Origin of the sequence: Streptomyces sp. NPDC052114 (assembly GCF_040680155.1) — a bacterium.
Lineage (GTDB): Bacteria > Actinomycetota > Actinomycetes > Streptomycetales > Streptomycetaceae > Streptomyces.
In genome coordinates this window covers 575,415-632,105 of record NZ_JBFAWC010000001.1, presented here as the reverse complement: position 1 = coordinate 632,105, position 56,691 = coordinate 575,415, and the positions used below count along the sequence as shown (strand labels likewise).

Here is a 56,691-nt window from a genome sequence, read left to right as displayed (position 1 = left end):
GCGGCGCTGAACGACTCGTTCGGCTTCGGCGGCCACAACGTCGTCCTGGCGTTCCGGACCGTCTGACCGGTCGCGGGCGGACCGTCCGAGACGGTCACAGGCAACCGAAAGGGGCCCCCACCACACGGTGGGGGCCCCTTTCGTGTACCCGATCGGGCGACACGCGTACGGCCGGTCGGACGCGCCGGACCGTCCAGACGTACCGCCCGGACGTACCGCCCGGACGTACCGCTCAGACGACCTGGTGCAGCCACCGCACCGGCGCGCCCTCGCCCGCGTACCGGAACGGCTCCAGTTCGTCGTCCCAGGGCTTGCCGAGCAGCTTGGCGAGCTCGGCCTCCAGGACGCTCTCGCCGCGCTGCGAGCGGGCCAGCGCGGCGCGCAGCCGGTCCTCGGGGATGAGGATGTCGCCGTGGATGCCGGTGACGGCGTGGAAGATGCCGAGTTCGGGCGTGGCGCTGTAGCGCTCGCCCTCGGCCGTCGCGCAGGGCTCCGCGGTGACCTCGAAGCGCAGCAGATCCCAGCCGCGCAGCGCGGAGGCGAGCTTGGAGGCGGTGCCCACCGAGCCCTGCCAGGAGAATTCGGATCTCCAGGTGCCCGGCGCCGCGGGCTGCCTGATCCAGTCGAGGCTCACACGCGCACCGAGCACGCCCGCGACAGCCCACTCGACGTGTGGGCACAGCGCGCGCGGTGCGGAGTGCACGTACAGAACTCCACGTGTCGTCACCGGGACCTCCAGTGTGGGTCGAGGTTCGCCTTCCCCAGCGGCCTCGCGCCCGTGCCGAGCGATTTTCCCAAAGACTAGAGAAAACTAGAAAAAGGGGACAGATGTGACGTGATGTAATTTAGCGGAACCAATGCAGCGGGGCGCCACCGGGTGGATCACCCGCCCTGTCGCCGCCGTCCCAGCAGTGGCCCGGCAGCTACGGGCCGAGGCTACCGTGCGGCGGCGCAAGGAGTGTGACGTACCGTCGGTCCGAAGGCCAGGAATCCCCGACCATTCACCCGGCGGGGCGCAACCCCGGCCACGCGCACGACGTCACGTTGAACGACAGAGGGTTGAACGACAGAGGAGGAGCAGGGGATGCGGAACCGCAGGCACCGCTCACGTGCCGTCGTCGCTCTCGCGACGGCGGCCCTTCTCGGTACGGGGGCCCTCACCGCGTGCGACGCGCAGGGCGGCGCCTCAGGGGCCCCGGGCGGACCCTCGGCCCGCAAGCCCTCCCCCAAGCCCAGTCCGGCCTGGGACACCTCACCCCGCTCCCTGGCCGCGGTCGGCGACTCCATCACCCGCGGCTTCGACGCCTGTTCGGTGCTCTCCGACTGCCCCGAGGCGTCCTGGGCCACCGGCTCGGACGCCGAGATCAAGAGCCTGGCGACCCGGCTGCTCGGAGAGGAGCGGGCCGCCACGCACAGTTGGAACCACGCGAAGACCGGCGCCCGCATGGCCGACCTGCCCGCGCAGGTCGAACAGGCCGCCGCCGAGCGGCCGGAGCTGGTGACGGTGATGGCGGGCGCCAACGACGCCTGCCGCACGACGGCCGCATCGATGACGCCCGTCGCCGACTTCCGCACCTCCTTCGAGGAGGCCATGCGCACGCTGCGCCGCGAGCTGCCGAAGGCGCAGGTGTACGTGGCGTCCGTACCGGATCTCAAGCGGCTCTGGTCCCAGGGGCGCGGCAATCCGCTGGGCAAGCAGATCTGGAAGCTGGGCATCTGCTCCTCGATGCTGGCCGACCCGGACGACCTGGGCGCCGAGGCGGCGCAGCGGCGGGAGTCGGTGCAGGACCGGGTGGTGGCGTACAACACCGTCCTGAAGGACGTGTGCGCCAAGGACCAGCGGTGCCGGTACGACGGCGGGGCGGTCTTCGACTACCGCTTCGACGGCGCGCAGTTGAGCCACTGGGACTGGTTCCACCCCAGCAGGGACGGCCAGTCGAGGCTCGCCGAGATCGCCTACCGGCAGGTGACGTCGCGCGAGCCCGTGGCCTAGCGGGCGCCGTCCGAAGGGCCTCCCCGGCCGGGGAGTGACGGCCCGGCGTAGGGTCGCGATCATGCGCAGTGAACTCTTCGGGACGCTTCCCGACGGCACGCCCGTCCACCGCTGGACGCTGGAGCGGGGTCCCGTGCGGGTGCGGATCCTCACCTACGGCGGGATCGTGCAGTCCGTGGAGGTCCCCGACCGGTCGGGGCGGGTGGCACCGGTGGCGCTGGGCTTCGCGGACATCGAGGGGTATCTGGGGCATCCCGGGCCGTACTTCGGGGCGCTGGTGGGGCGGTACGCGAACCGGATCGCGGGCGGCACCTTCGTCCTCGACGGACGCACGCACCACCTGGCCCGGAACAACGGCCCCAACGCCCTGCACGGCGGCGACCGCGGCTTCGACAAGCGGGTGTGGGAGGCGGCGCCCGCGGGTGAGCACGGGGTGCGGCTCTCACGGGTCTCCCCCGACGGCGAGGAGGGCTATCCCGGGCGGCTCGCGGTGTCGGCGACGTACGCGCTGGACGAGGCGGGCGCGCTGCGGATCGCGTACGAGGCGACGGCCGACGCGCCCACCGTCGTGAACCTCACCAGCCACACGTACTGGAACCTCGCGGGCGCGGGCACCGGCAGCGCGCTGGGGCACGAGGTGCGCATCGCCGGTTCGCGGATCACCCCGGTGGACGGCGACGGGATTCCGACCGGGGAGTACGAGGACGTCACCGGGACGCGGTTCGACTTCCGCCGGGCGCGGCGGGCCGGACCCGCCTTCGACCACAACTACGTGCTGGACAAGGGCGTCACGGCGGAGCCGGTCGAGGTGGCCGAGCTGAGCGACCCGGCGTCCGGGCGGGTCCTGACCGTCGCGACGACGGAGCCGGGCCTCCAGCTCTACACGGCGGACCACTTCGCCGCGGACCTGCCGTTCGTGCCGGGCGGCGGGATCGCCCTGGAGACGCAGCACTTCCCCGACTCCCCGAACCGGCCGCGCTTTCCCTCCACGGTGCTGCGGCCGGGCGGGGTGTACGTGTCCCAGACGGTGTACGGCTTCTCGGTGCGGTGAGCCGCCGCCCGCCGGTGCGGTGGCCCTCCGCCTCTCCTGAGAGCGCGCCCGCGCGTCGGACGGCGAGCGTCTCCGTCAGACGGCAGGCGCCCCGTCAGACGGCGAGCGTCTCCGTCAGGCGGCGGTCCGTGAGCGAGCGGCCCGCCTCGATCTCGTACCTGCCGCTCCGGTACGTCCAGGAGCCGGTGGTCTCGTCCCACGTCTCGAAGGCGCGGCGCGGGAGTTCGACGGTCACCTCCACGCTCTCGCCGGGTGCCGCCTCGACGCCGGCGAACCCGGCCAGCCTGCGGGCCGGGCGGTCGGTGGCGTCGGCGTCGGCGGGCGCCAGGTAGACCTGGACGACCTCGCGGCCCGTGCGCGCACCGGAGTTGCGGACGCGGACCGTGACGGCGGTGCCCTCGACGGTCATCGACTCGTACGTCCAGTCGGTGTAGCCGAGGCCGTGCCCGAAGGCGTACGACGGGGTGGCGCCGGCCTTCTCCCAGGCGGGGTAGCCGATGAACACGCCCTCGTCGTAGGCGAGTTCGCCGTCCTTGGGGGTGACCCTGGTGACGGGTGCCGCCGCGAGGTCGCCCCAGGTGGTGGGGAGCCGGCCGCCGGGCTCCTCGGCGCCGAGCAGCACGTCGGCGAGGGCGGCGCCGCCCTCCTGGCCGGGGAACCAGCCGAGCAGCACCGCGGCGACGTCGTCGCGCCACGGCAGCTCGACCGGGGAGCCGGAGTTGACGACGACCACGGTGTTCGGGTTGGCGGCGGCCACCGCGCGGACCAGGTCGTCCTGGCGGCCCGGCAGCCGGAGGTCCTGGCGGTCGAAGCCCTCGGACTCGACGCGTTCGGTGGTGGCGACGACCACGACGGCGGTGTCGGCGCCGCGCGCGGCCTCGACGGCCTCGGCGATCAGCTCCTCGGCGCCGCGCCGCGGGCCGAGGTGGACGAGGGAGAACATGACGCCGGGCAGCGGGGTGGCCCCGTCCTTGTCCAGGTGGTGGCGCAGGGAGACCTCGACGGGCTCGCCCGCGGTGAGGGCCACGGTGCCGCGCTCGACCGGTGAGCCGAAGAACGCCTCGAAGGGGTCGGCCTCGGAGCCCATGGGCTGAACACCGTCGTAGAGGACCCGGCCGCCGACACGGAGCGTGAAGGTGCCGAGGCCCCGCGTGCCGAAGGAGTGATCGCCGCTCTCGCGGGGCGTGAACGTGCCGATGACCTCGATGCTCGCCATGGCCTCGTGGGTGACGCCCGCGGGCAGGTCGTCGCCGATCCACTGCACCTGGCCGGTGGGGAGACCGCCCTCGCCGAGCACGGCTCCCCCGGCGTCGCGGCAGACCGCGCGGAGCTCGAACCCCTTGTCGGCGGGGGTGAGTTCGTCGCTGGGGTCGGCCCCGACGACGTACGTGAGCGTGCCCTCGGGGAGGGCGGCGGTCAGGCCGTCGAGCGGGGAGACGACACGGGCGGGGAAGACGGTGGCGGACCCGCCGCCGAGGACGCGGGCGTCGCGGGCGGCGGCGCCGATGAGGGCGACGGTCCCCGCGGGGTTCAGCGGCAGGACGCGGCCGGCCCTGCCGTGCGAGGAGTCGCGTATGTCATCGCGGACGTCGTCGCGGACGCGGGCATTGCGTACGAGGACGAAGGAGCGGCGGGCGACCTCGCGGGCCAGGGCCTCGCCGTCGATCCGGGCGGGCAGGTCCTCGGGGCGGACGGCGGGCTCGGCGCCTTCGAGGACGCCGACGCGGGCGGCGAGGCGCAGGACGTTGCGGACGGCCTCGTCGACGCTCTCCTCGGTGACCTGGCCGGCGCGGACGGCGGCGGCCAGCGGCTCGCCGTACACGGTCGCCGGGCCCGGCATGGCGATGTCGAGGCCGCCCTCGATGTCGCGGACGGTGGAGCGGGCGGCCATCCAGTCCGAGACGTTGGCGCCGTCGAAGCCCCACTCGCCGCGCAGCACCTCGTTGACGAGGTGGCTGTGCTCGGTCATCGTCACGCCGTTGACCTGGTTGTAGGCGGTCATGATGCCCCAGGGGCGGGCGTTGGCGACGATCGCCTCGAAGGGCGCCAGGTACAGCTCGCGCAGGGCGCGCGGGGCGACCTTGTTGTCGACGGTGAAACGGTCGGTCTCGGCGTCGTTGGCGACGAAGTGCTTGACGGTCGTGCCGACGCCGCCGGACTGGACGCCCCGGACGTAGCCCGTGCCGATGACGCCGGTCAGGTACGGGTCCTCGCTGTAGGCCTCGAAGTGGCGGCCGCCCAGCGGGGAGCGGTGGAGGTTGACGGTGGGCGCGAGCAGGACGTGCACGCCCTTGCGGCGGGCCTCCTGGGCGAGCAGCGCGCCGGCGCGGTGGGCCAGGTCCTGGTCCCAGGTGGCGGCGAGCGCGGTCGGGGAGGGCAGGGCGACGGAGGGGTCGTCGGCGGTCCAGCGGACACCGCGCACCCCGACGGGCCCGTCGGACATCACGAGGGGTGCGAGGCCGATCTCCGGCAGGGCGTGCAGCTCCCACATGGTGCGGCCGCCGAGCAGCCGGGCCTTGGCGTCGAGGTCGAGCTTGCCGAGCGCGGCCTCGACGGCCGCCTCCCCGGCCCGGTCGCCGTCCGCCCGCGTGACCTCGGTGGGCTTGCTTGCCGCCATGGCGGTGCCTCCTCGTTGAGTCCGGTCCGGCCCGGTGCACCCGGCCGTCCGTACCGGTCGGCCGAGCCGTCGCCTCCATCCTGCACCCGCTCCCTGTAGCCCGGTAGCTTTTGTTATCTTCCCGTAACCTTAAGATGCCGTACGGTCCTCCGAGCAGGGATTCCGGGAAGGGGTGCGGGGATGGCGGCCAGGGCCAGGAGCGAGGAGCGGCGCGCGGAGATCCTCCGGGCGGCGTTCGAGGTCATCGCCGAGCGCGGCTACCGGGGCGCGAGCCTCGGCGCGGTCGCCGAGCGGGTCGGGCTCACCCAGCAGGGGCTGCTGCACTACTTCCCCACCAAGGAGGCCCTGCTGGTCGCCGTCCTTGAGGCCCGCGACCAGTGGGACGCGGTGCCGCGCGGCCAGTGGCGGCTCGATCTGCTCGGCTCGCTCGTCGAGTACAACGCGATGCGCCCCGGCATCGTGCAGACCTTCTCCGCCCTCCTCGGCGAGAGCGTCACGGACGAGCACCCGGCCCGCGCCTTCTTCTCCGGGCGGTACGAGGCGGTGCGCGCGAGCTTCGCGACGGTGCTGCGCGCCGAGTACGGCGACCGGCTGCCGTCCGGCCTCACTCCGGAGGCGGCGGCTCCGCTGATGACGGCCGTGATGGACGGCTTGCAGTACCAGTGGCTGCTCGACCCCGAATCGGTGGACATGCCGGGGGCGTTCAGGGATTTCGTGACGCTGCTGGGGGCCGGGCCCGGCGACGGTTCAGGCCGTGGCTCCGGCGACGGCGGCCACGACCTCGACCTCGATTAGCGCCTCGGGGCGGAAGAGGCGCGGCACCTCCATGGTCATGCTGGTGGGCGGGGTGCCGGTGAGGAACTCCCGGCGCACGGCGGCGTACGCGGGGAGTGCGTCGATGTCCGTCATGAACGTACGGATGTTGATCACGTCGGCGAGCGTCGCGCCGTGGGCCTTCAGGAGGGCGTCGAGCGTCTCGAAGACGCCCCGGGACTGCGCGGCGACGTCGTCGCCCTCGGCTATCTGCCCGGAGACGTACAACAGGACTCCCCCGTCGTCCAGTTGGACGCGGGCGACCTGGGAGTAGGGGCCGAGGGGCCGGGGCGCGGTTGCCGGGTTGTCGAGGGTGATACGCATGGCTGCGTACTCCTTTCAGGTCTGTGCGGGGCAGGACTCGGGCCTGCGGAGGTCAGGACTCGGGCCTGTGCGGGTCAGGGCGTGCGGTGGGCGCGGATGTGGGCGACGGCGTGGGCGATGTCCTCGTGGACGACGTCCTGATCGGCGGCGGCCGCCTCGAAATGGCCGGACACCGCCTCCATGACCGGCAGTCGGGCCGCGCGCGTGGCCAGCCCGACGTCCTTGACGGCGAGGTCGCTGCCGAAGTGCACGTCGGCGGCGAAGGCGCGGGCCACCGCTCCGGCGAGCGGTCCCGCGGCGAGGGCGGCCTTGGCGGTGTCCTCGTCCAGGCCGAGGGCGTCGGCGAGCCTCATGGCCTCGGCGACGAGGGCCACGCCGCCGATGACGGCGGTGTTGACGACGAGCTTGAGCGCGGCGGCCGAGCCGAGGGGGCCGGTGCGGGTGACGGGGCCGAAGCGGGCGAGGACGTGCTCGACGCCCGCCGCGTCGCCGCCCGCGAGGATGCCGAGGCGGCCCGCCGCGGCCTTGTCGGTGCTGCCCATGACGGGGGCGTCGACGAGGGTGACGCCGTCGGGCACCCGCTTGCCGAGCTCGTCCACGACATCGGGGCCGACGGTCGACATCTCCACCCAGTACGTGCCGTCGCGCAGCGCGGGCACGACGGCGTCGGCGACCGCGCGCACCGCGTCGGGGCCGGCGAGCATCGTGATGACGACGTCGGCGTCGCGCACGGCGTCGGCGGGGCCCGCGGCGAGCGTGGCGCCCGCCGCGACGAGGGGGTCCGCCTTCGCCGCGGTGCGGTTCCAGACGGTCAAGGGGTGCCCGGCGGACAGCAGTTGACGGGCCATGGGCTCGCCCATGTGGCCGATTCCGAGGAATGCGATCTTCTCCATGCGTCCGACGCTAGGCCCGGCGCAGAAATGCGACAAGCGAATCTCTAGCATGTGAGCCATGCCGAACCCGCATGCCACGCACCTGGCGGACCCCCTGCCCCCCGACCTCTCGACCGTCTGGCTCCGGACCTTCCTCGACGTGGCCCGGCACGGGTCGTTCACGGTGGCGGCGCGCGAGCTGGGGTGGACGCAGTCCGCCGTCTCGCGGCAGATCGCCGCGCTGGAGGCGGCGTTGGGCGGCGCGCCGCTCTTCGACCGGCTGCCGCGCGGGGTGCGGCCCACCGCGCACGGCCGTGCGCTGCTGCCGCACGCGACGGACCTCATGTCCCGACTGGGCGCGCTGGGGCGGGAGCTGACGGCACTGCGGGAGGCCACGGGCGGGCTGCTGCGGGTGGGGGCGTTCGCGACGGCCGACGCGGGGCTCGTGCCGCGGGCGATCGCGGGGTTCCGCGCGACGCACCCCGGCGTGACCCTCGTGCGCGAGGAGGGCCTGACGCCCGCGCTGCTGGCTCGCGTCGAGGACGGCGGGCTCGACCTGGCCGTGGTCTCGACGACGGGCGGCGCGCTGCCCGGCGACACGTACGAGCTGCACCACCTCCTGGACGAGCAGCTCTACGTCGCGCTGCCCACGGGACACCCGCTGGCCCGCGAGGCCGGGCTGCGGCTGCCCCGACTGGCCGGGGAGGACTGGATATCCGGCAGCCCCCGCGTCGAGGGAACCCTGCTCGACGCGGCGCTCCGCCACGGCTTCCGCCCGCGCGTCGCGCACGTCGTCGCGGAGTGGACGGCGAAGCAGGGGTACGTCGCCGCGGGGCTCGGCGTGACACTGGTCCCCGCGCTCGCGGCGGAGTCCGTACGCCCGGACATCACCCTCGTCCCCCTCCGGGACGAGGCCGCCCCGGCCCGCGCGGTGTACGCGGCCACACCACGGGGCCACGCGGCGCCGCCCGCGGTGACGCCGTTCCTGGACGCCCTGCGGGCGGCGTGCGGGGCCGGGTGACCGGAGGGGCGGTCCCATTCCTCAGCAACACCAGCAACACCTCGGACAAGCTGAGCACCCACACCTCGGACAAGCTGTGCACCCGCACCTCAGGCAAGATGCGCACCCGCACCTCAGACAAGCTGAGCACCAGCACCTCGGACAAGCAGGCACCCGCACCTCAGACAACCGACAGCCCCGGCAGAGCGGCAACCCGACGCCCCGGCACCCGACAAGGAGCCCCCACATGTCCACCACCCCAGGAAAGATGCACGCCGGCGAAGCCGACATCGACGAAGTGCTCGTGCGTCGGCTGGTCGAGGGGCAGTTCCCGGCGTGGGCCGGGCTTTCCGTCGCGCTCGTGGGGAACGCCGGGACCTCCAACGCCATGTACCGGCTCGGGTCGGACATGGTGGTGAGGCTGCCGCGGCTCGCGGGGGCGGTCGAGGATGTGGCGCGGGAGCACCGGTGGCTGGTCCGGCTCGCGGCGGCCCTGCCCGTTCCCGTGCCGGTGCCGCTCGCCACGGGCGGACCGGGCGAGGGCTACCCGTACCCGTGGTCCGTCTTCCGGTGGCTCGACGGCGAGACGCCCGTCGCGGGGCGGGCCCTCGCCGAACCCGCCCTGTTCGCCGAGGACATGGCCGGGTTCATCAACGCCCTGCGCGCGGTCGACCCGGCCGGCGCACCCGCCGCCTACCGCGGCGAACCGCTCGCCTCGCGCGACGCCGGCACGCGTGCGGCGATCGCCGCACTGCGCGGGGTCGTCGACGGCGCCGCCGTCACCGCCGTCTGGGACGCCGCGCTGCGTGCCGCCGCGTGGCAGGGCCCCGGCGTCTGGGTGCACGGGGACCTGCAGCCGGGGAACGTCCTGGTCGACGGGGGCCGCCTCAGCGCCGTCATCGACTTCGAGTGCATGGGCACGGCCGACCCCGCCGTCGACCTGATCGCCGCGTGGTACCTGATGGACGCCGGGTCCCGCGCCGCCTTCCGCACCGCGCTCGGCCCCGCCACGGACGACGCCATGTGGGCGCGCGGGCGGGGCTGGGCCCTGTCCATCGCCCTCGACGAACTCTCGTACTACCGGGAGACGAACCCGAGGATGGCCACGACGGCCCGGCACGTCATCGGCCAACTGACCGATGGGGAGGGCGATTTGGGGTGACCGGGCGGGCCCTCCGCGCGCAGGCGCCCCGCGTCACACCGCCGAGACCAGCAGGTGCGCCGCCAGCGCCGTGATCAGCGCGCTCGACGCCAGTGCCGTGCACAGCCTGCCCCCGTCGCTCGTCAGCGTCCGGCCGAGCAGCGCGCCGCCGCCCGCGAGGAGCAGTTGCCAGCTCGCCGACGCCACGAAGGCGGCCAGCGCGAACACCGCCTGTTCCGGGTGCGTCAGCGAGGCCGTGGCGGGGCCGCCGAGGACGAGGGCGGCGAAGTAGACGACCGTGGCGGGGTTCAGGAGCGTGACGCCGAGCAGGGCCGCGTACGCGCGGGCCGCGCCGGGCGGGGTGCCGGTGCGGTCGGCGGTCCCGGCCCGCCCACGGTATGTGCGCACCGCCACCACCGCGCCCCGCGCCGCCAGCGCCAGGAGCACCAGGACCGAGGCCCAGCGCAGGGGTACGACGGCCGGTGCGACGAGGCGGCTGAGCGAGGCGCCGCCGACCGCGGCGGCGAGGGCGTAGAGGCCGTCGGCGGTCGCGACGCCGAGGGCGGCGCAGGCGCCGGTGCGCAGCGAGGTCCGCGCGGTGAGGGCCACGAGGTAGGTCCCGACGGATCCGACGGGCATGGCGATGCCGTACCCGGCGAGGAGCCCCGCGACCAGGACCGCGCTCATGCGCGCGCGGGCATCGGCCTTCGCGGTCGGCCGGTCTGCTGCTGACCCCGCACCGAAGGGACGGCGGGGACGGTCAGCGGCAGGGCGGCGGGCGCCGGGGTCGCGGTCATGGGCGAAGCCTCGCGGGAGCGCGGCGGGGGCGGCAACCGATTTACGCCGGCGGGGCGTTCGCCGGACTCCACGTGAACCGGGCACCCGCCGGACCCCATCCCCTACGCCACCAGCCCCTCCGCGTACCTCCGCACAATCCCCCGCGCCGTCTCCGGCGTGTGGTGTCCCACCAGGACCTGGGCCGTGAGGCCGTCCGTCAGGGCGAGGAGGGTGTGGGACTCGGCCGTCGGGTCGAGGCCGGGGCGCAGCTCGCCGGTGTCCTGGCCGTAGCCGATCAGCCAGACCAGCAGTTCGTGCAGTTTCGTGTACGTCTCGCGCAGCACCGACGCCAGGGGCGCGCTCACCGCCGCGTGGGCCACGAAGGCCCCCCAGACCTGCGCCTCGGTGCGGTCCTCCGGTTCCACCAGGGCGAGCGCGGACAGGGTGCGTTCCAGCAGGGTCACGGCCGACTTCGGGGTGTCCGAGGCCTCGATGCGGGCCCTGGCCCGGTCGCCGACCCTTCGCGAGATGCCCTCCAGGGCGAACAGCAGCATCTCGTCCTTGGTGCGGAAGCAGCGCTGGACCGCGCCCATGGACACCTCGGCCTCGGCGGCGACGTCGCGGAGGCTGACGGATTCCATTCCGGAGCGGGCGATCAGGACGCAGACCGCTTCGGCGATGCGGTTGCGGCGGTCCTCGTAGTCGACCTGCCTGGGCACGTGGGGTGGCTCCTTCCAGGGGCGTCGGGCGGGGCGTGAACATTTCGATGCGGTTGCATCGTAACCCCATCCCATGCATGATCTGATGCGACCGCATCGGAAAAACGGCGCGGTCGTTCCGGGATCCGGCGCGGTCGCGCCACAAGAAACCGGCGCCGCGCACACGGCGCCTCGTTCGGGGAGATACACACATGGCGACGCAGACCAAGACGTCCTCCGAGGGCTTGCTCGCGCTCTTCGGTTTCATCCTGCTCGTGCAGGGCTTCGGCTCCGCGATCACCGAGTCCGGGTGGGACACCCGCTTCGGCGTCTCCGCACTGCTGCGGGAGGCCGGCGCGCCCGGCTGGACGGACCTGGCGATCGGGGCGCTCGGCTGCGTGCTGCTCGCGGCGGCCGCCCGGGGCCGGATGCGACGTAACGCGTCGTAGCGCTCACCCCTGCCGTCCCGCGATACTTCCGCCACCTCACCGGTTACGGAAGGACTCGCGTGCTCACTCGACTTGGCGCCCTGGGCGCCGCCGCCCTGCTGGCCGGGCTCGCCCTGCCGGCGCCCGCCTCCGCCGCCCCCGCGGGCCGCACGGCCCCCACCGCCGAGGAGGCCCGGCTCGACCGCGCCGCCCCGCAGGAGATCCTGCGGCGCAGCGGATTCGACTCCGCCGCGCCGGAGCTGGCGCGGGCGCTGGACAAGGTGCACTCCTACGGCCAGGCGCGCCGGTTGGTCGTACGGGAGGGCAGGGCGCTGTGGCTCCGGGCCGTCGACCGGGCGCAGGGGCGCGGGCCGCGGGGCGGGGACCTGAGCCGGGACGACGACCGGCCGCTGTACTGGGCGCGGCTCGGGATGACACGGGAGCTGCGGCAGTGGGAGCCCGGCCGTTTCCGGCTCGACGACGAGCAGCGCTCGCGGCTCATAGGGGAGTTGGAGCGGACCTCACGGGGCCAGGACGCCGTCGACCATCCGGGCGGGCGCGGCAAGGGGAAGGTGAAGCGGATCCTCGTCACCGGGTTCGATCCGTTCACCCTCGACCGGGACGTGCGGATCAGCAACCCGTCGGGGGCCGCCGCGCTCGCCCTGGACGGCACGACGATCCGTACCCCCGAGGGGCTCGCGCGCATCGAGGCGGTGACGTTCCCCGTCCGCTGGCAGGACTTCGCCGACGGGGCCGTGGAGCGGGCGCTGCGCCCGCACCTGCCGCGCGTCGACCTGTTCACCACCATCAGCCAGGGCCGCGTGGGCAAGTTCGACATCGAGCGGACCAACGGCGCCTGGCGGGGCGGTTCCCCCGACAACGACAACCTCGCGCGCAAGGAGACCGTCCCGGTGCGCGATCCCGCCTCGCAGCCGCAGTGGACGTCGACGACCCTCCCGTACAAGGAGATCGTGGCCGCGAAGACGGGCCGTTTCCCCGTGTACGACAACACGTCGGTGACGGAGATCCCGGCGGGCGGCACGACGCCCGTGGTCCGGCCCGAGGGGCCCACCGAGGGGTCGACGGCGCGTGAGGGCGGCGGGGGCAATTACCTGTCGAACGAGATCGCCTATCGCGCCACGCTCCTGCGCGACCGGCTCGGGCTGCACGACCGGCTGCCCGGCGGCCATGTGCACACGCCCGTCCTGCAGTTCGGCGCGGGCAACACCGATCCGGCGACGGGTGCCGTCACCGATCCCGAGTTCGTGCGGAACCGGCTCGACATCATCGCTCAGGTGCGGGGGATCCTCGGGGCGGCCGTCGCGTCGTCCTGACCGCCGTCGGCGGCGGCTCCCGGGCCGCCGCCGGCCGGGTCGTTCTCCCCGAGCAGGTCCCGGGCCATCAGCGTCGCGCCCGCCACCGCGCCCGGCATCAGGAACACCGCGACGAACGGCACCAGGAAGGCGACGGCGAGCGGCGTGCCGAAGCCCCAGGCGAGCTGCTTGCGGCCGCGCAACAGGGCCAGGCGCTCGCGGAGTTGGACGCCGCGGCGCTGCATCGCGACCGCGGTGAGCTCCTCGACCAGGAAGAAGCCGGTCACGGCGAAGCCGATCACCGGGATCACGGTCTGGCCGACGACCGGGATGAAGCCGAGCGCGAAGAGCAGCACGCCCCACACGGCCGCGCGCACGACGATGCGCAGGCTGTCGCGGGCGGAGATCCACAGGTCGCGCCAGAGCGGCAGCCCGGACTCGGGGGCGTGGCCGCACTCGGAGATGTCGACCTGCTCGGAGAGCGACTCGTAGAAGGGCTCGCCGATGAGGAGCGTCACCGCGGTGAAGGTGACGACGGAGAGCAGCAGCGCGAGCGCGAACAGCAGGGCCGTCAGGAAGCCGCGGAAGAGCCCGAGCCAGGGCGAGGACCAGTCGTCGGCGAACGGCGTGGCCCAGCCGACGAGGTCGACGCCCCACAGGGCCAGCGAGACGAGTGCGGCCGCATACAGGACCAGCGTGATGAGGCCGGGCAGCAGCCCCCATCCGTACTGCTTGCCGTGCTGGGCGACCCAGCGCTGCCCCTTCATCAAGTAGCCGAAGCCCACACCCAGATCGCGCATGCGGCACACCTTAGCCGCAGGTGGCCGGGGGTTTGTTCGGGGTCGTGTGCCAGGACTGTCACAGCTGGGACGCAAGGCCCTCTTGTTGAAAGGGAGTTGAACCGGTAAGACCTCGCTTACCGATCTTCCGGAGGTACGTATGGGTATATCCCGGCCAAAAAGACCTGTTCTGCTCACCGCCGCCACGGCCGGTGCGCTGGCCCTCACCGCGCTCGCCCCGGGCAGCGCGACCGCGGACCCGACGCCGCGCCCGGTCACCCGCGAGGGCTCGCCGCTCGGCGCCGACCGGGCCGCCAAGACGCCGGAGCAGGCGGCCGACCGCGCCCTCGGCGACGCCCGCGCCCCGGAGCTCGGCGACGACAAGGGCCGCGGCTACCCGCGCGAGCAGCGCCTTGATCCGCCCCCGGAGAACCCGGCCGACAAGTCCATCAAGCTGGGGCTCACGCCCTACCACGGCATAGCCCCGAAGCTGAACGCGCTGCAGCGCCTCGGCGACCGCGTGAGCGTGGAGATCGCGGGCCGCTCGGCGGGCGGACACCAGCTCTATCTCGTGACCGTCACCGCCCCGGAGTCCGCGCGCGAGACGGCCCGGCAGACGCGGATGCGGGAGCGAATAGAGAACGACCCGGCGGGCGCCGCCAAGGACGGGGCGATCAAGTCGTCGTACAAGACGCCCGTGTTCATCAACAACAACATCCACGGCAACGAGTGGGAGGGCACGGACGCCGCCCTGAAGCTCATCGGGAAGCTCGCGAAGGCGAAGGACGAGAAGAGCCGGGACCTCCTCGCCCACCACCGCCTCTACTTCAACATCACCACCAACCCCGACGGCCGCATCGCGGGCACCCGCGCCAACGCCAACGGCTTCGACCTGAACCGCGACTTCATCACCGCCTCGCAGCCCGAGGCCCGCGCGGTGCGGCAGATCGCGATCGCCAAGCAGCCCGCCGTGATGATCGACCTGCACGGCTATGTGAACGGCACGCTGATCGAGCCGACCACTCCCCCGCACGGCGAGAACTACGAGTACGACCTCTTCCTGAAGAACTCCTACGCCAACGCCCTCGGCATGGAGGCCGCCGTCAACGGCCTCGGCTACACCGAGGAGAAGGACGGCGTGAAGCCCGCCGTCATCCCCTTCCGCGACCAGCAGGAGGGCTGGGACGACTGGCCGCCGATCTTCACCCCGCAGTACATGCCCTTCCACGGCGCGGTCGCCACGCACACCATCGAGTTCCCGATGCAGGTGAACAACGGCGAGTACGAGTCGCAGCCGGCCGCGGAGCTGCGGCGCCGGGCGAAGATCAACACGGACATCGCGGGCGCGGCCATGCGGGCCACCCTCGACTACACGCGGCGCCACCGCGCCTCGGTGATCGCCGACCAGATCGAGGTGTTCCGGCGGGGCGCCACGGGCGCGAAGCAGGTGCCGGTGTCGGAGAAGACCGTGCCGGGGGTGCCCGGGATCGGCCCGGAGGACGTGTACACCACCAAATTCCCGCGCGCGTACGTCATTCCGGCCGGCGGACGCGGTCAGCGCTCGGCGACGGCGGCGGCGCGGCTCGTGGACCATCTGATCGCCAACGACGTCCGCGTGGAGCGCGCCCAGCACTCCTTCCGGCTCGGCGGGCGGACGTACGCGAAGGGCTCGTACGTCGTCGACATGCACCAGCCCAAGCGGGGCCTGGCCAATGTGATGCTCGCCGACGGGCGCGACATCAGCGACAAGGTGTCGACGATGTACGACATCTCGGGCTGGAGCCTCGGGCGGCTGTGGGGCGCGAGCGTGGACACGGTCGAGCGCGGCGGCCTGACGGGCCTCCACGCACGGCCGGTGCGTGCCGCCGCCCACGTCGGACACGTGGCGCCGCGCGGGAACCTGCGGCTGCGGCTCGACGACCCGCGCGAGATCGCCGCGCTCAACTCCCTGCTCGCCCAGCAGGTCCCCGTACGCCGTGACCGCGACGGCAGCGCGATCGTGCCGTCGTCCGCGCGCCGCGCCGCGACGGCCGCCGCCAGGACGTACGACGTGTCCTTCGACGCCACGAAGGCCACGGGCACGACCGCGCTGCACCGGACGCGGGTCGCCGCGGCCGTCACCCCCGGCGAGCTGTTCGCGCTGCGGGAGATGAACTTCGACGTGGTCCCCGTCTCCACCGACGTGCTCAACGCGGGCTTCGACTGGAAGAAGGCGGACGTCCTGTTCGTGTCGGCGGGGCTGGACCGCGCCGACCTGAACTCCTCGGCGAAGGCCGGGCTCGACCGCTTCCTCTCCGGGGGCGGCGGCCTGGTCGGGCGGGGCGCGGCCGGTGCCGCGCTGAACGCCGACGCCGGGCTGCTCGCCGTCAAGGCCGTCGAGGGCAACGGCGACGCCAACGGCGTGGTGCGCGTGAACGGTTCGGGCGGGACGATCACCGGCGGCGCGCCGGACCACAGCTTCGTCTACAGCCCGGTGTGGTTCACCGGCCTCGGCTCCGGCGTGCGCGCGGAACAGACGTACGCCGCCGGGAACCCGCTGGTGTCCGGGCACTGGCGGGCCGACGGGAACGGCGCGGGCGGGCCGGAGGACGCCGCGGGAAAGGCCTCGGTCGTCAGCGGTTCCGCCCGGGGCACGGACGTCGTACTGTTCGGCACCGAGCCGCTCTTCCGCGACCACCCCAAGGGGGTGTTCCCGCAGGTCGGGCGGGCGCTGCTGAGCGTCGGCTGACCGGCCGGGGAATGTCCCGGCGGGGCGCGGCGGTTGACCGGATCACCCGATTCTTCCGCCGCGCCCCGAGGAGCAGCCTCCATGACCCGTGAGATCAGAGTGCAGGGCACCGTCGCCGACGGGTTCGAAGGGGTGCGCGAGGAGTTCACCGCCGTCCTCGCCGCCGAGGAGCCCCGCTACGCGGGCCAGCTCGCCGCGTACGTCAGGGGCCGCAAGGTCGTCGACCTGTGGGTGGGGCCGGACACCGACGGCGACACCCTGTACGGGGTCTACTCGTCCACCAAGGGCGCGGCCCACCTCGTCGTCGCCCTGCTCGTCCAGGACGGCACGCTCGACCTGGACCGCGAGGTCGCCCACTACTGGCCGGAGTTCGCCGCCGAGGGCAAGGGCGCCGTCACCCTGCGCGAGCTGCTCGCGCACCGCGCGGGCGTCGTCGGCGCCGACTCCGGATTCTCCCCCGAGGAGGCCGCCGACGACCGGGCGATCGCCGCGCGCCTGGCCGCGCAGCGCCCCTACTGGCGGCCCGGCACCACCTTCGGCTACCACGCCCTGAGCATCGGCGCGCTCACCGGCGAGGTGGTGTTCCGCGCCACCGGGCGGACCCTTCAGGAGCTGTACGAGGAGCGGGTGCGCGCCCCGCACGGCCTCGACTTCTTCCTCGGCCTGCCCGAGGAGCTGGAGGGCCGGTTCCGCTCCGTGCTGCCGATGGAGCCGACGCCCGAGCAGCGGGCGCTCCTCGCGTCGCTGCCGACCGGACCGCACACCTTGGGCTCGATCGCCTTCAACCGCAACGCGGCCGAGCCCACCGACCTGCAGTCGCTGCCCAACTCCCGCCTGATGCGCGCCAAGGGCCAGGCGTCGGCGGGCGGCGTCGCCTCCGCGCGGGGCCTGGCCGGGATGTACGCGGCGGCGGTCACCGGCATCGCGGGCGGCGAGCCGCTCCTGAAGGCGGACACCGTGGCCGCGTTCGGGCAGATCCAGTCGGCCGGGCACGACCTGGTGGCACGGACCCACAAGGTGTTCGCGGTCGGCTTCCAGGCCACGTCCGAGGCCTGGTACCCGTGCCTGGGCGCGGGCACCATCGGGCACAGCGGCGCGGGCGGTTCGCAGGCGTTCGCGGATCCGCGCAGCGGTCTCGCGTACGGGTACGCGCGGCGCCGGTTCGCGTTCCCGGGCGGTCCGGCGCCGGAGAACGAGCGGCTGGTGCGGGCGGTGCACGACGCGGCGCTCGCGGTGGGCTGAGGCGGGGTTCGGGATCCGAGTCCTTGATCCCGCATCCCGGGTTCGGGTCCCGGGAATGCCGTGAGGGCCGCACCCCTCGGGGTGCGGCCCTCACGTGCGTGCGCGGTACGTATGTCGGTACGTACGGCGCCGCGGGTCAGGCGGCCGAGACGGCGACCTTGATGTTGCCGCGCGTGGCGTTCGAGTAGGGGCACACCTGGTGGGCCTTCTCGACCAGGGACTGGGCGGTGGCCGCGTCCACGTTCGGGATGGAGGCGGTGATCTCGACCTCCAGGCCGAAGCCGCCCGCCTCGTTCTGGCCGATGCCGACCTTGGCGGTCACCGTCGAGCCGGAGATGTCGGCGTTCTCCTTGCGGGCGACCACGCCGAGGGCGCCCTGGAAGCAGGCGCTGTAGCCGGCCGCGAAGAGCTGCTCGGGGTTGGTGCCCGCGCCGCTGCCGCCCATCTCCTTCGGGGGGTTCACGACGACGTCGAGCTTGCCGTCGTCGCTGGCCACCCGGCCGTCGCGGCCGTTCTCCGCGGTGGCCACGGCGGTGTACTTGACGTCGATCTTCTGGATGGACATGACTGCCGATTCCTCCTGAGATGTGCCGCGGTGCGCACCCACAGCCGCGTCATTGTGGAATTAGGTTATCGGATACCGGAAGAGCGACGGCAAGGCCGTCTCAGCCGAGGGAGACGATCATCTTTCCGGTGTTCTCGCCGCGGAGCATGCCGAGGAACGCCTCCACGCCGTTCTCGACGCCCTCGACGACCGTCTCGCGGTACTTCAGCTCGCCGGAGCGCACCCAGGCGCCGACCTCGCGCACGAACTGGGGCTGGAGGTCGTTGTGGTCCTGGACGAGCATGCCCTGGAGGCGCAGGCGCTTGCCGATGACCATGGCGAGGTTGCGCGGGCCCGGGGTCGGCTCGGTGTCGTTGTAGCCGGCGATCATGCCGCAGATGGTGGCGCGGCCGTGCACGTTCATCCGGCTGATGGCGGCCTCCAGGTGCTCGCCGCCGACGTTGTCGAAGTAGACGTCGACGCCGCCGGGCGCGGCCTCCTTGAGCTGCTCGACGACGGGCTTCTCGTCCTTGTAGTTGAAGGCCGCGTCGAAGCCGTACTCCTCGACGAGCAGCTTGACCTTCTCGTCCGAGCCCGCCGAGCCGACGACGCGCGAGGCGCCCTTGAGCTTCGCGATCTGGCCGACCTGGCTGCCGACGGCGCCGGCCGCGCCGGAGACGAAGACGGAGTCGCCCTCCTTGAAGGAGGCCACGTCGAGCAGGCCCGCGTACGCCGTCAGACCCGTCATGCCGAGGACGCCGAGGTAGGCGGAGAGCGGCGCGGCCTCGGGGTCGACCTTGGTGGCGTACCGGGCGGGCACGGAGGCGTACTCGCGCCAGCCGCCGAAGTGCAGCACGTGGTCGCCCACCGCGAAGCCCTCGGCGTTCGACGCGACGACCACGCCGACCGCGCCGCCGTCCATGGGCTGGTCGAGCTGGAACGGCGGGATGTACGACTTCACGTCGTTCATCCGGCCCCGCATGTACGGGTCCACGGAGAAGTGCAGGTTGCGGACCAGGACGTGCCGCTCGGCCGGGGCCTCGACGGGGACCTCGCGCAGCGCGAAGTCCTCGGGGACCGGCCAGCCCTCCGGGCGCCGCACGAGGTGCCAGGCGCGGCTGACGGAAGGGAGCTGCTCGGGGGTGACGGACATGGGGGGCTTCCTCCTGGGGGCTGGCCGGACCCACCGCCGCGGAACGGCTGCGGACGGACGGGACCGCGGAAATACTTCATGTTGTGAAACAACCATGCTCTTGAATATTTCATGATGTCAAGTAACCGGGTAGCCTGGAGGCCATGGCCACCAGTGATTCCCCCGCCCGCTCCCCCCGCGTCGACCCGCTGACGCGCGAAGTCGTCGAGCTCATCGGCGCGGTCGTGGGGCGCTATCACGAGGAGTACGAGGAGGCCGCCGCCGAGCACGCGCTGACCGGCGCGCAGGCGCGCGTCCTGGGGCTGCTCTCCCTCGAACCCATGCCGATGCGCCGCGTGGCGCAGAAGCTGAAGTGCGAGCCGTCGAACATCACGGGGATCGTCGACCGCCTGGAGGCGCGCGGCCTCGTCGAGCGGCGGCCCGACCCCGCCGACCGGCGCGTGAAGCTGGCCGCGCCCACGGCAAAGGGCCTCGACGTCGCCCGCGGACTGCGGGAGTCCCTGAACTTCGCGCGCGAACCGCTGGCCGAGCTCTCGCACGAGGAGCGGCTTTCGCTGCGGGGGCTGCTGCGGAGGATGCTGGGCGAGGAGGCGTAGCGCCTGGGGGCGTAGCGCCCAGCGGCGCGACGGCGGGGAGGGCCGGGGCGACCGGGGCCGCCCCGGCTGGAGCCGCTGCCGCTGGAGCCGCCCTGTCTCGGGCCGCCCCGTCAGGCCGGGCTCAGGTGCACCACCACAGGAAGCGGTCGCACGTCTCCGTCGGGGTCGGGTCCGGCGGCGGGGTCGGGTCCGGCTCGTCGGAGCCGGGCGGGGGCGTGGGGCGGGGCGTGCCCGGGGTGCCGCCCGGGGGCGGGGCGTGCGTGTTCGACGTGGACGGGTCCGGCCGGTCGCCGTCGCCCCGTCCGTCCTCCTGGCCTCCTTGCCCGTCCTGCCCCTCGCGCCCCTCGTCCCGCTTGTCGCCGGCCTTCTTCTCGTCGTCCTTCCCGGCGTCCCGCGCCCGCTCCTCCTCCGACGCGGAGGCCGCCGCCGAGGTGGCCGCCGCGTCCGTCGCCGTCGTACCGCCGGAGGTGGCGCCGTCGGGGCCCGCGGTCCGGGTCGGGGACGCGCTCGGCTCCCCGCCGTCCGGCGCCGACGCGGCCGTCGGGTCTCCGGACGGGCCCTCCGCGCCCAGTTCGGCGAGGCTCAGGCCGCCCGCGGCGAGCGCGAGGCCCGCGGTGGCGAGCAGGATCCTGCGGCGCTTGCGGCGGTGCGCCCTGCGTCCGCGTTCCCTGCGGCGGGACCGGCCGCCGGTACGCGGGGACTCCTCGTCGTACCCGTCGTCGGACCCCGCGGGCTCCTCCCGCGCGGCGACGGACTGCGCGTACTCCCGGCAGGCGTCGGCCGGGGTTCCGCACCCCGGGCAGGCGAGGGCGCCGTTGAGGTGCCTGCGGCACGGGTGGCAGTAGTCCATGAGGCCTGGAGGCTAGGTGCACCGCCGGTAACAGTGGAAGCCGGGGCTGTGAAAGTTGTGTGCGGAATCGAAACGTCCGGCGGGGCGGGTGTCCGGGCGTGGAGCGGATGGGGTGCGGGTGGGGTGCGGGTGGGCCGGGGCGTGGCCCTGACGCGGGGTGGGCAAGAGGGGCTTTGTGAGCAAGAGGGTTGTTGTGGGCAAGAGGGGCGTTGTCAGTGGCGGGCGGCATGATCGGGGGCATGACGCAGAACCTGTCGGGCGCGCTGCGCGCCCTCGCCCATGAGCACCTTCCCTCCGACGTGGCCGAGCGGTGGCTCGGGCTGCTCCGGCCGGGCATCCGGCTCGCCGCGGCGGGCGGGGACGACGCGGTGGTGGGGCAGTTGGGCGGTGAGCCGCGCCTTCCGGACGACGTGGAGTGGCCGGAGTGGGAGGGGAACGGCCCGTTGGCGTTCGTCGCGGCGGTGGACTGCGCGGCGCTGCCCGCCGAAGGCCTCGACCTGCCGTTCCCGAAGGACGGCACGCTCGCCTTCTTCTACTTCGACGGCCAAGTGGACGACGGGGAGGCTTTGGTGGACCCCGGCGACCCCGACTCGTGGGCGGGCGCCCGGGTCCTCTACATACCCGCGGACGCGCGGACCTCCCGGCGGGAGACGCCGGAGGACCTCGACCCGTACCACCACGTGCCGCTCACCGCGCGCGCCGAACTGACGGTGGCCGCGCCGTCGCATCCGCAGATCCAGCAGGTGTTCGCGCCGGAGGGCGGGCTCTTCGAGGACTACGAACACCCGGTGAGCGACGAGGACTTCGTCGAGGCGCTGTGGAAGTACGACAACAGGGTGGGGCATCAGCTGGGCGGCACCCCGCAGTGCGTGCAGGGGCCGGTCGAGCTGGAGGTGGCCCGGGGGGCGCTGGGCCCGGAGACGTCCTGGAACGACCCGCGGCTCGCGACCGAGGTGCGGGAATGGGTGCAGCTCGCGCAGTTCGACTCGGACAGCACTGCGGGCATGATGTGGGGCGACGTGGGCTGCCTCTACTGGCTGATACGCCCCGCCGACCTGGCCGAACTCCGCTTCGACCGGGCGATGTTCACTTGGCAGTGCTGCTGAGCCGAGGAGTGGACGGGGGTACTGAGGGCTGCCGGGACGGATGCGCACGAGGACCGTCGCCGAGGCGGGGCGAGGACTGAGCGAGGACTGAGCGAGGACTGAGCGAGGGCGGAGCGAGGACTGAGCGAGGGCGGAGCGCCCGTGCCAGGGCAGGGCGCTCCGACCGGCTACGCCCTGCCCAGTCGGCCCCTCAACCGCCGTGCCCTGAGCACCAGTTCCAGCTCGAAGCGGCGGTCCGGGTCGTCTATCTCGTCGCCCCAGAGCTCCCTGATCTGCCGCAGGCGGTAGCGGACGGTCTGGGGGTGGACCCCGAGGCGGGCCGCGACCTCGGGGGCGCCGCCGCGGGTCTCCAGCCAGGCCAGCAGCGTCTCGGCGAGACGGCGCCCGTGGGCGGGACCGCAGTGGTCCAGAGGTGCCAGGCAGCGGCGGGTCAGGTCCTCGATGAGCTCCTCGGGCTGCAGGAGCACCAGCGCCTCGGTGTGTTCGGTGCAGTGCAGCACCTCGCCCGAGGGCAGCAGGCCCCGTTCCATCAGCCGCACCGCGGCCTCCGCCCAGCGCAGCGACTTCGCCGCGTCGGCGAGCGGCACGGGCGGGCCGATGGCGCCCGACCAGCCGGCCATGGCGCGGCGCAGGAGTTCGGGGCGTCCGGCCGCGTCGGGGTCGGGCACGACCATGCGGGGCTGCTCGGCCTCCATGTCGAGCAGGACACCCTGTCCCACGGCCGGCGCGACGGCCTCCCTCGCGGGCCGCAGCAGGACGCCCACGGCGACGCGTTCGGGCAGCTGCCAGCCGACGCGGGCGGCGCGCTCGCCGAGTCCGCTACCGAGGGACGAGGATGCGCCGCCGCCCGGACCCGGGCCGGGACCGGAGATCGCGGGGCCGCCGGTGCCGGAGTCGGGGCGCCGTTCCGTCAGGAGCAGCTCCATCAACTTCCGTTGCAGTCGCAGCCGTTCGCCCGCTTCGCGCGCGGCGGCTTCCGCGTATCCGCGCACGGACTGGTCGACCAGGCCGTCCAGGTACTCGAACCCCGACTCGGCCAGCTCGTACATGGCCGGTGGCGGGATCTCGATCTGCTGGCCGATCTCGGCGAGCCTGCGCCAGGCGAGGCGCACCCCGAGGCGGTAGATCGCCTGGAGTGAGTCGAGGCTGCGGCCGTGCAGCCCCTCGCCACGGCCGAACTCCTGGAAGACCTCCAGGTGATAGCGGGGCCGCCCCTCCTGTGACGCCAACTGCTGGACGAACCCCTCCAGGGCGCGGCGGATACCGATGAGCGCCATGGGCTCGCCCGAGTCGTCGAGGACGACGGGCAGCCCGGGGTACTCGGCGCGGATCTCGCGCAGGATGTCCTGCGCGAGCGCGGGCACCTCCTCCATGGCGAGCGCCGCGAACTGCCGCACCTGCGCCGGAGGAACGTCACGCCAGGCGGAGCGGGGTTCGGGTGAGGCTGGGGCGAGAGGAGCCAGAGGGGGCGGAGGAGGCGGAGGAGGCGGAGAGGGGAGAGAGATGTCGGCGTCAGCGTCGGCATCGGTGTCGGTGTCGGCGTCAGCGCCGGGGGTGCGGTCGTCGGACAAGGGGTCACCTGATGTCCGGTCGTCGGACCGGCGCCTGCCGGGCAGGCGCTTGCCGGACGAGCGTTTGCCGGACAGGCGGCCCTCGGGCTCGCAGCCCTCAGACAAGTGCCCCTCAGACAAGTTCCCCTCAGATGTGCGGTCCTCAGACACGCGATCCTCGGACAAGTGCCCCTCGGGCAGCCGGTCCCCAGGCAAGAACTCGTCTGACGGGCAGTCCTCGGACAGACGGCCCTCGGACAGGCGCCCCTGTGACACGTGCTCCTCGGACAAGCGCCCCTCTGATGCGTGGTCCTCGGGCAACCGCTCCTCGGACAACCTCTCCTCGGGCAACCGCTCCTCAGAAGACAGCCGCCCCTCAGACAACCGATCGTCCGACATCCAGGCCCCGGAGGCCTGCGTACGCGTAGCGGCCACGGTTCCTCACTGACCCCGCGCAGGCGTCTCGTAATGCACCAGCGGTGTATTGGGCTGTTCCGGCGTGGCGTTCAGGAGGGCGACGATGCCGAGCGCCGCGCCCACGGCGAGGAGCGCCCCGGCGGCGACGGTGAGTGAAGCGGCGAGCAGTCGGTGCATTGTGAGGGTCAGCCTCTCTGTCGGAGGTCGTCCCCACCCCGGTCACGCAGTCCCTGGTCACGGCGCATCGGCTCCGCCAGGTCATGGGCTCCGCCATGTCATGGCCGAACGGCTCCGCCATGAAGTCGCTGGTCGCACAGTCCTTGCCGGCCCCGCCCGGCAGGTGCCCAGTGTCGGCAATGCATTGACACCTCGTCAAGGGTGCGCCTACGGTTCCCGGCCCATACGGCTCGGTAACACTTCTCCCGCCCTCAGCCCAGGAGTGACCCCCATGCGCCGCACCGCCTCTCCGCTTTCGTTGATCCTTCTCGGTCTTGGCGCGTTTCTTCTGGTCCTGGCACCGATGCTGGCCTGGTATGTCGAGCCACGCGCGAAACGCACGCCCGTGGATGTCGACATCACGACCGTCTTCAAGGGCAAGGGAAGCTATTTCGACACCGAGAAGATCAAGACGGTCCGCGATCAGGACCTCACGGTCACCCGGCAGGTGCGCGGGGACGTGGCCGACAGCGAGGACAGCGGGAAGGCGATCTGGGACGTGTCCACCTCGGTGGACCCGGACAAGTCGCTGCCCGCGGCCGACCCGCACGACTCCCTCCAGTGGACGCTGGAGCGCTGGGTCACCGACCGCAGGACGAACGCTCCGGTGCACTGCTGCGGCGAGGAGCCGTACTTCGAGGGCGAGGCGTACCTGAAGTTCCCCTTCGACGTGGAGAAGCGGTCCTACCGCTGGTGGGACAACACGCTGGGCGCGACCGTACCGCTGACCTACCGGGGCACGAAGAAGATCCAGGGGTACGAAGGGCTCCGTTTCACCGGCTCCGTGGAGGCGACCAAGACGGGCACGCGCCAGGTGCCGGGCCGGCTGGTCGGGCAGCCGAAGAAGAGCCAGGTGATCGCGGACGAGTACTACGCCAACCACGGCGTCGAGCTGGTCGCCGACCAGCGCACCGGCCGGATCATCTACGCCGCGATCGGGCCCCGCAAGACGCTGCGCGCGCCGGGTTCGGACAAGGATGCGACGGTGCTGCTCGACAGTGAGCGGATCGCGTTCACGCCGGCCACGCAGAAGGCCCAGGTGGAGCTCGCCAAGGACGACAGCGACCGGCTGGAGCTGGTCGGCGAGACGCTGCCGGTCGGTACGGCGGCGCTCGGCGGGGTACTCGCGGTGGCCGGAATCGTGCTCGTCGTCCGAGGGCGTCGTGACGACGGGGCGAACGGGCCGGGAAGGCGTGATGAATCGGCGGAGCCGGGAAGTCCGAATCCTGATACGTCACCGACGGCCCTGCACCCCACCACGATGTGATGAGACGTCAGCTCCGGAAAGCGCGGAAATTGTCACTTCGGTGAGTAGCCGCGCCGTTCCGGGCGGCGAAAACTATCCACCCCACCCGAGCACAGTCCTCGCACGGCCCCCGCACAGGCCGAGCACAGCACGTCCCCATGCCAGCCCCCACAGTTCCGCACCCTGAGACGAGTTGGAGCACGTATGCCCCAGCACGTACCGTCCTCGCTGCGCGCGGCCGCCCCACGCCGCGCGGAGCGCCTTCCGGCGTCTCCCCCACAACCGCGCCGGATCGTTTTCCTCGCCCACCGCGACCTCGGCAACCCGGCCGCGGGCGGTTCCGAACTCCTCGTCGACCGGCTCGCCGACGGGCTCAGCAAGCTGGGCCACCAGGTCACCCTGCTGTGCGGGGGTCCTGCCGCGTACCGCGACTACCGTGTGGTGTCCGCGGGCGGCGACCTGGGCCACTATCTGCGGGCGCGCTCCGCGTTCACGCGGCAGGTCGGCGACTGCGATCTGCTCGTGGAGGTCTGCAACGGGATGCCGTATCTGGCGCCGTTGTGGCACCGCGGGCCGACGCTGTGTCTGGTCAACCACGTGCACACCGATCTGTGGGGGATGCGCTTCCAGGGCGCGCTGGCCCCCGCGGCCCGGCTCGGCAGAAGACTCGAACACTGGGCGCTGTCGGGCGCGCAGCGCGGCAATCTGCTCGTGGCCGTCTCGCCGTCGACGGCCACGGCGCTGCGGGCGATCGGGGTCGAGCGGGACCGGATCCGGATCGTCCACAACGGTGTCGAGGAGCCGGGGCCGCTGCATCCGCGGTCCGTGGAGCCGTTGTTCCTGGCGATGGGCCGGCTCGTGGAGTACAAGCGGATCGATCTGCTGCTGCGGCTGTGGGAGCGCGTCAGGCCCGTCACGGGCGGCCGGCTGGTGATCGTGGGCGACGGGCCCGAGCGGCACCGCCTTGAGCAACTCGCGGGACCCGGCGTCGAGTTCAGGGGCCATGTCTCCGAGGCGGAGAAGCACCGGCTGCTCTGCGAGGCGTGGATGCTGCTGCATCCGTCGGCCGTGGAGGGCTGGGGTCTGGTGATCACGGAGGCGGCGACGCGGTCGACGCCGTCGATCGGCTTCGACGTGCCGGGCGTGCGGGACTCCGTCGAGGACGGGGTGACCGGACTGCTGGCCCGGGGCGAGAGTTCCTTCGCCGCGGCCTGGTGCACGCTGGCGCTGAGCGCCGAGCGCCGCCGGGCGCTCGGCAAGGCGGCCGGCGAGCGGGCCGTGCAGTTCCGCTGGGGCAACACGGTCCGCCAGTTCCAGGCGGTGGCCGCGGAGGCGGTCGCCGCGCACGAGGCGCCGCACGACGCGCCCCGTGAGGCGCCGCTCGGGGCTCCGATGCCGCAGGAGTCTGCGTGAAGGATCCGTCGCTGCGCCGCTCCGCCACGCTCTTCCGGGCCTTCCTGCGCGAGCAGCAGGAGCCCGAGCACTGCTACACGCTCCTGGCGCGGGATGCCGCCGACCAGGTGGAGGCGTACGCTCCGGTGAAGGGCCGCGTCGTCGTCGACATCGGCGGCGGGGGCGGCTACTTCACCGAGGAGTTCCGGCGGCGCGGCGCGCAGAGCTTCCTCTTCGAGCCGGACCCCGCCGAGCTGGGGGCCAAGCCGCCGCAGGGCTCCGTGGTGGCCGACGGCTATCTGCTGCCGCTGGCGGACGCCGTCGCCGACGTCACGTTCTCCTCGAACGTCCTGGAGCACGTCGCCGATCCGCAGACGTTCCTGAGCGAGATGGTCCGGGTGACCAGGCCCGGCGGTCTGATCTACGTCTCGTTCACCAACTGGCTCTCCCCCTGGGGCGGTCACGAGTGGGCGCCCTGGCACTACCTGGGCGCCGAACGCGGCCGCGCCCGCTATGAACGACGTACCGGCAGACCCGCGAAGCACACGCTCGGCGAGAACCTCTTCGCGCACCACGTCGGATCGACCCTGCGCCAGGTGCGGGCCCGTGACGACGTGGACGTCGTGTCGGCCCGCTCGCGCTACTGGCCGTTCCTGGCCGGGGCGATCACCAAGGTGCCGGGTGTGCGCGAGTTCGCGACCTGGAATCTCCTCCTCATCCTCAGGCGGTGTCCATGACCACGGTCCAGGCCCCACCCCCGGCGGCCGCACGGCCCACGACCGCTGCCCCTGAACCCTCGCGGGGGCCGCGTTCGCGGCGCTGGCTGCTGGGGTTCTGGGCCGTGGTGTTCGTGCTCTTCCTCGCGGTGAAACCGGGGCGGATGACGTTCGACACCAAGCTCGGTGTCGCCGTCGACCCCTGGCAGTTCCTGTCCGACCTGGGCCAGCTGTGGCACGACCGGGGCGGCTTCGGCGGGATCCAGGACCAGTACGTCGGCTACGCCTTCCCGATGCTGCCGTTCTACGGTCTGGCGAAGCTGGTGCAGCTGCCGGTGTGGCTGGCGGAGCGGCTGTGGTTCTCGCTGATCGTGGCGGCGGCCTTCTGGGGCGCGCTGCGCCTGGCGGAGCGCCTCGGCATCGGCAGCCGGCCCAGCCGGCTGCTCGGTGCGGTGGTGTACGCGCTGTGGCCGACGTTCACCGTGGTGATCGGGTCGACGTCGGCGGCGGCGCTGCCCGGCGCGGTCCTGCCGTGGGTGCTGCTCCCGCTGCTGGACGAGCGGGTCAGCGCGCGCCTGGCGGCCTGCCGTTCGGCGCTGATCATTCCGTTCATGGGCGGGGTGAACGCGGCGTCGACGCTGGCGTCGCTGCTGCCGGTGGCGCTGTATCTGCTGTCGAGACCGAACGGCCCGCGCAAGCGGAAACTCATCACGTGGTGGGTGCCGGGTGTCGTCCTGGCCACCGCGTGGTGGGTCGTTCCGCTGCTGATGCTGGGCATCTACGGCGAGAACTTCCTTCCGTACGTGGAGAATTCGGCCACCACGACCGGCACGATGTCGGCGACGGAGACGTTGCGCGGCGCCGGGAACTGGGTGGCGTACCTGAACTTCGGCGAGGCGTGGCTGCCGGCCGGCTGGACGGTGGCGATGGCGGTCGTGACGATCGTCTGTTCGGCGCTGGCCGCGGGCCTGGGGCTCGCGGGCCTGGCGCGCCGCGACCTGCCGGAGCGGCGCTGGCTGGTGCTCACCGTGCTGTCGGTGGTGCTGATCACGCTGGCCGGGTACGGCGGGGCGTTCGGGGCGCCGTTCCACGAGACGGTGCAGGGCTGGCTGAACGGCTGGCTCGTGCCGTTCCGCAACATCTACAAGTTCCAGGCGGGGCTGGCCCTCGCGCTGGTCCTCGGGCTGATGCACCTGGCGGGCGTGGCGGCCCAGTCGCGGGGTGCGCGCCCGGTGCGCGGGCGCCGGTACGCGCCGCTGATCGCGGCGGTCCTGGTGCTGCCGGGGCTCGCCTGGCCGTATCTCAACGGCTCGATCCTGCAGCCGGGTTCGTTCCAGAAGCTGCCGACGTACTGGCAGGCCACGGCCGACTGGCTGGAGAAGTACTCGCCCGACTCGCGCGCCCTGGTCGTCCCGGCGACCGCGCACGGCATCTACACCTGGGGCTCCCCCATCGACCAGCCGCTGGACGTCCTCGCGGACTCGCGGTGGGCGCAGCGCGACTACGTGCCGTTCGGCACGCCGGGCAACCGCCGCGCGATGGACGCGGTCGAGCAGGCCCTGATGACCGGCTCCCAAGTGCCGGGCCTTCGGGACTACTTGACGCGTGCGGGGCTGTACTACGTCGTCGTGCGCAATGACCTCGACCCCGACCAGGTGGGCCATGTCCCGTCCGCGACCGTCAAGCGGACGCTGGAGGAGTCGGGCTACCGGCGGGTGACGGGCCTCGGTCCGACGACGACCGACGGGAAGATCGCGAACGACACGCCGATCCAGGTCGAGGGCCTGTATCCGCGCCAGCGGGCGGTGGAGATCTACGCCCCCGGTTCCGGCGCCGAGCGTCCCGGCCAGGCCGGCCTGAAGCCGGTGTCGAACACGGCGGTCGTCAGCGGCGGCCCGGAGTCGCTGCTGCCGCTCTCCGCCGACCCGGAGATGCGGGACCGGCCCACGGTGCTGACCGGCGACAACCACCCGGGCGTCGGGACGCCGGGCCTCCAGGTGGTCGGTGACGGCCTGCGCCGCGCCGACACCCGCTTCGGTCTGGTCAACACCAACACCTCGTACACGTACGGGCGCGACGAGCGCAACGCGCCCGAGGCGTTGCAGGAGCCCGGCGCGAAGCCGCACCAGATCCTGCCGACCAAGGGCATCGAGCACCAGACGACGGCGGAGCTGCGCGGCGCCAAGAAGGTGTCGGCGTCCAGCTACGGCAACTGGCTCTTCCATCTGCCGCAGTACGACCCGGTGAACGCCTTCGACGGGAACCCGGCGACCGCCTGGGCGGAGGGCAACGCCGGTTCGGCGAAGGGCGAGTGGATCAAGGCCGAGTTCAACTCGAAGATCTCGGTGCCGGCCTCCTTCCGTGTCACGCCGCTGCCGCAGGACGGTGTGCGGTCGGCGCCCACGCGGGTGCGCGTGGAGACCGAGCGGGGCAGCGTCACCAGCAACCTCCAGCCCGACGGCACGGCGCAGCGGGTCAAGGCCCGCGCGGGCGCCACCGACTGGATCAAGATCACGATCCTGGACACCCAGGTGGCGCGCCCCGGTCTGACGGGCGCGGGCTTCTCCGAGATCAGCATCCCGGACGTACGCGTCACCAAGCTGCTCCAGATGCCGACGGACGCCGAGAAGATCACGGACGCCGGTTCGACGGTCTACTCGATGCACCGCTCCGCCGACCCGAACGCGCTCTCCCCGGTGAACGCGGAGGCGGGACTGCACCGCCGCTTCACGACGGCGCAGGACGGTTCGTACGAGATGAAGGCGAGCGCGGTCGCCGTGCCGGGCTCCGAACTCGACGAGCTGCTCTACAAGGTGGCGCCCGAGCAGGAGCAGCAGATCATCGCCACCGCGGACTCGACGGCCGAGCTGGGCAGCGGTCTGTCGCCGCGCAACCTCACGGACGGCGATCTGACGACGGCGTGGATCGCGGGGACCGACGACCGTCCGGTGATCCATCTGAAGTGGCCGGACAAGCAGCCGGTGGGCGAGATCGTGCTGCCCGCGGCGGGCGGTCTGTCCACCCGGCCGGTGCAGATCGAGATCAGTTCGCCGGACGGCGCGGCGACCGCGGGCGTCGACGAGAACGGCAACGCCCGCTTCGCCCCGATCACCACCGACCGGATGGACATCACCATCACGGAGACGGCGCCGCTGACCCTCCACAACCCGGTGGCGGACGACGACCTCCAGCTCCCGGTGGGCCTCACGGAGGTGTACGTCCCGGCGCTCGACAAGTACCGCACGCCGCAGCCCGATCCCGACGAGCGCTTCTCGCTGCCCTGCGGCCAGGGCCCGACGATGTCGGTGGACGGCGAGCTGTTCGAGACGAGCGTCAAGGGCACGGTCCAGGACCTCACGGACCGCCGCCCGGTCGAGGTCACGCTCTGCCAGGAGGGCAAGAAGGACACGACGGTGCGGCTCGACGCGGGCGCGCACAGCGTGGAGACCGGTGACGCGGGCCCGCTCGCGGTCATGGACGCCTCGCTGACCCGCGGCACGCCGGCCACGGTCGACACGTCCTCGCGTGACCTGGAGATCAAGGACTGGCTCGGCGACCGCCGCGAGCTGACGGTCGGCGCGGGCGCGGCCTCGTACCTGACGACGTACGAGAACGTGAACGACGGCTGGAAGGCGACCCTGAACGGCAAGGAGCTCACCTCGCTGCGGCTGGACGGCTGGCAGCAGGGCTGGCTCGTGCCGAAGGGCGAGGGCGGCACGGTCAAGCTCACCTACGAGCCGTCGCAGATCTACGAGATCGGGCTGATCCTCGCCGGTGTGGGCGTCCTCGCGCTGATCGCGCTGGTCCTCGTGCGGCGCCGCGAGCCGAACCCGGACGCTCCCGCCCCGGCGCCGCCCGCGCCGGGTCCGATCCTCGGCACGGTGGCGCTGACGCTGGTGGCCGCGGTGATCGCGGGTCCGTTCGCGCTGCTGGTCCCGGCGCTCGCGCTGCTCGCCTGGTGGCGGCACGCGCTGCTCGTGCCGATCGCCTTCCTGGCGATGGCGGGGGCGGGGGTCGCCGCGTCGATCGGCGCGGGCGGGTCCGTCGAGTCCGACGAGGGCGCGTTCGGCCACACGGCCCAACTCCTGGCGCTGATCGCGCTGTTCGCCGCGCTGGTGACCGCATGGGGGACGCGTCCGCGTCACGCGGCCCCGTCGGGCCGAGGGCCCGGCGACCCGGGCGGCCCGCCGCCGCACCCGCCCGTGCCCTCGGCCGATCCGGCGGCGACGCCGTCGGCGGGCCCGGACCGCGGTCCGGGCGGGCAGGCGCCTCCGCTGCCGCGCCGCAAGCGCGACGACGGGGACCCGGGCGGGCAGGGCGGCGCGCCGCGGGCGGAGCACGACACGGGGCACACCGTCTCGGCCCGGGGCCCGGCCGCCGCGCAGCCGGAGCCCGCGCCACCGGGCGGGGCGACGGTCCGCTTCCCCCGCAGGCGCACGTCCACGACAGGAGATGGCACCCAGCGATGACCGCACTGGAACAGCCGGCACGGCGCGCGGACGGCCCCCAGGGGCCGCCTGCGCGCGTGCCGTTCCCCGTCGTCGACGAAGTCGCCCGGCACTGCCTCCAGGAGGAGGAGCCGGAGACCGTGCACATCGAGGTGCATCTGCCGGGCACCCCCGATCCGGACCGGCTGCGGGCCGCGTTCGCCGAGGCGCTGCGCCGCCATCCGCGCATCCTGATGCGGGAGGCGCGGGGGCCGTGGTACCGGCGCCGCTACGAGTGGGAGCTGACGCGGGAGCCGGACGTCGACGTGGTGACGTTCCCCGCGCCGGAGCCGGACGCCCTCAAGCGGGCCCGCGAACGGGCGCTGGCCGAGGCACCGCCGCTGTCCGCGTCGCCGCCGATCCGGCTGGAGGTGGTGGCCGAGGAGGCGCCGGGGCGCGCCGGAACCGAAGAAGGCGACTCCGTGCCGGAACAGCGCGGGTCCGTGCTCTTCCTCACCATCAACCACACGGCCCTCGACGGCCCCGCCTGCCTGCGGGTCCTGGCGACGGCCGCCGAGCTCTACGGCGGCAAGGACAACTCCCCGGCGGCGCCGCCCTCCCGTACCCCGGACAAGGGCACGGCGGAGGAGCCGCCGCCCGACGCCCCCTCCGGCTGGTCGCCCCCGGCGCGGGTCGCGAAGGGCACCCCCGAGCCCTCCCCGGGCAACGGCATGCTCGTCGCGGAGCTGCCCGTGCCGCGCCGCCCCAAGGGCTCGCCGTTCACGGTCAACGACCAGCTCATGGTCGCCACCGCGCTGATGATCGCCCACTGGAACCGCGAGCACGGCGCCCGCCCCCGCCCCTTCCGCATCACCATGCCCGTGGACGACCGCCCCCGCGACGCGACGATGCCCATCGGCAACGGCACCCGCCTGGTCGAAGTCCCCTTCGGCGCCGACGAGTTGGCGCGCGAGGAGTGGACGCCGGAGACCATCCGCGATCTGCTGCGCCGCACCTCCGACCGCACCCGTGCCCTCAAGTCCCTGGCCCGCCCCCAACTGGGCCACGGCGCGACCCTGTTGACCGCGCCCGTGCTGCCCGTCACGCTCCGGGCCGCCGTCACCCGGGGCCTGCGCAGGGCTGCCGCGCCCTGGACGTCGACGACGCTCCTGAGCAACATCGGGCGCGTCCCCTACGCCCTGGACTTCGGCGACGCGGGCCGGGCGCACGCCGTGTGGTTCTCCGCGCCGGCCCGGCTGCCGCGCGGCCTGACCGTGACCACCGCGTCGACGGCGGGCCGCCTGCACCTGGCGCTGCGCTGGTCGAAGACGCTGCTCAGCCACGGCGACGGCGCCCATCTGCGCGACCTGTTCGAGCACTACCTGCATGCGACGGAACACACCGGGACCGACGAGGAGCCCACGTGACCACCGCGACCACCAAGCGCCCCGCCGGACTGCGTGACTTCTACGAGGACCCGGCCGTCCCCGTCGCGTCCGGCGACGCCCGCAGCCTGCGCCAGGCCCGCATACTCGCCGCCGCGCTCGGCCCCGCGACCACCCGCGCCGCCACCGTCCTGGACATCGGCTGCGGCGACGGCACGGCCGCGGCTACCGCGGCCCCGCTCCTGGCCGGCCACCGCGTCGTCGGCGTGGACTGGTCGCAGGACGCCCTCAGGCGCGCGCACGCCCGCCTTCCGTACGTCGTGCGCGGCGAACTCACCGACGGCGGGCTGCCGTTCGCCGACGGCGCGGCCGACGCCGTGCTGTTCAGCGAGGTCATCGAGCACCTCGTCGACCCGGACAGCGCCCTGGACGAGCTGAGAAGGGTGCTGAGGCCGGGCGGACACCTCATGCTCTCCACGCCCAACCTCGCGGCCTGGTACAACCGGGGCCTGCTGCTCGCCGGGGTGCAGCCCGTCTTCTCCGAGGTGAGCCTGCGCGCGATCCACGGCCGGCCGGGCAAGGAGGTCGTGGGCCATCTGCGGCTGTACACGGCCCGCGCCCTGCGGGAGTTCGTCGCCGCCTCGGGCTTCGAGGTCGTCCGCCTGTCCGGGGCGCCCTTCCACGGCGTGCCGCGCCCGCTGCGCGCCCTGGACCGCCTGGCCTGTGCCGCGCCGAGCGCGGCCTCGATCCTCCTGCTGCACGCCCGAAAGTCTTGAGTCCCATGTGGTGGGGTGTGGTCGCGGCGCTGTTCGCGAACGTGCTCTACAGCACCGGGTTCGTCCTGGAGAAGCGGGCGTTGACGGCGATGCCGTCCGTCAGCGTCCGCAGCCCCGCGCGGCTGCTGCGGCAAGTGCTCGGCAGCCCGCTGTGGATCGGCGGGTCGCTGGCGCTCGCGGCGGGCTTCGCCGCGCAGCTGGCCGTGTACCGCACGCTGCCGATCGCGGCGGCGCAGGGCATCTTCGTGTCGGGCCTGGTCCTGCTGCTGCTCCTGTCCTCGGTGCTGCTGGGCGAGCGGACCTCGGGGCGGGAGCGGTACGCGGTCGGCGCGATCCTGCTGGCGCTGCTGATGGTGGTCCTCTCGCTCAACGAGCAGAACGACACCGTCAGCCGCAGCGCGCCCGTGCCGCTGGTCCTCACCGTGTGCCTGCCCTCGCTCGCCGCGGGCGTCTGGCTGTACGGGGCGGCGGAGCGCCGCGCCCGGCACCGGCACCGCCTGCCGACGGCGGGCGTCGAGTACGGCGTCGCGGTGGGCCTGCTGTACGGCGTCAGTTCGCTGGCCATCAAGGGCGTCTCCAGCCATCTGACGACGCGCGACCTCGGCGGCGCGCTGCTCGACCTGCTGAGTTCGCCGTATCCGTATCTGCTGCTGTTCACGGGCGCGTTCGGCCTGGTCATGTCGCAGGCGGCCCTGCAACGCTGCCGGGCCTCGCTCATCGTCCCGGTGTGCACGACGGTTACGGCGCTGTTCACCGCGGTACTCGGCACGCTGGCGTTCGGCGAGGCGCTGCCGCACGATCCGGTGCGGCTCGCGCTGCGCATCGCGGGCACGCTGCTCGCGGTGAGCGTGCTGCTCGCCATGCCCAAGCACGACGGAACCGCACCCCCACCACCGTCCCCCACCAAGGAGTTGACGAGCGGATGAACCCCGACGACCCGCTGCTGAAGATCCTCGCCTGTCCGCTGGACAAGGGCCCGCTGCACCTGCTGGCCCCGGGCGAGCCCCTCGTGCCGGAGGAGGCGCTGTACAACCCGCGCCTGCGGCGCCGCTATCCGATCGTCGACGGCATCCCGCAGCTGCTGCCGTCCTCCGGTGAGCAGGTCCCGGAGGACGAGCACGAGCAGCTGCTCAAGCGCATCTCCCCGTGACGAGGGGGCGCGTATGACGTTCGCCGCCCGTGTGGCCCCCTTCGTCCCCGACCGGCTGATCGCCTCCCTGGCCCGGCTGGTCTACCCCCGCTTCGAGCCGGAGCTGGCCCGGCTCGGCGACCTCTGCCCGCCGGGCTGCGGCACCGCCGTGGACGTCGGCGGCTGGTACGGCCCCTGGTCGCGCCGGCTCGCCGCGCGGGCGGACCGCGTGGTGACCGTCGAGCCGGTGCCGCACCTGGCGCGGCTGCTGGCCGCGAGCACCCCCGGCAACGTCCGGGTGATCCAGGCCGCGGCGACCGACCGGCCCGGCACGGCCCGGCTCTGGCTGCCGCCCGGTGACCACGGCGAGCGGGGCGTCTCCTCGCTGATCCGCCGCGACATCCACGCCACCGCCGTCGACGTGCCGTGTCTGACGCTGGACGGACTCGGCCTGCGCAACGTCGACTTCGTCAAGATCGACGTGGACGGCAACGAGCTGCCGGTGCTGCGCGGGGCGCACGCCCTGATCGCCCGTGACCGCCCGGCGATCTTCATCGAGCTGGAGTCCCGCATCCAGCCGATCGCCCCGATCGTGGAGCTCCTCACCGGCCACCACGGCTACCGGGGCTGGGTCCTGCCGCACGACACCTGGCTGCCGCTCGCCGGCTTCGACCTGGAGGCGCACCAGGCGGACACGTCGTACGTGGTGTCCCAGGGGCTGCTGCGCCGGGTGCTCACGCCGAGACGTCCGCGCTACGTCAACTCGGTGCTGTTCCTTCCCGACGGGCGCCGCCCGGGAGCGCGCGCGGTGCGCGACGATGGGGTGCATGCCCGCTAGTTCCTCCTCTTCCGGCCCCTTCACCGCGCTGGACTTCCAGCTCGTCCTGCTGCGCCGGATGGCCGACCACAACGCCGATCTGGTGGAGGACGCCCGCCGTGAGCTGGGCGTCTCCATCGCCGAGATGCGCGAGGCCAACCGCCGCTGGCAGGCGATGACCCGCGCGCCGGGGTCCCGGGGCGCGGCCTCGCGCTACCGCTCGGTCCTCGGCGTGCCCGAGGCGGCCGTGCGCCGCCCGGTCGGCGACCTGGAGTGCGAGGCGCTGCTGTGGCCGGTGCCGCTCTGGCCGGACCTGCGCTTCGAGGTGCTCCTCGCGCCGAACGGCGCGGTGTGGAACGAGTGGCTGGTGCGGGCGCCCGGCGCGCCGGGTCCCGAGCTGCGCACGCTGGACGACCTGACGCCGTGGTCGTGCACGGTCGACGAGGCGGCGCGGGCGTTCGCCCCGGCCCGGCCCATGGAGGGGACGGCGCCGACGCGCTGGGGGCTGGCGTTCACGGCGCCGGACGCGGCGGGGCGGGGGCGGCGCTGCGTGGCGGAGTTCACGTGGGGGCTGCTCCAGCGGGTGGCGGTGCCCGACGACCGGGGCGCGCTCCCCGGCGGCTAGTGCGCGGCCTTGACGATCCGCTCGGCGACGTGGGCCGCGGAGCCGGGGTGCACGCCGAGGAAGAGGTTCGGCTCGACGAGTTCGAGTTCCATCACGCGGGGCTCCCCGTCGTCGCCGTCGACCAGGTCCACGCGGGCGTACAGCAGGTCGGGCGAGCCGGGCACGGCCGCCAGCGCGGCGTCGGCGACGGCGAGTTCGGCGTCGGTGGGCCGCCAGGGGCGCAGGTCGGGGTGGGCCACCTTGTCGGCGTCGTAGGCGGTGCCGGACGCGAGCACGGCGCCCTTCCGCGCGGCGTGCAGGAACTGTCCGCCGATGTGGACGAGCGCCCGCTCGCCGGTGGTGTCGATGTGCCGCATGTAGGGCTGCACCATGGCGGTGAAGCCCTCCGCGTGCATGCGGGCGATGTGCGCCCGCGCGGTCTCCCGCTCGTCCGCGCGGTAGCGGGCGGCGTAGCGCGCCCCGGCCCCGGAGGTCGGCTTGACGACGAACTCGCCGTCGCCGTCGAGGAACCGGACGGCCTCGCCGGGTGCGCTGTAGCGCGTGGGCACGACGGGCACGCCGGCCGCCGCGAGCTCGCCCAGGTACCGCTTGTCGGTGTTCCACCGGACGACGTCCACGGGGTTGGCGAGCCGCGTGAGCCGGGCGCACCGCTCGGCCCACGCCACGAACTCGCCGGTGCGCCAGCTGTAGTCCCACGTCGACCGGATCACCGCGAGGTCGAACCCGGACCAGTCGACGTCCGGGTCGTCCCACCCGACGACGCGGGCCTCGGCTCCCGCGGCGTCGACGGCCCGCGCGAGGACCGGCATATCGCGGTCATGCCCGGGGGCGGGCCGACGGGTGACCAGGGCTATGCGGGGACCTGCCACGGGAACTCCTCCTCGTACGCCGCCGCCGTACGCGGCTTGGTGCGTACGCGGCCCGGCCCCCGCAGGCTAACAACCGCCCCCGGCGCGCCTCACAGCACGAAGACGCTCTGCGCGGTCTCCGTCTGGTAGGTCTCGCCCGGGTACACGAGCCATTCGACCGGGCCCGAGCAGTCCGGGCCCGAGTGGACCTCGGCGATGGCGTCGGTGTGGTTGGCCACCGTGGTGGGGAACCAGTCGACCGCGTAGCAGCCGCTCGGGTTCTCGTACGCCTGGCCGTTGACGACGAGCAGTCCCTCCGCCGCGTACGCCGAACCCGACAGGGAGAGCGTGAGCGCGGCGGCCGCCGCGAACGCCCCGAGCACCTTGGCCGCCCTGCCCGCGCTTGCTTTCGCCGCTCCCGCTCCGGTCATGCGTCGTCGCTCCATGGGTGATCCCCTCCGCCGTGCGGGCCGCTCCCGCCGCGCCCCGCTGAAGTCACCAAACGTAGTGGATCAGACACAGCATGTGACCGGCGCGCAGAGGCATCCCCGGCGCGGTCGCGCGCCGTTCACACTCCCCTCACAGCCTCTCCGGATCCGGCGGGCCCCCGTGACCTCGCTCGGCCCAACTTCGGTGCCGCTCAAGGCAGTTCGTATGATGCGGCCATGGCAAGCACGGGGGAACTGATCGCCGGCCGCTACCGCATCGCGGGGCGGCTCGGGCGCGGCGGCATGGGCACGGTGTGGCGGGCGCAGGACGAACTGCTCGGGCGGGACGTCGCCGTCAAGGAGCTGAACGTCGACGCCGGGCTCTCGTCCTTGGACGCCGAGCGGCAGCGGGAGCGGACCCTGCGGGAGGCCCGTTCGGTCGCGCAGGTGAAGCACCCCGGCATCCTCGTGCTGCACGACGTCGTCAGCCACGAGGAGCGGCCCTGGCTCGTGATGGAGCTGATCGACGGCCGCTCGCTCGCCGACCGGATCACCGCGGACGGGCCGCTGCCGCCCGCGGAGGCCGCCCGGATCGGGCTCGACCTGCTCGCCGCGCTGCGCGCCGCCCACGCCGCCGGGGTGCTGCACCGCGACCTCAAGCCCGCGAACGTCCTCCTGGAGTCGGGCACCGGCCGGGTGGTGCTCTCCGACTTCGGCATCGCGCAGGTGGCCGGGCAGACCACGCTCACCCAGACCGGCGCGTTCGTCGGCTCGCCCGAGTACACCGCGCCCGAGCGGATGTCGGGGCGGCACACGGGCCCCGCCTCCGACCTGTGGTCGCTGGGCGTGCTGCTGTGCGCGGCCGTCGAGGGCGAGTCGCCGTTCCACCGGGACTCGGTGGCCGGGGTGCTGCACGCGGTCGTGGTCGACGAGATCCGTCCGCCGCTGTCGGCGGGCCCGCTGCTGCCCGTCGTACGAGGGCTGCTTGAGCGGGACCCGGAGCGGCGGTTCGGCGCGGACGAGGCGGAACGGGCGCTGCGGGAGTTCCTCGGGCAGGAGCGGCTGCCGACGGTGGCCCACACGCCGGTCGCCCCTGCGCCGCCGAAGCGCGGCACGGGCGGAGCGGACGACACCGGCGGGGCCGTGGTGCTCGGCGCCCCGCCCCGCGCGGGACGGCGGACGCCGCGAATGCGGGTCTCCGTGCTCGGCGGCGTCCTGATCGGGGCGCTGGCGGCGGGCGGGGTGGGCGGCGGGGTGTGGCTGCTGACGCGCGAGGACGGCGGTACGCACCAGCAGGCGGACGGCGGGGGTCCGGCGGAGCGGGTGCGGGAGGATTCGCGCTCGCCCGAGCCGGACGAGAGCGGGCCGGCGAAGAGCGCGTCACCGAAGCCGTCCGAGTCCGGCAAGGAGGAGGCGCCGGCGAAGCCCGACGCGGAGGGCGGCGCCGAGGACGGCAAGGACAAGGGCACCCCCGCCGAGCCCGCGGGCACCGGGGACGGCTCCGGCGGCGCGGGCGGCTCCGGCGGGGCCCCCTCCCCCGCGGGCTATCGCACGGTCCACGACCCGGCGGGCTTCTCCCTCGCCCTGCCCGCCGACTTCACGCGCTCCCCCGAACCGCCGCGCGTCTACTACTACTCGGCGGGCAAGGAGTTCCGCGTCGGCATCCACCCGCAGGCCCAGGACCCGGACGGACCGCTCGCCGTGATGCGCCGGGCCCACAAGGACGGCCCGTCGGACTACCCGGGCTACCGCGGCGGTTCGGTCCGCGAGACCACGCACGACGGCCACCCCGCCGCCCTGTGGGTCTTCACCTGGGACGGCACCGCGGCGGACGGCGGCCCCCGCGTCACCTACGACCTGAGCTGGGACGAGAACGGCACGATGTACGACCTGTGGGTCTCGGCCCCCGCCGCCCGCCAGAGCACGGGCAAACGCCACTTCGACAAGGCCCTGGCATCCTTCACCCCGTGAGCCGCCCGTACGACCTGCCGCACCTCCCCGCCGACGACGGCCCGGAGCCCACCCTGGCCGGACTGGCCCGGGGCGACGTCTGCCGCGGCACCGTGACCGCGCTCGCTCCCTTCGGGGCGTTCGTCGACGTGCGCGGCACACGGGGCCTCGTACGCCTCCCGGAGATCACCGACGGGCACATCGACCGCCCCGAGGACGCGCTGCGGGCGGGCCAGGAGGTCACCGCCCGGGTGCTGCTCGTCGACCCGGAGCGCGGCCAACTCGTCCTCTCCCTGAAGGAGTGGCCCCAAGGGACGGCACCCTGAGCGGACCCGTCCGCCGGCCCGGGCAGAAGCGGGAGCACCACCCTTGTTCCGTCGTCCCAACATCTGCTTATGATTCAGCGGTGTTCGATTCACGGCACATCAGGACGTTCCACGAGGTGGTCAGGGCCGGGTCCTACTCGGCGGCCGCCCGGTCCCTCGGCTATACGCAGCCCGCGATCACCCAGCAGATGAAGGCCCTCGAACGGTCCGTCGGCACCCCGCTGTTCACCCGCGTCGGGCGCCGCATGCAGCTGACGGAGGCGGGCGAGGCGCTGTCGCGGCACGCGGGGATCATCCTGGACGACATCTCCGCCGCCCAGCAGCAGATGAACGCGATCACGCGGCTGCGCTCGGGCCGGGTGCGGCTGTGCGCGTTCCCCAGCGCCAACGCCACCCTCATCCCCGAGGCCCTGGCCCGGCTCGCCTCGGGCCACCCGGGGGTGCGCGTGGAGCTCCTGGAGGACGAGCCGCCCGAGTCGCTGCGCCGCGTGGTGCGCGGCGAGTGCGACATCACGCTCGCGTTCACCTATCCCGGCCTGCACGAAGAGGTCCCCGACGAGCTGGTGGAGATCCCGCTCATGGAGGACCAGCTGACCGTCCTGATGCCCTCCGGACACCCCATGGCGCGCCGCCGTTCGGTCAAGCTCGCCGAGCTGGCGGAGGAGCGGTGGATAGCGGGGTGCCCCCGCTGCCGCGCCAACTTCCTTCACGAGTGCGCCGAGTTGGGCTTCGCGCCGGACATCGCGTTCACCACCGACGACAACCTGGTGGTGCAGAGTCTGGTCGCCGAGGGGCTCGGCGTCGCGATGATGCCGGGGCTCGTCCTGAACTTCCTGTGCCACCGCAAGGTGACGGGCCGCGCCCTCGACCCGGCCTCCCGCCGCCAGGTGTCGGCGTACGTCCTCAGGGACCATCTGCGCATTCCGGCCACCGCGCTGGTGCTCGACGAGCTCAGGACCGTGGCCGCCAACCGCGTCGGCTGCTGACCGCCCCGCACCCCGCGCACCGCTCTCCCCCACGCCTTCCATAAGCAGAATTTTCAGGTACGCCAAAGAACTGTCGTTGGACGTGATGGATAGGCGGCGCGACGCTGCCGGGTATGAGCACTCCGACCGCGTACCGGGCCGCCCGGACCACCGAACGCCTCGACACCCTCGTCGCCGACGTGCGCGAGGCCGTCGGGCGCGGCCTGCCCCCCGACCTGACCGCGTACCTGGTCGGCGAGCGGCTCGCGCCCCACCTCGGCGCCGCCGACCTGCTCACCGACGAACAGCGCGAGGGCGACCCCGAGCGCTACCGCCAGCACGTACTGCACGCCGAGCACGACGGCAGCTTCTCGCTCGTGGCGCTGGTCTGGCTGCCGGGGCAGCGGACGTCCGTCCACGACCACGTGTCGTGGTGCGTGACGGGCGTGCACGAGGGCGAGGAGCAGGAGCGCCGCTACCGGCTGGTGCCCGCCGCGGAGAACGGCGGCGCGGCCCGCCTGGTCGCCACGGACGACGTGGTCAACCCGCAGGGCTCGGTGTGCGGGTTCGCGCCGCCCGGCGACATCCACCGGGTGTGGAACGCCTGCGGCACGCGCGCGATATCGATCCACATCTACGGCGCGGACATCGCCCGCCTGGGCAGCAGCGTGCGCCGGGTGTACGAACTGCCGGCCGACCGGTAATGGCGCTGCTCGGAGAGCGCACCAAGACCGCCGCCCCCGGGACGACTTCGGTCACGGCCCGGCTGCGCGCCCCGGGCAAGCTGCCGGGCCTGGCGCTCGCCGCCGCGGGCGTCGGCATCGCCTGGTGCGTGCACCGGCTCGTGCCGGGCATCCCGATGCTCACGGCCGCCGTGGTGCTCGGCATCGCCGCGGCCCATCTGCCGGGCGCGGCCCACGCCTTCGTACGCGGCCCCGGCAAGGCGGGCCTGACGTTCGCCGGGAAGCGGCTGATGCGCGTCGGCGTGGTGCTGCTCGGCCTGAAGCTCGGCCTGGACGACGTGCTCGGGCTCGGCTGGGCGTCGGTCGCGATGGTGCTCGGCGTGGTCGCGGTCACCTTCTTCGGCACCTGGTGGCTGGGCCGCCGCATGGGGCTGCGCGGTGACCAGCCGCTGCTCATCGCCACCGGCTACTCGATCTGCGGCGCGTCCGCGATCGGCGCGGTCAGCGAGGTGTCCGAGAGCGACGAGCGGGACACGGCGACCTCGGTGGCCCTGGTCACGCTCTGCGGCACCCTCGCCATCGCCGTACTGCCGCTGCTCCAGCACCCGTTGGGGCTGAGCGACGCGGAGTTCGGGCGCTGGGTCGGGGCGAGCGTGCACGACGTGGGGCAGGTCGTGGCGACCGCGCAGACCGCGGGCGCCGGGGCGCTCGGCGACGCGGTCCTGGTCAAGCTGATGCGGGTGGCGCTGCTGGCCCCGCTGGTGGCGGCGGTGGCCCTGTCGGTCAGGGCCAGGGCGAAGTCGCGGGCCGGCGAGGGGCAGGAAAGCGACCGGAGCGCCAAACGGCCGCCGATCGTCCCGCTGTTCGTCGTCGGGTTCCTCGTCATGGTGGCGCTGCGCACCACCGGGTGGCTGCCGGGCGGCGCCCTCGATGCCGCGCAGACCGCGCAGGAACTCCTGCTGGCCGCTGCCCTGTTCGGCCTCGGCAGCGCGGTCGACCTGCCGTCCCTGACGCGCACGGGCGGCCGGGTCGCGGCGCTCGGCCTGGTGGCGTGGGGCGTGATCGCGGGGGTCTCGTACGTGGGGGTCCTGGTGACGTACTGAGGGGCGGCCGGACCTGCTCCCGCCGGAGATCGGGGAGTTGTTCGCGGATCGCCGGCGCTGCGGAAGCGCCGGTGATGCGGACCACGGGCGATACGGACCACGATCGATACGAACAACCGATGCGAACGACTGGGCAGTTGTTCCCTGGAACAGGTGATCGTCGCCGCAGGAATTGCGCGGGGCCCTCGCGATTGACGATGCTTACGGTGCGCGAGCGACGGGCTGCAGACCGTGACCGCGCTCCCGGTCCATGTCCCATACGGGACCGGGGTGTTGGGCCCCGGACGCGTACGTCCAGGGGTCCGGCCTTCCTGAAAGTCCCACAAGGAGAAGCACCACCATGAACATCATCACTGACGTCGTCGCCGGTCTCGCCCACTTCCTGGGCTGGCTCATCTGACGTCACCCGCAGTCCGCAGCGGCGCCGTCTCCCCTCGTCCCACGGGGAGGCGGCGCCGCCGCGTTGCGGCACGGCGGCCGTGGATCAGCGGACCGTGACGGCCTCCGGGCGCTCCGGGTAGAACTCCCGCGCCCGGCCCCTGGCGTCCTTCGTCCGGGCGAGCAGGCCCGCCGGGTACTCCACGCACCAGTAGCTGACCGTGCCGGCCGCCAGCGCCACCACGAACACGACGAGCACCGCGACCGGGAAGCCCGCCCGGGCCGACGGCAGCAGCCCCGCCCCGTCCAGCCACAGCATCACCGGCTCGTGCCAGATGTAGAGGCTGTAGCTGATCAGCCCCACGGCCGTGGCCCAGCGGGCCCGCAGCAGGCCGTGCCGGCGCACGCGCCGGCGCTCGCCCTGCCGGATGCGCAGCGTCGCGTACAGCAGCGCGAACCACAGCACGGAGGCGATCGGGTGGTAGAAGGTCTGCGCGAAGTTCTCCGGATCGGAGGACCAGGACAGGGTGAGCAGCCCGGCCAGCGCCACCGCCGACAGCGCGCTCGCCCACCGCGCCCGCAGCCGGCCCCGGTGCTCGCCGAGCGCCGTCAGGAGCACCGCGAGGCCCATGCCGGCCGCGAAGCCGCCGAAGCGGGCCTGCGGGCCGAAGTACACCGGCCAGTCGGTGTGCGGCACGCCCAGGACGTAGTGCGCGTACGCGATCCACGCCAGCGGCAGCGCGAAGAGCGCCGCGCAGCCCGACGCGCACAGCGCGATCCGCGCCCGGCGGGTGCGCAGCCCCCGGCAGGCCCGCACCGCGAGCGGCCCGAGCGCCACGAGCACCAGGTAGAAGGCGACCTCCAGGGAGAGCGACCAGGTCGGGCCGAGGGTGTAGAAGATCCGCTCGCGGTCGAAGACGTGCGTGAACGTGAGGTGTCCGACCAGGTCGCGCCAGTCCCCCGGCAGCGTCGGGTTCCGTGTCGACCAGACGACCACGACCGCGAGGAAGTACAGCGGCAGGATGCGGACCGCGCGGCGGAAGAGGAACACCTTCCCCGGCCTGACCGCGCCCTCCTCGCCGTCGATGGCGGCGCGCGCGTACGACAGCGTGAGCAGGTACGCCGACATCACGAAGAACAGGTCGATCACTTCGAGGGAGATCAGCGCCCCGACGTAGGGGTTGTCGACCGGCGGGTGCGAGCCCGCCGCGTCGTAGGTGTAGTACTGCTGCCAGACGTGGAAGAGGACCGTGCTGAGGGCGGCGAGGCCGCGCAGGCCCTGCAGTTCGAGGGCGCGCCCCCGCGGCGCGGTGCCCTCGCGGGCCGGGGCGCGGGGCGGCGCGGTCGTGTCGGGAACGACGGGCGAGGTCACGAACCCCCTCCCGGCACGCCGGACTCGGCGGTGGCGACGGCCCGCGGGGTGACCCGCCACTGCCGGTCGCCGAGCGCCTCCTTCAGGTGCGCGGCGCGCGCCACCATGTTCTTGAAGTGCGTGTAGAAGAACGTCGACACGAGCAGGTAGCGCCAGAACCAGCCCTTGCGGACGCGCAGTTCGGGCACCGCGAGCCGCCAGGCGAACGCGGCCTGCACCAGGCCCGCCGACAGCGTGACGGCCGCCGCGACCAGGCAGACGGGCACCGCCCAGTCGAGCCGGTCGGCGCCACCCGCGCGCCACGCGGCGTGCAGCAGGATCGGCAGGATCTGGAGGGTGAGCCACGGCTGGACCTCGCGCCAGCCGAGCAGCACGAACAGGCCCGCCTTCTGCCGGCGCGTGAAGACCGGTGAACGCAGGCCGCGCCACAGGTGCTTGAGGGAGACCTGCAGCCAGCCCTGGGCCCAGCGGGAACGCTGGTTCCATAGGGGTTTCAGGAGGGTGGGGGCGAGTTCGCGGGAGATGAGGGTGCGGTCCATGGCGATGCGGGCGCCCTCGTTCAGGGCGCGCATCGTGGAGTCGATGTCCTCGGTCAGCATCGAGCCGTGCATGCGGGTGCGCGCGAGCAGGTCGGTGCGCCAGAAGCCGTTGGAGCCGCCGAACACCCCGAAGCCGTACAGGCGGGTGCGGCCCGGGTGGCTGACCGCGTAGATCGCCTCGAACTCGACGGCCACCAGCCGGGCCACCCACGAGCTCTCGCCGTTGCGGATGAGGCAGTGGCCCTGCACCACGTCGTAGCCGTGGGACAGCCAGTCCCAGGCGTGCCGGAAGGCGTCGGGGGCCGGGTGGTGGTCCGCGTCGAAGATGCCGACGAACTCGCCGCGCACCCGCGTCACCGCCGCGTTGAGGTTCTGCGCCTTGGACGTGCTGCCCGCGACCTCCAGGAGCACCAGGCGCGGATCGCGCGCCGCGATCTCCCGCAGCGTCTGCTCGACGGGCAGCGGGTGCGGGGTGTTGTAGGCGAGGACGATCTCCAGTTCGCCGGGGTAGTCCAGGCGCAGGAACGACTCGACGGTGTCGACGATCGTCGCGGCCTCGTTCGGCAGGTACGCGGCGATGACCGCGCTCGCCGTCGGGTACGGCTGCGCCGGGGCGGCCGGGCGCGCCGGCGCGTCGAGCGAGAAGAGGCACTCCAGGACGATGAGCAGGGCGGACGTCACCAGGCCCGCGACCACCACCCAGTAGGCGACGGCCGCCGCGTCCCAGCCCGCCCGGTACGCCTGTTGGTAGAGCAGGAACGGCACGCCCACGCCGAGCAGCAGCATCAGGACCGGCGAGAGCAGCGGGGCCGCGGCCGACAGCAGGGCGCGCGGGCCGGGCCGGGCGCGCCGGTGGCCGTGCGCGGCGGCGGCGCGCATCCAGGGTTCGTAGCGCACGGGCCGCAGGTCGCGGTGGCGCAGGGCCTCCTCCGCGGCGTCCCTCGCCTGCTCGGTGGCCTGGGCGCTCGCGCCCCTGCCCGCGCGGGCGGGCAGCGGGGTCCAGCCGACGGCGGGGGTGAGCCGGACGTTCTCGTCCGCGACGACGAACCGCGTGCCGGCCACGGACGCGGCGAACTCCCGCAGGCTCTCGGTGGCCGTCTCCTCGTCGACGCCCGGCATCAGGACGAGCAGCCGTCCCTCGTCGTCCCAGCCGAGCCGGTCGCACACGTTGCCCAGGCGCTCGCCGACCTGGGCGAGGCGTTCGGCGACCTCGCGGCGCACGCGCGGCCCGAGCCGGGTCTCCAGGGCCTCGGCCTCGGCGACGCCGACCACGGCGAGGACGCCGCCGTGGCGGGCTCCGGCGGGCCGCTGGAGTTCGCGGTCGAGCTCGGCCATGAAGTGCGGCGCCGAGTAGAGGCCGGTGCGCGGGTCGAGGAGGAGCTGTTCGACGGGTACGGGCACCCGGTGCAGCTTGGCCGCGATGCGGGCGGACAGCTCGTCGGGGTCGGAGGCCTCCGTGACGCAGTCGTCGGCGCCGTCCCGCAGGAGTTCGGCGACGGTGGCGGGGGCGCGGGCCGCGGTGACCATGACCAGCGGGAGGGCCTGGCCCGCGGGGTCGGCGCGGACCTCCCGTATGACGTCGCGGCCCTGCCGGCGTCCGTCGGGGCCGTCGTCGAGGGCGACGATCGCGTCGGGCGTGGCCTGGCCGACCTGGCGGCGCACCTCGCCTGGGACGGCGTGCGTGACCTCGTGGCCGGTCAGGCGCAGGGTCCGGGTGAGCCGTTCGCGGCCGGGGCCGGGCGGGCCCACGGCGAGGATGTGGGGGCGGTCGGGCGGCGCCGGATCGGAGGTGGTGGACTGGTGCGGTATGAGCACCTTGCGGGGGGCGTCGGGACGCCCCAGGACATCGGACATGAAGGTGGTCCCATCCTGTTCGGATCGTGGGGGGAGGACCGGCTTGCTGACGTGTTCGCGGGTGATCGGCCGACGGACGGGCCGGGAGACCGGCCCGCGGCCGACCCCTGGCGGATCGGCCAATTGATTGACTGTTTGACAAAGCGCCGAACAGCCCCGAAACCCGGGCCAATTCGGCCACTTCAGCCTCAGTGATCACTGTGACACCACACCTTCAACGGCGTAACACTCTCATTACGCCCCGGTGCAGAGACTGCACACACCCTGCACAGACCGAGCAGACAACGAGGAGTACGAGACGTGAATCCCCTGTTCCCGGCCCTGGCCGCCGCGCACACGGAGGCCCGCGGCGAGGCCCTGCGCTTCGGCGACCGCTCGCTGAGCTACCCCGAACTCGCTTCGGCGGCGGGCGCGTTGGCGGAGCGCCTGCGCGGCGCGGGCCGGGTCGCCGTGTGGGCGACGCCCTCCCTGGAGACGGCCGTCGGCGTGGTCGCCGCGCTGCTCGCCGGGGTGCCCGCCGTGCCGCTCAACCCGAAGTCGGGCGGGGGCGAGCTGACGCACATCGTGACGGACAGCGCGCCGTCCCTGGTCCTCGTCGGCCCCGGCGTCGAACTGCCGCCCGCGCTCGCGGACGTCAAGCGCCTGGACGTCGAGGTGCGCCCCGACGCGGGCGCCCCGGGGCACGGCCCCGCCGCGCCGGTCACCGAGCCCGACGCCCCCGAGTCCCCCGCCCTGATCGTCTACACCTCCGGCACCACGGGCCCGCCCAAGGGCGCCGTCGTGCCGCGCCGCGCGATCGCCGCCACGCTGGACGCCCTGGAGGACGCCTGGCAGTGGACCGGCGACGACGTCCTCGTGCACGGCCTGCCGCTCTTCCACGTGCACGGCCTGATCCTCGGCACGCTCGGCCCGCTGCGGCGCGGCGGCTCGGTGCGCCACCTCGGACGGTTCAGCACCGAGGGCGTGGCCCGCGAGCTGGGCGCCGGGGCGACCATGCTGTTCGGGGTCCCGACGATGTACCACCGCATCGCCGAAGCCCTGCCCGGGGAACCGGAGTTGGCGAAGGCACTGGCCGGGGCGCGGCTCCTGGTCTCCGGCTCGGCGGCGCTCCCGGTGCACGACCACGAGCGCATCGCGGCCGCCACGGGACGGCGCGTCATCGAGCGGTACGGCATGACGGAGACGCTCATGAACACCAGCGTCCGCGCGGACGGCGAGCCCCGCGCGGGCGCCGTCGGCGTGCCGCTGCCCGGCGTCGGGCTGCGCCTGGTCGACGAGGCGGGCGCGGAGCTCGCCGGGGACGACCCGGAGGCGGTCGGCGAGATCCAGGTGCGCGGCCCCAACCTCTTCACGGAGTACCTGAACCGCCCGGACGCGACCGCTGAGGCCTTCGCGGAGGGCGGCTGGTTCCGCACCGGCGACATGGCGGTGCGGGACGCCGACGGCTACGTACGCATCGTCGGCCGCAAGGCCACCGACCTCATCAAGAGCGGCGGCTACAAGATCGGCGCGGGCGAGATCGAGAACGCGCTCCTGGAGCACGAGGGGGTGCGGGAGGCCGCGGTGACCGGCGAGCCCGACCCGGACCTCGGCGAGCGGATCGTGGCGTGGGTGGTCCCGGCACGGGCCGACGCCCCGCCGTCCGCCGACGAGCTGGCGGACCACGTGGCGGCGCGCCTGGCGCCGCACAAGCGGCCGCGGGTGGTGCGCTGTCTGGAGGCGCTGCCGCGCAACGACATGGGGAAGATCATGAAGAGGGCGCTGCCCGGCGGCTGACGCCGGACGGGCGGCATCAGCCGTCCCGTCCGGCGCTCGATGACACCGTGTCGGAGGTCCAGGGGGCACAGCCCCCTGGATTCGGGAAGAGGTGGGACCGGGGAAGGCCCCGCGGGGCTACTTCACTCCCACCGCCCGAATGATCTCCTGCGACACGGACCCGCCCCGGTCGTCCTTCGCGGAGGCCCGCAGCGACACGGACTTCGCCCCGCCCGGCACCTTCAACTCCCCCTCCCAGGCGGCCTTCCGACCGTCCCGGTCCAGGGAGACCGCCTGCCACGTCTTCCCCTCGTCGTACGAGACGGACAGCGCACCGCCCCCGATGACCCCGGTGTCCGGCGCCCCCTTCACGTACTCCGAGAAGATCCCGACGTCGACGCTCCGCCCGGCCCGCACCGCGCCGGAGAGGTCCGTGTCGACGTCGAAGCCGAGGTTCAGCAGCGGCAGGAACGTCTTCCTGTCCTCGGGGGTCCGCTGGGACCGGAAGGTCCACTCGGCGTGCCCCTTCGTGGCCAGCGACCATCGCGCGGGGTCGAGCGTCGTGTCGGTCACGACCTTGTACGTGCGCTCGGCGGGATCCGCGTCCCACACGTACACGGCCGAGCTCTTGCGCCGGTCGGCGCTGACGCCGTCGACGAAGACCTCGCTGGTCTGCGTCATCGACTCCTCGTTCCACACGTCGCCGAAGCCGGTGTGGTCGGGGCCCGAGTCGCCCCAGCCCGGCACGTTGAACTCCAGGTCGTCGCCCCGGCGCTGCTGGCCCCAGCCGAGGCCGGTGCCGAGCCAGGGGTGCAGGACCGGCTTGAACCAGTCGAGGCCGGTCCGCTGTCCGCCCCGGTAGGTGACCAGGCCGCTGCGCTCCTCCAGGGCGCCGGGCCCGGTGGACACGGACTCGTGCCACTTCTGGCCCGCGCCCGTCGACACGTACTCCGTGCGCTCGACGGGGTAGTCGATCTTCTCCTGGAAGCCGAGGCCGACGGGGAACGCGTCGGTGATCGAGTAGCGGTACTCGCCGCCCTGCGCCGGCTTCACCGCGTGGAACTTGCTGTCGATCACGGCCAGTTCACGCTTGCCCGGCTCATAGGTGAGGTCCTTCGGCACGGCCCCCTTGTGGCCCTCGGAGAGGTCGTACACGTAGGGGGTGTGGAGGGTCCCCGTGCTCTGGACCTTCCCTCCCGCCTTCGCCGCCGCGAGAAGACGCGCGCCGTCGGCGGCGTCGACCGTGGCGATCTGGAGCTTCCGGTCGCCGTTGTCGTCCGTGCCGAACCACGCGTTGAGACGGCCGGGCCGATCGTCCGTCACGAACAGCGCGGCGGCGCCCGCGTCCTGCGCGGCCTGGCCGAGCCGCGCCGGAGTGACCGCGTCGGTGCGGCGCACCACGACGGCCTTGCCGCGCACGTCCTTGCCCTCGTACGCGGCCGGGGTGCCGTCACCGGCGTCCACCAGCGCCCAGGCGTGCCGTCCCTCGGCGATCGTGCCGCCGGGCTGGGCGACGGCCTCGCCGAGGCCCTTCACGTCCACGAGCGGCTTGCCGAGCCGCCACACGGTCCGGTATTCGAAGCTGCCCTCGGTGACCTTCTTCGTGGGCGCGGCGAAGACGCTGTCGTACTTCACGGGCACCTGGACGGCGCCCGTGATGTCGGCGCCGCCGGCCTTCCTGTCGTACTCCATGAGCAGTTGCCGGGTCTCGGTGCGCCGGCCGACGTCGGCCCTGATCTCGCGCAACTGCCGCCCGTCGAGGGTGATCTCGCGGTCCCGGTCGAGCGTGATCTGCGGGTCGGCGAGGAAGCCGAGGCCGAGGGAGTCCTTGCCCTTGGCCCCGCGGACGTCGAGGAAGGTGGAGAGGGCGTACGTGCCCGGCTTCACGCGCAGCTTCAGGGTGCCGGAGTCACCGACGGCGGCCGGGAACGGCTCGGTGTCCTTCGCGAGCTGCTGCACCACGAGGTCGGCGGGCGACGCGGCCCCGTCGCGGTCCTTCACATGGACGGTGAGGGTGTACCGCTCCTCCTCCTTGACCAGGCCGAACGCGGTGTGCGCGACCTTCTTGCCGCCGGCGCTCGCGACGACGGCGCCGCTGGTGTTCCCGACGGGTGCCTTCGCGCCGTCCCCGGTGACGGTGGTGGAGGCGGTGCCGTGCGCCGGGACGGTGAGGGTGGAGTCGGCGAGTGCGACGACGCCGTCGGCGCCCCCCTGCACGGCGAGGCTCAACTCCACCGCCTGGTCCGAGGAGTTGGTGTACGTCAGGGTCTTCTCGACGGGCTTGTTGTCCTCGTACGGCCAGCCGTAGAAGCCGAGGTCGAGGCTGCCGGTCGCGGTGACGTCCGCGCCGAGGACGCCGGGCACGCTGACCCGCCCGGCGCCCAACTCATAGGCAGAGGAGTCCAGTTGCTCGGACCCGGACATCAGGGCGTCCTTGATCCGGGCGCCCGTCCAGTCGGGGTGCTTCTCGGCGAGCAGGGCGGCGACACCGGCGACGTGCGGGGTCGCCATCGACGTACCGCTCATCTCGGTGTAGAAGCCCTCGCCGCCGGTGAGCTGCGAGCGGGCGGCGAGGATGTCCACGCCGGGCGCCGACAGGTCGGGCTTGAGGGCGTTGTCCCCGGCGCGCGGGCCCTGGCTGGTGAAGTACGCGGCCCGATCGGCGGAGTCGACGGCGCCGATGGTCAGCGCGGAGTCGGCGGCGCCGGGCGAGCCGATGGAGGAGGGCGCGCCGGTGTTCCCCGCCGCGACGACGAAGAGGGCGCCGGTCTCCTTGGAGAGCGCGTTCACGGCGGCGGCCATCGGGTCGGTGCCGTCGCTGGCCTCCTGCGAACCGAGGCTCATGGACACGACCTTGGCGCCCACGTCCCCGGCCGCCCACTCCATGCCCGCGATGATCTCCGACTCGCTGCCGTAGCCCTCGTCGCTGAGCACCTTGCCGACGGCGAGCGAGGCGCCGGGCGCGACGCCCTTCTCCTTGCCGCCGTCCGAGGCGGCGCCGCTGCCTCCGACCGTGGAGGCGACGTGGGTGCCGTGGCCGTTGCGGTCGGCGACCTCCTCGCCCGCGATGAAGCTCTTGGACTGTGCGACGCGCCCCTTGAGGTCGGGGTGGCCGGCGTCGACGCCGGTGTCGAGGACGGCGACCTTGACGCCCTTGCCGGTGAGCCCGGCCTCCCACGCCGTGGGCGTGCCGATCTGTTCGTTGCTCTGCGCCAGGTCGGCCTCGACGCGCCCGTCGAGCCACACCTTCTCGATGCCGGAGCCCCCGCCGCGCACGGACCGCCACAGCGCGCCCGGCTTCTCGGCGGTGACGGCGACGCCGTCGACGCTCTTGAGGGAGCGCACCTTCTCGATGCCGGAGGGCAGTTGGCGGGCGGAGCGGGCCTTCGCGTCGTACGTGACGATGAGCGGCAGCCCGGTGTCCGCCCCCTTCCGCCCGCCCTCTCCGTAGCCCTGCCGGATCAGCTCGGTCACGTCGAAGAGGCGCTCGTCGAGGACGCCGGAGCGCAGGTGGGGCCGGGCCTCGTCGGGCACGACGGTGACGTGCCCGCCGGACACCCGGGTGCGCACGGCGCCGCTCGCCCCGGCGGGCCGGTCGACGGTGACGGCCTGCCTGCCGCCGGGGAGTTCGGTGACGGTGACCTTGTCTCCGGTGATGAGGGTGACGGTCCGGGCGGCGCGGGCGGCCGCGGTCGCGGGGGCGTCGCCGGCGCTGCCGCCGGGGTCGTCGGCGGTGGCGCTGTGCCCGGCGGGAAGCAGGGCGAACGCGAGACCGGCGGCGGCCACGAGCGAGGCTCTTCGCCGCGCGGGGGCTCTGGTCATGGAGCTGCCTCTCTTCGTCGGACCCGGGCGGGGGTGGTGCCCGAGTGCTGCGAAGAGTGTCAGGGGCCTGGTGTTGCGGGGGTGTTGACGGGAGCTGGCGGAAAGCCGCCAGGGCACGTTTCCGCCAGCACGGTCCCCGCCCCGGGCCCGCGGGAGTGGCCGGCCGTCACACAGGATCGGGTGACAGTCACAAGGAGCTTCCGTAACAATGCCGTTGGCAGGTGCGCGAGCACGGCACGGTACACGGTTCAACCGGTTCGACGGGGGTACGCCATGGGCGGCTTGGTGGAGTTCACGACCGACGACGGCGCGCGCGTCGTCATAGCCGACGTGGACGACGCCGGCTCCGGCTCCCGCCTGGTCTCCCGCGGCGACGAACCGGCCCGCGCGGCCCGCACCTTCGAGGCGTCCCTGGACGGCGCGCGGGCGGCCGCCGAGTCCGCGCTGCGCGTGTTCCGCGAGGGCAGCCTGCGCCCCGACTCGGTCGAGATCGAGTTCGGCGTACGGATGTCCGCGGAGGCGGGCGCCGTGATCGTGAAGGGGCAGGCGGAGGGGCATCTCGCGGTGCGGCTGACGTGGACGCCGGGCCCGTCGACCCCCGAACCCGCCACCCCCGCGGCGCCGTCACCGGAGCCCACCACCGCCTCATGAGCAGCACGTCCTGGCACGCCCGCGTCGAGTGCGGGCGGGAAGTGGGGGCGGGTTTCCTGGTGTCCGATCGACGGCTCCTGACCTGCGCGCACGTGGTGCGGGACGGCGGCGACGCGGCGGTCACCGTGTCCTTCCCCCACCACAAGGACCTCGGCGCCGTCGGGGCCCGCGTCCACGTCCACGGCGGCTGGGACGGCAGGGGCGACGACTCCGGCGACCTCGCCGTCCTCGAACTGGACCGGGCGGTGCCGATCGCACCGGCCCGGTTCGCCGCGCCCGAGGACGCGTACGGCGAGCCGCGCCCCCGCCTCCTCGCCTACGGCTTCCCCCGGGGCTACGACGAGGGCACCCTCGCCGAATACCGTTCCACGGCAGACCAGTTGATCGCCGACGAGTGGATCCAGCTGGAGGCCTGGAACGCCCACGGCCAGTCGCTGGCCCCGGGCTTCAGCGGCGCTGCGGTGACCCGCGCCGACAGCGGCCGGGTCGTGGGCATGGTCGCCGCGGCGGCCGGCGCGTCCGGCGTGCGCAACGGACGGATGCTGCCGCTCTCCGTCATGGCCCGCTACTGGCCGCGGCTCGGCGAGCTGATCCCCACGCCGGGCCACCCGGCCACGGCCAAGGAGCGGCTGCGCGAACTCGTGGAGAAGGCGGCCGACTCCGGCCTCGCCCGTGAGGCGGAGCGGCTCTACCTCGAGGCCGCGGGACCGTTCGGGCCGCCCGTGCCGCCCCGGGGGTTCTCGTCCCTGTGGTCCGCGGCCTGGTACGTGCTCTGGGAGATCGACGACCCCGACGCCCTGACCCGCTTCACCGACCGGCTCGCCGACCTCCTCGACACCCCGGCCGCGCCGCCCGCGCCCACGGCGGCGGCACCGGCCTGGTCCCCCATCCTCGTCGAGATCGACCACAGCGGCGCCGGCGGCGACCAGGTCCTCGTGACGGTGTCCGCGTACCGCGAGGGCCACCGCCATCCCGTGGGCTCGCGCACGCTCCGGCGCGAGGAGGTGCGGGAGTACGTGCAGCGGCGCATCGACGAGGCCTTCTGGCAACTCGGCTCCGACGCAGACGAGTTGATCGCGTTCGCGCTGCCCCGGGACTGGCTGAACGAACCCGTGGCCCACTGGCAGCGCAGCGCCGACGACCCCACCCCGCTCGGCTGCTCCTACCCCTTGGTCGTCACCGACCGGTCGCGGCGCACCGGCGGCCTGCGCCACCAGCTCTCCCGCACCTGGCAGAAGCTGGACGGCCTGGACCGGACGGCCCTGCACCGCGTCGAGTGCGGGACCGGCGAGAAGCCGAGCAGCCTGCGGTTCCGGCTGCGGCAGGACGGGGCCCACCTGGCGGGCTTCACCGCCCCGCCCAGGGCCGACCACGTCAGAGCGCACTTCGAGGCGTCGCTGAACGCCCCGGTCCCCGTCCTGATGTGGCCACGCGCCGGCTGCGAGGGAACAACCGACGGCACCGCGGCGGCCGACCACCGCGGCCACTGCACGGGAACGGCGTTCCTGGACGCGCTCGACGCCCACCTCGCCACGCTGCCGCCCGCCGAACTGCCCCGCCACGTCCTGACCCTGCGCGAGATGGCCGACGCGGCGGACGAGCCGGAGAAGCACTGGGCCAGGGACGTGCAGCTCCTGTGGGACGACCCCCGCTGTTTCCCCGACACGGCAGCCCATCTGCACTCCCCCGTCGCCTGAGCGCCGCACCCTACGGAGAGAACGCATGTCCCTGTGGCCCGTCTACACCGGAAACAGCGAGCCGCACGACGGCATCACCGAGCTGCCTCCGCCCCCGCCGTGGCGCGCCTTCGACGGCGGACCCGAGCTGGCCACTCCCGCGGACGACGACGCGACCACGTCGCCGGACCGGGCGCACCGCGCGGTGACGTACCGGCCCACCGACCAGAGCGTCCAACTGGTCAACGCGGCGCTCTATTTGAGGCGTCCGCTCCTGGTGACGGGCCCGCCGGGCAGCGGCAAGTCGAGCCTCGCGTACGCGGTCGCCCGGGAGCTGGCCCTCGGCCCCGTCCTGCGCTGGAACATCACCAGCCGCAGCACCCTGCACGACGGCCTCTACCAGTACGACCCGCTGTCCCGGCTGTACGCCGCGAGGGACGGGGCGAAGGGCGGCGCGCGCGACGCCCGGGACGGTGCGAGCGGCGCGGAGCCGCAGGACCGGTCGGGCGTCGAGGACCACCTGCGCCTGGGCCCCCTGGGCACCGCCCTGCTGCCCTACACGCGCCCCCGCGCCCTGCTGATCGACGAGATCGACAAGAGCGACCTGGACCTGCCCAACGACCTCCTGAACATCCTGGAGGAGGGCCAGTACGAGATCCCCGAGCTGGTGCGCGTCGCCCGGCACACGCCGACGGCGGACCTGCCGGCGGACGGCTCGGACGAGCCGGTCACCGTCACGCGCGGCCGGGTCCGCTGCCGCGCCTTCCCCTTCGTCGTCCTCACCAGCAACGGCGAGCGCGAGTTCCCGCCCGCCTTCCTGCGCCGCTGCGTCACCCTCCAGCTGCGGCAGCCCCAGGGCGACCACCTGGAGGACATCGTGCGCGCGCACCTCGGTGAACCCGATGCCTACGCGCGCGGCCTGATCACCCGGTTCCTGGAGCGCGGCAGCGGTGGCGAGCTCGCCACCGACCAGCTGCTCAACGCCATCTACCTGACCGGCGCCGCGGGCATCGACGCCGCCTCGCGCGACGAACTGGCCCACCAGCTCATGCCCTACCTGACCCAGCTGAGGGACCCGGGCCAGGATGCGCTCTGACCCGGCGGGGCCCCAAGGGCCGGTCGAGGCACTGGCCGGCCTCCTGGCCGGGGCCACGGGCGGGGAGCGCCTCTCCGCGGCCGAGGTGGCCGAACTGCTGTGGCTGGCCCGGCACATGGCGCCGCCCGCGGATCAGGATCCGCTCGTCGGCGCACCGCAGCCGACCGCACCCGAAGGGCCCGAGCCGCCCGGGGACACCGCACACCGGGCTCCGGCTCCGGACCGGCCCGCGCCGTCCGCCGACGACGCCTCCCCCGACGGCCGCGTACCCCTCCACCTGTCCGCCGGCGCCGGGGCATCCGCGTCGTCGCCCCGGCACACGCCCTCGGACCAGCCCTCCGGCCCGCCCGCCCCCGCACCGCCGACGCCGCCCCCGGCCGGGAGCGGCGTCCGTCTGCTGCGCGTCCCCGTCCCCCCGATGGTGCGCCACCCCCTCGCGCTGCAGCGCGCCCTGCGCCCGCTCAAGCGGCAGGTGCCCTCGCCGAGCGGACAGGTCCTCGACGAGGAGGCGACGGCGCACCGCA

Annotated in this window: 49 protein-coding genes (2 of these 49 running past the window's edge); 32 read left to right on the top strand and 17 right to left on the bottom strand. The window is 73.7% G+C overall.

Annotated features, from left to right (window positions below; translation table 11 throughout):
• Window positions 1-66, top strand: partial view of a beta-ketoacyl-ACP synthase II gene (gene fabF, locus AB0L89_RS02625; RefSeq protein ID WP_365133048.1) — the 3' end only. The gene continues 1,197 nt to the left of window position 1, outside the view; only the last 66 of its 1,263 coding nucleotides appear in the window; its start codon lies off the left edge, out of view; the stop codon is at window positions 64-66.
• Window positions 67-232: 166 nt separating this feature from the next.
• On the opposite strand, the gene AB0L89_RS02620 is transcribed toward fabF, so the two are convergent.
• Window positions 233-727 carry a DUF3145 domain-containing protein gene (locus AB0L89_RS02620; protein WP_365133045.1) on the bottom strand — a complete coding sequence of 165 codons (495 nt, stop codon included), beginning with the start codon at window positions 725-727 and terminating at the stop codon, window positions 233-235.
• A gap of 357 nt (window positions 728-1,084) precedes the next feature.
• Between AB0L89_RS02620 and AB0L89_RS02615 the strand changes: the two genes are divergently transcribed.
• Window positions 1,085-1,993 (top strand): SGNH/GDSL hydrolase family protein, encoded by a 909-nt coding sequence (locus tag AB0L89_RS02615; RefSeq protein WP_365133042.1) that lies wholly within the window; start codon window positions 1,085-1,087, stop codon window positions 1,991-1,993.
• A 61-nt stretch (window positions 1,994-2,054) separates the two neighbouring features.
• A complete protein-coding gene (locus AB0L89_RS02610) occupies window positions 2,055-3,044 on the top strand; it encodes an aldose epimerase family protein (RefSeq protein ID WP_365133039.1) in 990 nt (329 codons plus the stop codon).
• A 94-nt stretch (window positions 3,045-3,138) separates the two neighbouring features.
• Here the strand turns inward: AB0L89_RS02610 and AB0L89_RS02605 are convergent, their stop codons facing one another.
• Entirely contained in the window at window positions 3,139-5,661 is a 2,523-nt protein-coding gene (locus AB0L89_RS02605) for a glycoside hydrolase family 3 C-terminal domain-containing protein (RefSeq protein ID WP_365133036.1), read from the bottom strand.
• Window positions 5,662-5,841: 180 nt separating this feature from the next.
• Between AB0L89_RS02605 and AB0L89_RS02600 the strand changes: the two genes are divergently transcribed.
• Window positions 5,842-6,456 (top strand): TetR/AcrR family transcriptional regulator, encoded by a 615-nt coding sequence (locus AB0L89_RS02600; RefSeq protein ID WP_365133033.1) that lies wholly within the window; start codon window positions 5,842-5,844, stop codon window positions 6,454-6,456.
• On the opposite strand, the gene AB0L89_RS02595 is transcribed toward AB0L89_RS02600, so the two are convergent.
• Both AB0L89_RS02595 and AB0L89_RS02590 read right to left on the bottom strand, forming a co-directional pair.
• Window positions 6,409-6,798 carry a RidA family protein gene (locus tag AB0L89_RS02595; protein ID WP_365133030.1) on the bottom strand — a complete coding sequence of 130 codons (390 nt, stop codon included), beginning with the start codon at window positions 6,796-6,798 and terminating at the stop codon, window positions 6,409-6,411. The two genes, AB0L89_RS02600 and AB0L89_RS02595, sit on opposite strands and share 48 nt — an antisense overlap.
• Window positions 6,799-6,872: 74 nt before the next feature.
• Entirely contained in the window at window positions 6,873-7,691 is an 819-nt protein-coding gene (locus AB0L89_RS02590) for an NAD(P)-dependent oxidoreductase (RefSeq protein WP_365133027.1), read from the bottom strand.
• Between the two features lie 58 nt (window positions 7,692-7,749).
• Between AB0L89_RS02590 and AB0L89_RS02585 the strand changes: the two genes are divergently transcribed.
• Window positions 7,750-8,691 (top strand): LysR family transcriptional regulator, encoded by a 942-nt coding sequence (locus AB0L89_RS02585; RefSeq protein ID WP_365133024.1) that lies wholly within the window; start codon window positions 7,750-7,752, stop codon window positions 8,689-8,691.
• A 226-nt stretch (window positions 8,692-8,917) separates the two neighbouring features.
• The gene (locus AB0L89_RS02580; RefSeq protein ID WP_365133021.1) at window positions 8,918-9,832 is read left to right on the top strand and encodes an aminoglycoside phosphotransferase family protein; all 915 of its coding nucleotides are present in this window, start codon (window positions 8,918-8,920) and stop codon (window positions 9,830-9,832) included.
• Between the two features lie 33 nt (window positions 9,833-9,865).
• Here AB0L89_RS02580 and AB0L89_RS02575 read toward each other — a convergent pair whose 3' ends face one another.
• Together AB0L89_RS02575 and AB0L89_RS02570 are read right to left on the bottom strand one after the other, a co-directional pair.
• Complete coding sequence (locus tag AB0L89_RS02575; protein WP_365133018.1) at window positions 9,866-10,498, bottom strand: LysE family transporter; 633 nt, start codon at window positions 10,496-10,498, stop codon at window positions 9,866-9,868.
• Window positions 10,499-10,710: 212 nt separating this feature from the next.
• Window positions 10,711-11,307: a TetR family transcriptional regulator C-terminal domain-containing protein gene (locus AB0L89_RS02570; protein ID WP_365133015.1), complete on the bottom strand. Its 597-nt coding sequence runs from the start codon at window positions 11,305-11,307 to the stop codon at window positions 10,711-10,713.
• A 191-nt stretch (window positions 11,308-11,498) separates the two neighbouring features.
• Between AB0L89_RS02570 and AB0L89_RS02565 the strand changes: the two genes are divergently transcribed.
• Both AB0L89_RS02565 and AB0L89_RS02560 read left to right on the top strand, forming a co-directional pair.
• Entirely contained in the window at window positions 11,499-11,735 is a 237-nt protein-coding gene (locus AB0L89_RS02565; RefSeq protein WP_365133012.1) for a hypothetical protein, read from the top strand.
• Window positions 11,736-11,794: 59 nt separating this feature from the next.
• Window positions 11,795-13,048, top strand: coding sequence for a pyroglutamyl peptidase (locus AB0L89_RS02560; protein ID WP_365133009.1), 1,254 nt, complete (start codon window positions 11,795-11,797; stop codon window positions 13,046-13,048).
• Here the strand turns inward: AB0L89_RS02560 and AB0L89_RS02555 are convergent.
• Window positions 13,006-13,827 (bottom strand): EI24 domain-containing protein, encoded by an 822-nt coding sequence (locus tag AB0L89_RS02555; protein ID WP_365133006.1) that lies wholly within the window; start codon window positions 13,825-13,827, stop codon window positions 13,006-13,008. The two genes, AB0L89_RS02560 and AB0L89_RS02555, sit on opposite strands and share 43 nt — an antisense overlap.
• A gap of 139 nt (window positions 13,828-13,966) precedes the next feature.
• Here AB0L89_RS02555 and AB0L89_RS02550 point away from each other — a divergent pair, with 139 nt between their 5' ends.
• Window positions 13,967-16,534, top strand: coding sequence for a M14 family zinc carboxypeptidase (locus tag AB0L89_RS02550; protein WP_365133003.1), 2,568 nt, complete (start codon window positions 13,967-13,969; stop codon window positions 16,532-16,534).
• Window positions 16,535-16,615: 81 nt separating this feature from the next.
• Window positions 16,616-17,776 (top strand): serine hydrolase domain-containing protein, encoded by a 1,161-nt coding sequence (locus tag AB0L89_RS02545; protein ID WP_365133000.1) that lies wholly within the window; start codon window positions 16,616-16,618, stop codon window positions 17,774-17,776.
• 136 nt (window positions 17,777-17,912) lie between these two features.
• Here AB0L89_RS02545 and AB0L89_RS02540 read toward each other — a convergent pair whose 3' ends face one another.
• Together AB0L89_RS02540 and AB0L89_RS02535 are read right to left on the bottom strand one after the other, a co-directional pair.
• The gene (locus AB0L89_RS02540) at window positions 17,913-18,341 is read right to left on the bottom strand and encodes an organic hydroperoxide resistance protein (protein WP_055698089.1); all 429 of its coding nucleotides are present in this window, start codon (window positions 18,339-18,341) and stop codon (window positions 17,913-17,915) included.
• 100 nt (window positions 18,342-18,441) lie between these two features.
• The gene (locus AB0L89_RS02535) at window positions 18,442-19,473 is read right to left on the bottom strand and encodes an NADP-dependent oxidoreductase (protein WP_365132997.1); all 1,032 of its coding nucleotides are present in this window, start codon (window positions 19,471-19,473) and stop codon (window positions 18,442-18,444) included.
• 143 nt (window positions 19,474-19,616) lie between these two features.
• On the opposite strand from AB0L89_RS02535, the gene AB0L89_RS02530 reads away from it, so the two are divergent.
• Window positions 19,617-20,069, top strand: coding sequence for a MarR family transcriptional regulator (locus AB0L89_RS02530; RefSeq protein WP_365132995.1), 453 nt, complete (start codon window positions 19,617-19,619; stop codon window positions 20,067-20,069).
• Window positions 20,070-20,190: 121 nt separating this feature from the next.
• Here the strand turns inward: AB0L89_RS02530 and AB0L89_RS02525 are convergent, their stop codons facing one another.
• Window positions 20,191-20,919, bottom strand: a complete 729-nt coding sequence (locus AB0L89_RS02525; protein WP_365132992.1) for a hypothetical protein — start codon at window positions 20,917-20,919, stop codon at window positions 20,191-20,193.
• A 239-nt stretch (window positions 20,920-21,158) separates the two neighbouring features.
• Here AB0L89_RS02525 and AB0L89_RS02520 point away from each other — a divergent pair, with 239 nt between their 5' ends.
• Window positions 21,159-22,025, top strand: coding sequence for a YwqG family protein (locus AB0L89_RS02520; RefSeq protein WP_365132989.1), 867 nt, complete (start codon window positions 21,159-21,161; stop codon window positions 22,023-22,025).
• 167 nt (window positions 22,026-22,192) lie between these two features.
• Here AB0L89_RS02520 and AB0L89_RS02515 read toward each other — a convergent pair whose 3' ends face one another.
• Window positions 22,193-23,488, bottom strand: coding sequence for a helix-turn-helix domain-containing protein (locus AB0L89_RS02515; protein ID WP_365133953.1), 1,296 nt, complete (start codon window positions 23,486-23,488; stop codon window positions 22,193-22,195).
• Window positions 23,489-24,016: 528 nt separating this feature from the next.
• Window positions 24,017-24,169 (bottom strand): hypothetical protein, encoded by a 153-nt coding sequence (locus AB0L89_RS02510; RefSeq protein ID WP_167357893.1) that lies wholly within the window; start codon window positions 24,167-24,169, stop codon window positions 24,017-24,019.
• A gap of 271 nt (window positions 24,170-24,440) precedes the next feature.
• Between AB0L89_RS02510 and AB0L89_RS02505 the strand changes: the two genes are divergently transcribed.
• The 10 genes from AB0L89_RS02505 to AB0L89_RS02460 all read left to right on the top strand — a co-directional run bounded on the left by AB0L89_RS02505 (window position 24,441) and on the right by AB0L89_RS02460 (window position 36,721).
• Window positions 24,441-25,475 carry a DUF3068 domain-containing protein gene (locus AB0L89_RS02505; RefSeq protein ID WP_365132986.1) on the top strand — a complete coding sequence of 345 codons (1,035 nt, stop codon included), beginning with the start codon at window positions 24,441-24,443 and terminating at the stop codon, window positions 25,473-25,475.
• 183 nt (window positions 25,476-25,658) lie between these two features.
• Window positions 25,659-26,867, top strand: coding sequence for a glycosyltransferase family 4 protein (locus AB0L89_RS02500; protein ID WP_365132983.1), 1,209 nt, complete (start codon window positions 25,659-25,661; stop codon window positions 26,865-26,867).
• Window positions 26,864-27,583: a class I SAM-dependent methyltransferase gene (locus AB0L89_RS02495; protein ID WP_365132980.1), complete on the top strand. Its 720-nt coding sequence runs from the start codon at window positions 26,864-26,866 to the stop codon at window positions 27,581-27,583. Before AB0L89_RS02500 ends, AB0L89_RS02495 begins: the two co-directional genes overlap by 4 nt.
• The gene (locus tag AB0L89_RS02490; protein WP_365132978.1) at window positions 27,580-32,031 is read left to right on the top strand and encodes a DUF3367 domain-containing protein; all 4,452 of its coding nucleotides are present in this window, start codon (window positions 27,580-27,582) and stop codon (window positions 32,029-32,031) included. The genes AB0L89_RS02495 and AB0L89_RS02490 overlap by 4 nt, the downstream gene beginning before the upstream one ends.
• Complete coding sequence (locus AB0L89_RS02485) at window positions 32,028-33,416, top strand: condensation protein (protein ID WP_365132975.1); 1,389 nt, start codon at window positions 32,028-32,030, stop codon at window positions 33,414-33,416. Before AB0L89_RS02490 ends, AB0L89_RS02485 begins: the two co-directional genes overlap by 4 nt.
• Window positions 33,413-34,150, top strand: coding sequence for a class I SAM-dependent methyltransferase (locus tag AB0L89_RS02480; protein ID WP_365132972.1), 738 nt, complete (start codon window positions 33,413-33,415; stop codon window positions 34,148-34,150). The genes AB0L89_RS02485 and AB0L89_RS02480 overlap by 4 nt, the downstream gene beginning before the upstream one ends.
• 17 nt (window positions 34,151-34,167) lie before the next feature.
• The gene (locus tag AB0L89_RS02475) at window positions 34,168-35,076 is read left to right on the top strand and encodes a hypothetical protein (RefSeq protein ID WP_365133951.1); all 909 of its coding nucleotides are present in this window, start codon (window positions 34,168-34,170) and stop codon (window positions 35,074-35,076) included.
• The gene (locus AB0L89_RS02470; protein WP_055701319.1) at window positions 35,073-35,300 is read left to right on the top strand and encodes a Trm112 family protein; all 228 of its coding nucleotides are present in this window, start codon (window positions 35,073-35,075) and stop codon (window positions 35,298-35,300) included. Before AB0L89_RS02475 ends, AB0L89_RS02470 begins: the two co-directional genes overlap by 4 nt.
• Window positions 35,301-35,313: 13 nt before the next feature.
• Window positions 35,314-36,117, top strand: a complete 804-nt coding sequence (locus AB0L89_RS02465; RefSeq protein ID WP_365132968.1) for an FkbM family methyltransferase — start codon at window positions 35,314-35,316, stop codon at window positions 36,115-36,117.
• Window positions 36,098-36,721 carry a hypothetical protein gene (locus AB0L89_RS02460; RefSeq protein ID WP_365132965.1) on the top strand — a complete coding sequence of 208 codons (624 nt, stop codon included), beginning with the start codon at window positions 36,098-36,100 and terminating at the stop codon, window positions 36,719-36,721. Before AB0L89_RS02465 ends, AB0L89_RS02460 begins: the two co-directional genes overlap by 20 nt.
• On the opposite strand, the gene AB0L89_RS02455 is transcribed toward AB0L89_RS02460, so the two are convergent.
• Both AB0L89_RS02455 and AB0L89_RS02450 read right to left on the bottom strand, forming a co-directional pair.
• Entirely contained in the window at window positions 36,718-37,530 is an 813-nt protein-coding gene (locus AB0L89_RS02455) for a hypothetical protein (protein ID WP_365133948.1), read from the bottom strand. The two genes, AB0L89_RS02460 and AB0L89_RS02455, sit on opposite strands and share 4 nt — an antisense overlap.
• 149 nt (window positions 37,531-37,679) lie before the next feature.
• On the bottom strand, window positions 37,680-38,000 hold the full coding sequence (locus AB0L89_RS02450; protein WP_365132962.1) for a hypothetical protein: 321 nt from the start codon (window positions 37,998-38,000) through the stop codon (window positions 37,680-37,682).
• Between the two features lie 234 nt (window positions 38,001-38,234).
• Between AB0L89_RS02450 and AB0L89_RS02445 the strand changes: the two genes are divergently transcribed.
• From AB0L89_RS02445 to AB0L89_RS02425, 5 genes are all read left to right on the top strand, one after another.
• The gene (locus AB0L89_RS02445) at window positions 38,235-39,968 is read left to right on the top strand and encodes a serine/threonine-protein kinase (RefSeq protein WP_365132959.1); all 1,734 of its coding nucleotides are present in this window, start codon (window positions 38,235-38,237) and stop codon (window positions 39,966-39,968) included.
• Window positions 39,965-40,273: a S1 RNA-binding domain-containing protein gene (locus AB0L89_RS02440; protein WP_365132956.1), complete on the top strand. Its 309-nt coding sequence runs from the start codon at window positions 39,965-39,967 to the stop codon at window positions 40,271-40,273. The genes AB0L89_RS02445 and AB0L89_RS02440 overlap by 4 nt, the downstream gene beginning before the upstream one ends.
• Before the next feature lie 80 nt (window positions 40,274-40,353).
• Window positions 40,354-41,259, top strand: coding sequence for a LysR family transcriptional regulator (locus AB0L89_RS02435; RefSeq protein WP_365132953.1), 906 nt, complete (start codon window positions 40,354-40,356; stop codon window positions 41,257-41,259).
• Between the two features lie 113 nt (window positions 41,260-41,372).
• Window positions 41,373-41,942, top strand: a complete 570-nt coding sequence (locus AB0L89_RS02430; protein WP_365132950.1) for a cysteine dioxygenase family protein — start codon at window positions 41,373-41,375, stop codon at window positions 41,940-41,942.
• Complete coding sequence (locus AB0L89_RS02425) at window positions 41,942-43,024, top strand: putative sulfate exporter family transporter (protein WP_365132947.1); 1,083 nt, start codon at window positions 41,942-41,944, stop codon at window positions 43,022-43,024. The genes AB0L89_RS02430 and AB0L89_RS02425 overlap by 1 nt, the downstream gene beginning before the upstream one ends.
• A gap of 484 nt (window positions 43,025-43,508) precedes the next feature.
• Here AB0L89_RS02425 and AB0L89_RS02420 read toward each other — a convergent pair whose 3' ends face one another.
• Entirely contained in the window at window positions 43,509-44,774 is a 1,266-nt protein-coding gene (locus AB0L89_RS02420; protein WP_365132944.1) for an acyltransferase, read from the bottom strand.
• Window positions 44,771-47,167, bottom strand: coding sequence for a glycosyltransferase (locus AB0L89_RS02415; protein WP_365132941.1), 2,397 nt, complete (start codon window positions 47,165-47,167; stop codon window positions 44,771-44,773). Before AB0L89_RS02415 ends, AB0L89_RS02420 begins: the two co-directional genes overlap by 4 nt.
• 300 nt (window positions 47,168-47,467) lie before the next feature.
• Between AB0L89_RS02415 and AB0L89_RS02410 the strand changes: the two genes are divergently transcribed.
• Window positions 47,468-48,943 (top strand): acyl-CoA synthetase, encoded by a 1,476-nt coding sequence (locus tag AB0L89_RS02410; protein ID WP_365132938.1) that lies wholly within the window; start codon window positions 47,468-47,470, stop codon window positions 48,941-48,943.
• A 117-nt stretch (window positions 48,944-49,060) separates the two neighbouring features.
• Here AB0L89_RS02410 and AB0L89_RS02405 read toward each other — a convergent pair whose 3' ends face one another.
• Window positions 49,061-52,744, bottom strand: coding sequence for a S8 family serine peptidase (locus tag AB0L89_RS02405; RefSeq protein WP_365132935.1), 3,684 nt, complete (start codon window positions 52,742-52,744; stop codon window positions 49,061-49,063).
• 273 nt (window positions 52,745-53,017) lie between these two features.
• Between AB0L89_RS02405 and AB0L89_RS02400 the strand changes: the two genes are divergently transcribed.
• The 4 genes in view from AB0L89_RS02400 to AB0L89_RS02385 are tightly spaced (at most 25 nt apart) and all read left to right on the top strand, a layout consistent with a single transcriptional unit that may run on beyond the window.
• Window positions 53,018-53,395, top strand: a complete 378-nt coding sequence (locus AB0L89_RS02400; RefSeq protein ID WP_365132932.1) for a CU044_2847 family protein — start codon at window positions 53,018-53,020, stop codon at window positions 53,393-53,395.
• Complete coding sequence (locus AB0L89_RS02395) at window positions 53,392-55,092, top strand: trypsin-like peptidase domain-containing protein (protein ID WP_365132929.1); 1,701 nt, start codon at window positions 53,392-53,394, stop codon at window positions 55,090-55,092. The genes AB0L89_RS02400 and AB0L89_RS02395 overlap by 4 nt, the downstream gene beginning before the upstream one ends.
• A 25-nt stretch (window positions 55,093-55,117) precedes the next feature.
• Window positions 55,118-56,167, top strand: coding sequence for a MoxR family ATPase (locus AB0L89_RS02390; RefSeq protein WP_365132926.1), 1,050 nt, complete (start codon window positions 55,118-55,120; stop codon window positions 56,165-56,167).
• Window positions 56,157-56,691: the 5' portion of an SAV_2336 N-terminal domain-related protein gene (locus AB0L89_RS02385; RefSeq protein WP_365132923.1), read on the top strand. The gene runs 3,674 nt beyond the window's last position; the window shows 535 of its 4,209 coding nt (coding positions 1-535); it begins with the start codon at window positions 56,157-56,159; the stop codon falls past the right edge of the window. The genes AB0L89_RS02390 and AB0L89_RS02385 overlap by 11 nt, the downstream gene beginning before the upstream one ends.

Coding starts and splice junctions, on each gene's coding strand:
- AB0L89_RS02490 (WP_365132978.1), top strand. CDS start 27,580: ATGACCACGGTCCAGGCCCCACCCCCGGCGGCCGCACGGCCCACGACC.
- AB0L89_RS02575 (WP_365133018.1), bottom strand. CDS start 10,498: ATGAGCGCGGTCCTGGTCGCGGGGCTCCTCGCCGGGTACGGCATCGCC.
- AB0L89_RS02590 (WP_365133027.1), bottom strand. CDS start 7,691: ATGGAGAAGATCGCATTCCTCGGAATCGGCCACATGGGCGAGCCCATG.
- AB0L89_RS02465 (WP_365132968.1), top strand. CDS start 35,314: ATGACGTTCGCCGCCCGTGTGGCCCCCTTCGTCCCCGACCGGCTGATC.
- AB0L89_RS02510 (WP_167357893.1), bottom strand. CDS start 24,169: ATGCACCGACTGCTCGCCGCTTCACTCACCGTCGCCGCCGGGGCGCTC.
- AB0L89_RS02540 (WP_055698089.1), bottom strand. CDS start 18,341: ATGTCCATCCAGAAGATCGACGTCAAGTACACCGCCGTGGCCACCGCG.
- AB0L89_RS02580 (WP_365133021.1), top strand. CDS start 8,918: ATGTCCACCACCCCAGGAAAGATGCACGCCGGCGAAGCCGACATCGAC.
- AB0L89_RS02600 (WP_365133033.1), top strand. CDS start 5,842: ATGGCGGCCAGGGCCAGGAGCGAGGAGCGGCGCGCGGAGATCCTCCGG.
- AB0L89_RS02460 (WP_365132965.1), top strand. CDS start 36,098: ATGGGGTGCATGCCCGCTAGTTCCTCCTCTTCCGGCCCCTTCACCGCG.
- AB0L89_RS02550 (WP_365133003.1), top strand. CDS start 13,967: ATGGGTATATCCCGGCCAAAAAGACCTGTTCTGCTCACCGCCGCCACG.
- AB0L89_RS02535 (WP_365132997.1), bottom strand. CDS start 19,473: ATGTCCGTCACCCCCGAGCAGCTCCCTTCCGTCAGCCGCGCCTGGCAC.
- AB0L89_RS02445 (WP_365132959.1), top strand. CDS start 38,235: ATGGCAAGCACGGGGGAACTGATCGCCGGCCGCTACCGCATCGCGGGG.
- AB0L89_RS02395 (WP_365132929.1), top strand. CDS start 53,392: ATGAGCAGCACGTCCTGGCACGCCCGCGTCGAGTGCGGGCGGGAAGTG.
- AB0L89_RS02525 (WP_365132992.1), bottom strand. CDS start 20,919: ATGGACTACTGCCACCCGTGCCGCAGGCACCTCAACGGCGCCCTCGCC.
- AB0L89_RS02450 (WP_365132962.1), bottom strand. CDS start 38,000: ATGACCGGAGCGGGAGCGGCGAAAGCAAGCGCGGGCAGGGCGGCCAAG.
- AB0L89_RS02555 (WP_365133006.1), bottom strand. CDS start 13,827: ATGCGCGATCTGGGTGTGGGCTTCGGCTACTTGATGAAGGGGCAGCGC.
- AB0L89_RS02390 (WP_365132926.1), top strand. CDS start 55,118: ATGTCCCTGTGGCCCGTCTACACCGGAAACAGCGAGCCGCACGACGGC.
- AB0L89_RS02505 (WP_365132986.1), top strand. CDS start 24,441: ATGCGCCGCACCGCCTCTCCGCTTTCGTTGATCCTTCTCGGTCTTGGC.
- AB0L89_RS02520 (WP_365132989.1), top strand. CDS start 21,159: ATGACGCAGAACCTGTCGGGCGCGCTGCGCGCCCTCGCCCATGAGCAC.
- AB0L89_RS02400 (WP_365132932.1), top strand. CDS start 53,018: ATGGGCGGCTTGGTGGAGTTCACGACCGACGACGGCGCGCGCGTCGTC.
- AB0L89_RS02565 (WP_365133012.1), top strand. CDS start 11,499: ATGGCGACGCAGACCAAGACGTCCTCCGAGGGCTTGCTCGCGCTCTTC.
- AB0L89_RS02605 (WP_365133036.1), bottom strand. CDS start 5,661: ATGGCGGCAAGCAAGCCCACCGAGGTCACGCGGGCGGACGGCGACCGG.
- AB0L89_RS02595 (WP_365133030.1), bottom strand. CDS start 6,798: ATGCGTATCACCCTCGACAACCCGGCAACCGCGCCCCGGCCCCTCGGC.
- AB0L89_RS02455 (WP_365133948.1), bottom strand. CDS start 37,530: ATGCCGGTCCTCGCGCGGGCCGTCGACGCCGCGGGAGCCGAGGCCCGC.
- AB0L89_RS02530 (WP_365132995.1), top strand. CDS start 19,617: ATGGCCACCAGTGATTCCCCCGCCCGCTCCCCCCGCGTCGACCCGCTG.
- AB0L89_RS02470 (WP_055701319.1), top strand. CDS start 35,073: ATGAACCCCGACGACCCGCTGCTGAAGATCCTCGCCTGTCCGCTGGAC.
- AB0L89_RS02425 (WP_365132947.1), top strand. CDS start 41,942: ATGGCGCTGCTCGGAGAGCGCACCAAGACCGCCGCCCCCGGGACGACT.
- AB0L89_RS02615 (WP_365133042.1), top strand. CDS start 1,085: ATGCGGAACCGCAGGCACCGCTCACGTGCCGTCGTCGCTCTCGCGACG.
- AB0L89_RS02485 (WP_365132975.1), top strand. CDS start 32,028: ATGACCGCACTGGAACAGCCGGCACGGCGCGCGGACGGCCCCCAGGGG.
- AB0L89_RS02610 (WP_365133039.1), top strand. CDS start 2,055: ATGCGCAGTGAACTCTTCGGGACGCTTCCCGACGGCACGCCCGTCCAC.
- AB0L89_RS02415 (WP_365132941.1), bottom strand. CDS start 47,167: ATGTCCGATGTCCTGGGGCGTCCCGACGCCCCCCGCAAGGTGCTCATA.
- AB0L89_RS02585 (WP_365133024.1), top strand. CDS start 7,750: ATGCCGAACCCGCATGCCACGCACCTGGCGGACCCCCTGCCCCCCGAC.
- AB0L89_RS02430 (WP_365132950.1), top strand. CDS start 41,373: ATGAGCACTCCGACCGCGTACCGGGCCGCCCGGACCACCGAACGCCTC.
- AB0L89_RS02545 (WP_365133000.1), top strand. CDS start 16,616: ATGACCCGTGAGATCAGAGTGCAGGGCACCGTCGCCGACGGGTTCGAA.
- AB0L89_RS02500 (WP_365132983.1), top strand. CDS start 25,659: ATGCCCCAGCACGTACCGTCCTCGCTGCGCGCGGCCGCCCCACGCCGC.
- AB0L89_RS02405 (WP_365132935.1), bottom strand. CDS start 52,744: ATGACCAGAGCCCCCGCGCGGCGAAGAGCCTCGCTCGTGGCCGCCGCC.